The sequence below is a fragment of the Streptomyces sp. NPDC002958 genome (genome assembly GCF_055563255.1).
Genome location: NZ_JBVHDS010000005.1, coordinates 286,320 through 342,482, shown reverse-complemented (window position 1 = coordinate 342,482; position 56,163 = coordinate 286,320). Strand labels below are relative to the sequence as shown.

54 protein-coding genes, 3 tRNA genes and 1 pseudogene (2 of these 58 running past the window's edge) are annotated in these 56,163 nt (G+C 68.8%); 25 read left to right on the top strand and 33 right to left on the bottom strand.

Annotated elements, in window-relative coordinates; all coding sequences use genetic code 11:
• A protein-coding gene (locus ACZ3IC_RS12535; protein WP_467415337.1) for a protein kinase domain-containing protein crosses the window boundary here: on the bottom strand, nt 1-401 show its beginning. It extends 1,198 nt beyond the left edge of the window; only the first 401 of its 1,599 coding nucleotides appear in the window; its start codon is at nt 399-401; the stop codon falls past the left edge of the window.
• 294 nt (nt 402-695) lie between these two features.
• On the opposite strand from ACZ3IC_RS12535, the gene ACZ3IC_RS12530 reads away from it, so the two are divergent.
• Complete coding sequence (locus tag ACZ3IC_RS12530; RefSeq protein WP_467415334.1) at nt 696-2,348, top strand: protein kinase domain-containing protein; 1,653 nt, start codon at nt 696-698, stop codon at nt 2,346-2,348.
• Between the two features lie 43 nt (nt 2,349-2,391).
• Here the strand turns inward: ACZ3IC_RS12530 and ACZ3IC_RS12525 are convergent, their stop codons facing one another.
• Entirely contained in the window at nt 2,392-3,027 is a 636-nt protein-coding gene (locus ACZ3IC_RS12525; RefSeq protein ID WP_467415331.1) for a hypothetical protein, read from the bottom strand.
• A 109-nt stretch (nt 3,028-3,136) separates the two neighbouring features.
• Here ACZ3IC_RS12525 and ACZ3IC_RS12520 point away from each other — a divergent pair, with 109 nt between their 5' ends.
• The 5 genes from ACZ3IC_RS12520 (at nt 3,137) to ACZ3IC_RS12500 (ending at nt 8,573) form a co-directional block, all read left to right on the top strand.
• On the top strand, nt 3,137-3,367 hold the full coding sequence (locus ACZ3IC_RS12520) for a hypothetical protein (RefSeq protein WP_467415329.1): 231 nt from the start codon (nt 3,137-3,139) through the stop codon (nt 3,365-3,367).
• Nucleotides 3,368-3,473: 106 nt separating this feature from the next.
• Nucleotides 3,474-4,100 carry a PadR family transcriptional regulator gene (locus tag ACZ3IC_RS12515; RefSeq protein WP_467415327.1) on the top strand — a complete coding sequence of 209 codons (627 nt, stop codon included), beginning with the start codon at nt 3,474-3,476 and terminating at the stop codon, nt 4,098-4,100.
• A 179-nt stretch (nt 4,101-4,279) separates the two neighbouring features.
• A complete protein-coding gene (locus ACZ3IC_RS12510) occupies nt 4,280-5,059 on the top strand; it encodes an ABC transporter ATP-binding protein (RefSeq protein ID WP_467415324.1) in 780 nt (259 codons plus the stop codon).
• Entirely contained in the window at nt 5,056-7,905 is a 2,850-nt protein-coding gene (locus ACZ3IC_RS12505; RefSeq protein ID WP_467415321.1) for an FtsX-like permease family protein, read from the top strand. Before ACZ3IC_RS12510 ends, ACZ3IC_RS12505 begins: the two co-directional genes overlap by 4 nt.
• Before the next feature lie 119 nt (nt 7,906-8,024).
• Complete coding sequence (locus ACZ3IC_RS12500; RefSeq protein ID WP_467415319.1) at nt 8,025-8,573, top strand: bacterial proteasome activator family protein; 549 nt, start codon at nt 8,025-8,027, stop codon at nt 8,571-8,573.
• A gap of 187 nt (nt 8,574-8,760) precedes the next feature.
• Here the strand turns inward: ACZ3IC_RS12500 and ACZ3IC_RS12495 are convergent, their stop codons facing one another.
• The 7 genes from ACZ3IC_RS12495 to pdhA form a co-directional block, all read right to left on the bottom strand.
• A complete protein-coding gene (locus ACZ3IC_RS12495; RefSeq protein WP_467415316.1) occupies nt 8,761-9,762 on the bottom strand; it encodes an NAD(P)H-quinone oxidoreductase in 1,002 nt (333 codons plus the stop codon).
• A gap of 318 nt (nt 9,763-10,080) precedes the next feature.
• Nucleotides 10,081-11,199 (bottom strand): potassium channel family protein, encoded by a 1,119-nt coding sequence (locus ACZ3IC_RS12490; protein WP_467415314.1) that lies wholly within the window; start codon nt 11,197-11,199, stop codon nt 10,081-10,083.
• Nucleotides 11,157-12,629, bottom strand: a complete 1,473-nt coding sequence (locus tag ACZ3IC_RS12485; RefSeq protein ID WP_467415311.1) for a molybdopterin molybdotransferase MoeA — start codon at nt 12,627-12,629, stop codon at nt 11,157-11,159. The genes ACZ3IC_RS12490 and ACZ3IC_RS12485 overlap by 43 nt, the downstream gene beginning before the upstream one ends.
• A gap of 422 nt (nt 12,630-13,051) precedes the next feature.
• Nucleotides 13,052-13,900, bottom strand: a complete 849-nt coding sequence (locus ACZ3IC_RS12480; protein WP_467415309.1) for an NTP transferase domain-containing protein — start codon at nt 13,898-13,900, stop codon at nt 13,052-13,054.
• Between the two features lie 99 nt (nt 13,901-13,999).
• Complete coding sequence (locus ACZ3IC_RS12475) at nt 14,000-15,451, bottom strand: dihydrolipoamide acetyltransferase family protein (protein WP_467415306.1); 1,452 nt, start codon at nt 15,449-15,451, stop codon at nt 14,000-14,002.
• Nucleotides 15,451-16,482, bottom strand: coding sequence for an alpha-ketoacid dehydrogenase subunit beta (locus tag ACZ3IC_RS12470; RefSeq protein ID WP_467415303.1), 1,032 nt, complete (start codon nt 16,480-16,482; stop codon nt 15,451-15,453). The genes ACZ3IC_RS12475 and ACZ3IC_RS12470 overlap by 1 nt, the downstream gene beginning before the upstream one ends.
• The gene (gene pdhA, locus ACZ3IC_RS12465) at nt 16,479-17,642 is read right to left on the bottom strand and encodes a pyruvate dehydrogenase (acetyl-transferring) E1 component subunit alpha (protein WP_467415300.1); all 1,164 of its coding nucleotides are present in this window, start codon (nt 17,640-17,642) and stop codon (nt 16,479-16,481) included. Before pdhA ends, ACZ3IC_RS12470 begins: the two co-directional genes overlap by 4 nt.
• A gap of 265 nt (nt 17,643-17,907) precedes the next feature.
• Here pdhA and ACZ3IC_RS12460 point away from each other — a divergent pair, with 265 nt between their 5' ends.
• Nucleotides 17,908-18,414: an Lrp/AsnC family transcriptional regulator gene (locus ACZ3IC_RS12460; RefSeq protein ID WP_467415432.1), complete on the top strand. Its 507-nt coding sequence runs from the start codon at nt 17,908-17,910 to the stop codon at nt 18,412-18,414.
• A gap of 271 nt (nt 18,415-18,685) precedes the next feature.
• On the opposite strand, the gene ACZ3IC_RS12455 is transcribed toward ACZ3IC_RS12460, so the two are convergent.
• On the bottom strand, nt 18,686-19,279 hold the full coding sequence (locus ACZ3IC_RS12455; protein WP_467415299.1) for a TetR/AcrR family transcriptional regulator: 594 nt from the start codon (nt 19,277-19,279) through the stop codon (nt 18,686-18,688).
• A gap of 123 nt (nt 19,280-19,402) precedes the next feature.
• Here ACZ3IC_RS12455 and paaN point away from each other — a divergent pair, with 123 nt between their 5' ends.
• Nucleotides 19,403-21,103 (top strand): phenylacetic acid degradation protein PaaN, encoded by a 1,701-nt coding sequence (gene paaN, locus ACZ3IC_RS12450; RefSeq protein WP_467415297.1) that lies wholly within the window; start codon nt 19,403-19,405, stop codon nt 21,101-21,103.
• 267 nt (nt 21,104-21,370) lie between these two features.
• Here the strand turns inward: paaN and ACZ3IC_RS12445 are convergent, their stop codons facing one another.
• From ACZ3IC_RS12445 to ACZ3IC_RS12435, 3 genes are all read right to left on the bottom strand, one after another.
• Nucleotides 21,371-22,033: a TrmH family RNA methyltransferase gene (locus ACZ3IC_RS12445; RefSeq protein ID WP_467415294.1), complete on the bottom strand. Its 663-nt coding sequence runs from the start codon at nt 22,031-22,033 to the stop codon at nt 21,371-21,373.
• Nucleotides 22,034-22,170: 137 nt separating this feature from the next.
• Entirely contained in the window at nt 22,171-23,466 is a 1,296-nt protein-coding gene (locus tag ACZ3IC_RS12440) for an HTTM domain-containing protein (protein WP_467415291.1), read from the bottom strand.
• Nucleotides 23,463-24,236: a DUF5819 family protein gene (locus ACZ3IC_RS12435; protein WP_467415288.1), complete on the bottom strand. Its 774-nt coding sequence runs from the start codon at nt 24,234-24,236 to the stop codon at nt 23,463-23,465. The genes ACZ3IC_RS12440 and ACZ3IC_RS12435 overlap by 4 nt, the downstream gene beginning before the upstream one ends.
• A gap of 119 nt (nt 24,237-24,355) precedes the next feature.
• Here ACZ3IC_RS12435 and paaA point away from each other — a divergent pair, with 119 nt between their 5' ends.
• The 6 genes from paaA to ACZ3IC_RS12405 all read left to right on the top strand — a co-directional run bounded on the left by paaA (nt 24,356) and on the right by ACZ3IC_RS12405 (nt 29,336).
• The gene (paaA, locus tag ACZ3IC_RS12430; protein WP_467415285.1) at nt 24,356-25,360 is read left to right on the top strand and encodes a 1,2-phenylacetyl-CoA epoxidase subunit PaaA; all 1,005 of its coding nucleotides are present in this window, start codon (nt 24,356-24,358) and stop codon (nt 25,358-25,360) included.
• Nucleotides 25,357-25,647, top strand: coding sequence for a 1,2-phenylacetyl-CoA epoxidase subunit PaaB (gene paaB / locus ACZ3IC_RS12425; RefSeq protein ID WP_093548044.1), 291 nt, complete (start codon nt 25,357-25,359; stop codon nt 25,645-25,647). Before paaA ends, paaB begins: the two co-directional genes overlap by 4 nt.
• Complete coding sequence (gene paaC, locus ACZ3IC_RS12420; protein ID WP_467415283.1) at nt 25,644-26,345, top strand: 1,2-phenylacetyl-CoA epoxidase subunit PaaC; 702 nt, start codon at nt 25,644-25,646, stop codon at nt 26,343-26,345. The genes paaB and paaC overlap by 4 nt, the downstream gene beginning before the upstream one ends.
• Complete coding sequence (gene paaD / locus ACZ3IC_RS12415) at nt 26,339-26,845, top strand: 1,2-phenylacetyl-CoA epoxidase subunit PaaD (RefSeq protein ID WP_467415280.1); 507 nt, start codon at nt 26,339-26,341, stop codon at nt 26,843-26,845. Before paaC ends, paaD begins: the two co-directional genes overlap by 7 nt.
• Nucleotides 26,846-27,904 carry a 2Fe-2S iron-sulfur cluster-binding protein gene (locus ACZ3IC_RS12410; RefSeq protein ID WP_467415277.1) on the top strand — a complete coding sequence of 353 codons (1,059 nt, stop codon included), beginning with the start codon at nt 26,846-26,848 and terminating at the stop codon, nt 27,902-27,904.
• A 220-nt stretch (nt 27,905-28,124) separates the two neighbouring features.
• Nucleotides 28,125-29,336, top strand: a complete 1,212-nt coding sequence (locus tag ACZ3IC_RS12405) for an acyl-CoA dehydrogenase family protein (RefSeq protein ID WP_467415275.1) — start codon at nt 28,125-28,127, stop codon at nt 29,334-29,336.
• Nucleotides 29,337-29,420: 84 nt separating this feature from the next.
• Here ACZ3IC_RS12405 and ACZ3IC_RS12400 read toward each other — a convergent pair whose 3' ends face one another.
• From ACZ3IC_RS12400 to ACZ3IC_RS12385, 4 genes and pseudogenes are all read right to left on the bottom strand, one after another.
• Entirely contained in the window at nt 29,421-29,765 is a 345-nt protein-coding gene (locus ACZ3IC_RS12400; RefSeq protein ID WP_467415274.1) for a rhodanese-like domain-containing protein, read from the bottom strand.
• A gap of 47 nt (nt 29,766-29,812) precedes the next feature.
• Nucleotides 29,813-30,739 carry a J domain-containing protein gene (locus tag ACZ3IC_RS12395; protein ID WP_467415271.1) on the bottom strand — a complete coding sequence of 309 codons (927 nt, stop codon included), beginning with the start codon at nt 30,737-30,739 and terminating at the stop codon, nt 29,813-29,815.
• Between the two features lie 58 nt (nt 30,740-30,797).
• Nucleotides 30,798-31,818 (bottom strand): annotated as a pseudogene (locus ACZ3IC_RS12390) (DUF2252 family protein).
• A gap of 390 nt (nt 31,819-32,208) precedes the next feature.
• Nucleotides 32,209-32,291 (bottom strand) — tRNA-Leu (locus tag ACZ3IC_RS12385).
• A 315-nt stretch (nt 32,292-32,606) separates the two neighbouring features.
• On the opposite strand from ACZ3IC_RS12385, the gene ACZ3IC_RS12380 reads away from it, so the two are divergent.
• The 6 genes from ACZ3IC_RS12380 (at nt 32,607) to pknB (ending at nt 40,686) form a co-directional block, all read left to right on the top strand.
• Nucleotides 32,607-33,497: an FhaA domain-containing protein gene (locus ACZ3IC_RS12380; RefSeq protein WP_467415269.1), complete on the top strand. Its 891-nt coding sequence runs from the start codon at nt 32,607-32,609 to the stop codon at nt 33,495-33,497.
• A 10-nt stretch (nt 33,498-33,507) separates the two neighbouring features.
• Entirely contained in the window at nt 33,508-34,023 is a 516-nt protein-coding gene (locus tag ACZ3IC_RS12375) for an FHA domain-containing protein FhaB/FipA (protein WP_467415266.1), read from the top strand.
• A 129-nt stretch (nt 34,024-34,152) separates the two neighbouring features.
• The gene (locus ACZ3IC_RS12370; protein WP_467415431.1) at nt 34,153-35,667 is read left to right on the top strand and encodes a PP2C family protein-serine/threonine phosphatase; all 1,515 of its coding nucleotides are present in this window, start codon (nt 34,153-34,155) and stop codon (nt 35,665-35,667) included.
• A 23-nt stretch (nt 35,668-35,690) separates the two neighbouring features.
• Nucleotides 35,691-37,091, top strand: a complete 1,401-nt coding sequence (locus ACZ3IC_RS12365) for an FtsW/RodA/SpoVE family cell cycle protein (protein WP_467415264.1) — start codon at nt 35,691-35,693, stop codon at nt 37,089-37,091.
• A complete protein-coding gene (locus ACZ3IC_RS12360; protein WP_467415262.1) occupies nt 37,088-38,545 on the top strand; it encodes a penicillin-binding transpeptidase domain-containing protein in 1,458 nt (485 codons plus the stop codon). Before ACZ3IC_RS12365 ends, ACZ3IC_RS12360 begins: the two co-directional genes overlap by 4 nt.
• A 167-nt stretch (nt 38,546-38,712) precedes the next feature.
• Nucleotides 38,713-40,686, top strand: coding sequence for a Stk1 family PASTA domain-containing Ser/Thr kinase (pknB, locus tag ACZ3IC_RS12355; protein ID WP_467415259.1), 1,974 nt, complete (start codon nt 38,713-38,715; stop codon nt 40,684-40,686).
• A gap of 150 nt (nt 40,687-40,836) precedes the next feature.
• Here the strand turns inward: pknB and ACZ3IC_RS12350 are convergent, their stop codons facing one another.
• From ACZ3IC_RS12350 to ACZ3IC_RS12325, 6 genes are read right to left on the bottom strand one after another with little or no spacing between them, the layout of a single operon-like run.
• On the bottom strand, nt 40,837-41,565 hold the full coding sequence (locus ACZ3IC_RS12350; protein WP_467415257.1) for a class E sortase: 729 nt from the start codon (nt 41,563-41,565) through the stop codon (nt 40,837-40,839).
• A gap of 27 nt (nt 41,566-41,592) precedes the next feature.
• Nucleotides 41,593-43,047: a class E sortase gene (locus tag ACZ3IC_RS12345; protein ID WP_467415255.1), complete on the bottom strand. Its 1,455-nt coding sequence runs from the start codon at nt 43,045-43,047 to the stop codon at nt 41,593-41,595.
• The gene (locus tag ACZ3IC_RS12340) at nt 43,044-43,682 is read right to left on the bottom strand and encodes an aminodeoxychorismate/anthranilate synthase component II (protein WP_467415252.1); all 639 of its coding nucleotides are present in this window, start codon (nt 43,680-43,682) and stop codon (nt 43,044-43,046) included. Before ACZ3IC_RS12340 ends, ACZ3IC_RS12345 begins: the two co-directional genes overlap by 4 nt.
• Nucleotides 43,679-43,861 (bottom strand): hypothetical protein, encoded by a 183-nt coding sequence (locus ACZ3IC_RS12335; RefSeq protein ID WP_467415251.1) that lies wholly within the window; start codon nt 43,859-43,861, stop codon nt 43,679-43,681. Before ACZ3IC_RS12335 ends, ACZ3IC_RS12340 begins: the two co-directional genes overlap by 4 nt.
• A gap of 56 nt (nt 43,862-43,917) precedes the next feature.
• Nucleotides 43,918-44,670 carry a class E sortase gene (locus ACZ3IC_RS12330; RefSeq protein WP_467415248.1) on the bottom strand — a complete coding sequence of 251 codons (753 nt, stop codon included), beginning with the start codon at nt 44,668-44,670 and terminating at the stop codon, nt 43,918-43,920.
• A 26-nt stretch (nt 44,671-44,696) separates the two neighbouring features.
• On the bottom strand, nt 44,697-45,464 hold the full coding sequence (locus tag ACZ3IC_RS12325; protein ID WP_467415247.1) for a DUF881 domain-containing protein: 768 nt from the start codon (nt 45,462-45,464) through the stop codon (nt 44,697-44,699).
• 140 nt (nt 45,465-45,604) lie between these two features.
• Here ACZ3IC_RS12325 and crgA point away from each other — a divergent pair, with 140 nt between their 5' ends.
• Nucleotides 45,605-45,859, top strand: a complete 255-nt coding sequence (gene crgA, locus ACZ3IC_RS12320; protein WP_467415244.1) for a cell division protein CrgA — start codon at nt 45,605-45,607, stop codon at nt 45,857-45,859.
• A gap of 337 nt (nt 45,860-46,196) precedes the next feature.
• On the opposite strand, the gene ACZ3IC_RS12315 is transcribed toward crgA, so the two are convergent.
• Complete coding sequence (locus tag ACZ3IC_RS12315; RefSeq protein WP_467415429.1) at nt 46,197-47,096, bottom strand: rhomboid family intramembrane serine protease; 900 nt, start codon at nt 47,094-47,096, stop codon at nt 46,197-46,199.
• 155 nt (nt 47,097-47,251) lie between these two features.
• A complete protein-coding gene (locus tag ACZ3IC_RS12310; RefSeq protein ID WP_467415243.1) occupies nt 47,252-47,779 on the bottom strand; it encodes a peptidylprolyl isomerase in 528 nt (175 codons plus the stop codon).
• A 410-nt stretch (nt 47,780-48,189) separates the two neighbouring features.
• Here ACZ3IC_RS12310 and ACZ3IC_RS12305 point away from each other — a divergent pair, with 410 nt between their 5' ends.
• Nucleotides 48,190-48,909 (top strand): DUF5324 family protein, encoded by a 720-nt coding sequence (locus tag ACZ3IC_RS12305; RefSeq protein WP_467415242.1) that lies wholly within the window; start codon nt 48,190-48,192, stop codon nt 48,907-48,909.
• Nucleotides 48,910-48,978: 69 nt separating this feature from the next.
• On the opposite strand, the gene ACZ3IC_RS12300 is transcribed toward ACZ3IC_RS12305, so the two are convergent.
• Nucleotides 48,979-49,051: transfer RNA gene (locus ACZ3IC_RS12300), tRNA-Ala, on the bottom strand.
• Nucleotides 49,052-49,222: 171 nt separating this feature from the next.
• On the opposite strand from ACZ3IC_RS12300, the gene ACZ3IC_RS12295 reads away from it, so the two are divergent.
• Entirely contained in the window at nt 49,223-49,771 is a 549-nt protein-coding gene (locus ACZ3IC_RS12295; protein ID WP_467415239.1) for a helix-turn-helix domain-containing protein, read from the top strand.
• 80 nt (nt 49,772-49,851) lie between these two features.
• Nucleotides 49,852-51,231 carry a serine/threonine protein kinase gene (locus ACZ3IC_RS12290; protein ID WP_467415237.1) on the top strand — a complete coding sequence of 460 codons (1,380 nt, stop codon included), beginning with the start codon at nt 49,852-49,854 and terminating at the stop codon, nt 51,229-51,231.
• 49 nt (nt 51,232-51,280) lie between these two features.
• Here ACZ3IC_RS12290 and ACZ3IC_RS12285 read toward each other — a convergent pair whose 3' ends face one another.
• The 4 genes from ACZ3IC_RS12285 to ACZ3IC_RS12270 all read right to left on the bottom strand — a co-directional run bounded on the left by ACZ3IC_RS12285 (nt 51,281) and on the right by ACZ3IC_RS12270 (nt 53,845).
• Nucleotides 51,281-52,681: a hypothetical protein gene (locus ACZ3IC_RS12285; protein WP_467415234.1), complete on the bottom strand. Its 1,401-nt coding sequence runs from the start codon at nt 52,679-52,681 to the stop codon at nt 51,281-51,283.
• A complete protein-coding gene (locus tag ACZ3IC_RS12280; RefSeq protein ID WP_467415232.1) occupies nt 52,681-52,926 on the bottom strand; it encodes a hypothetical protein in 246 nt (81 codons plus the stop codon). Before ACZ3IC_RS12280 ends, ACZ3IC_RS12285 begins: the two co-directional genes overlap by 1 nt.
• On the bottom strand, nt 52,901-53,455 hold the full coding sequence (locus ACZ3IC_RS12275; RefSeq protein WP_467415230.1) for a vWA domain-containing protein: 555 nt from the start codon (nt 53,453-53,455) through the stop codon (nt 52,901-52,903). Before ACZ3IC_RS12275 ends, ACZ3IC_RS12280 begins: the two co-directional genes overlap by 26 nt.
• 255 nt (nt 53,456-53,710) lie before the next feature.
• Nucleotides 53,711-53,845 carry a DLW-39 family protein gene (locus ACZ3IC_RS12270; RefSeq protein ID WP_003958712.1) on the bottom strand — a complete coding sequence of 45 codons (135 nt, stop codon included), beginning with the start codon at nt 53,843-53,845 and terminating at the stop codon, nt 53,711-53,713.
• 380 nt (nt 53,846-54,225) lie between these two features.
• On the opposite strand from ACZ3IC_RS12270, the gene ACZ3IC_RS12265 reads away from it, so the two are divergent.
• Nucleotides 54,226-54,597 carry a DUF6344 domain-containing protein gene (locus ACZ3IC_RS12265; RefSeq protein WP_467415227.1) on the top strand — a complete coding sequence of 124 codons (372 nt, stop codon included), beginning with the start codon at nt 54,226-54,228 and terminating at the stop codon, nt 54,595-54,597.
• 336 nt (nt 54,598-54,933) lie between these two features.
• On the opposite strand, the gene ACZ3IC_RS12260 is transcribed toward ACZ3IC_RS12265, so the two are convergent.
• The 3 genes from ACZ3IC_RS12260 to gyrA all read right to left on the bottom strand — a co-directional run.
• Nucleotides 54,934-55,007: transfer RNA gene (locus tag ACZ3IC_RS12260), tRNA-Ile, on the bottom strand.
• 70 nt (nt 55,008-55,077) lie between these two features.
• On the bottom strand, nt 55,078-55,668 hold the full coding sequence (locus ACZ3IC_RS12255; RefSeq protein WP_467415224.1) for a DUF3566 domain-containing protein: 591 nt from the start codon (nt 55,666-55,668) through the stop codon (nt 55,078-55,080).
• 93 nt (nt 55,669-55,761) lie between these two features.
• A protein-coding gene (gene gyrA / locus ACZ3IC_RS12250) for a DNA gyrase subunit A (protein WP_467415221.1) crosses the window boundary here: on the bottom strand, nt 55,762-56,163 show its 3' end. 2,232 nt of this gene lie beyond the right edge of the window; 402 of the gene's 2,634 nt are visible here — the last part of the coding sequence; its start codon lies off the right edge, out of view — the gene reads right to left on this strand; it ends in the stop codon at nt 55,762-55,764.

The window sequence follows — 56,163 nt, the reverse complement described above, 5'->3', positions numbered from 1 at the left end:
GCCTGCTCGGGCGGCGGGGCCTCCGCATTGAGCAGCAGATCGCGGATGGTGCGGCCCTCGACGAGCTCCATCACGATGTAGGGGACGGTCTGGCCGCCCACGACATCCTCGCCCGAGTCGTACACGGCGACGATCGCATGGTGATTGAGGCCCGCGACCGACTGAGCCTCGCGCGTGAACCGGGCCTTGGAGACCGGATCCTCGGCGAGATCGGAACGCAGGAGCTTCACCGCGACCGTACGTCCCAGTCTGACGTCCTCGGCCGCGAAGACCTCTGCCATGCCGCCCCGGCCGAGCCGGTGGGTCATTCGGTAACGTCCGTCACCGACGACGCCGCCGATGCCCCAGGAGTCGGTGCCATCCGATACTCCGCCGCCGTTTGCTTCGGAATCGGGTGCCATCAGTCCTCGCCGTCGTATCTGTCCGCGCGTCCGCGGGTTCTCACGGTGTCTAGCTGCATTGCCACGTCACGCTACAGCCTCCGCCGGACACACCGTTTCCCAGAGGGACGGGTCATCCAACCGGCCGGCGTGCCGCCCGCGCAAATTCCATGCGTTTCCTGTAACGCTTCCGGGACGCTTCTTGTGCGTAGGGTCACGGAACGGGCACCTGGCTTGACGTGTCGTACCCCTCGGGCAGACTTGGCGCGTAATAGGGATCATCGCGTCATTCGCGCGCCGAGGGGGAAGCAAGTCATGAGCCAGGACGGCGCACACGGCGCTCGGGGGCGCTATGCGGGCGGTTCGGTCGCCGGTGGCCGGTACCAGCTTCGCGACCTGCTCGGCGAGGGCGGGATGGCGTCCGTATATCTGGCGTACGACTCCGCACTGGACCGCCAGGTCGCGATCAAGACGCTGCACACGGAACTGGGCCGCGAGCAGTCCTTCCGTGAGCGCTTCCGGCGCGAGGCACAGGCCGTCGCCAAACTGCAGCACACCAACATCGTCTCGGTATTCGACACCGGTGAGGACGAGCTCGGCGGCGCGCTGATGCCGTACATCGTCATGGAGTACGTGGAGGGGCAGCCGCTCGGCTCCGTACTCCAGGCGGACATCCGGAGCTACGGTGCGATGCCGGCCGACCGGGCACTCAAGGTGACGGCGGATGTACTGGCCGCACTGGACACCAGCCACGAGATGGGCCTGGTCCACCGCGACATCAAGCCCGGCAACGTGATGGTGACCAAGCGCGGTGTCGTGAAGGTCATGGACTTCGGCATCGCCCGCGCCATGCAGTCGGGCGTCACATCGATGACGCAGACCGGCATGGTCGTCGGCACCCCGCAGTACCTCTCCCCCGAGCAGGCCCTGGGCCGCGGGGTGGACGCGCGCTCCGACCTGTACTCGGTCGGCATCATGCTGTTCCAGCTGCTGACCGGGCGTATACCGTTCGACGCGGACTCGCCGCTGGCGATCGCCTACGCACATGTCCAGGAGGAGCCGGTCGCGCCCTCCAGCATCAACCGGGCGATCACCCCGGCGATGGACGCGCTCGTCGCCCGCGCGCTGAAGAAGAACCCGAACGAGCGCTTCCCGAGCGCCGCGGCGATGCAGGACGAGATCGCGCGTGTACTGAACGCGAGCGGGCAGACAGGGGCCCCGGTGATCGTCGCGGGCGGCGGTACACCGCCGAACAGCGGTTCGGGCGTCGGCTCGGCGGTCTTCCCGCCGGTCGGCCAGTCCACCCCGGCGCCGCAGAACGTCCAGACGCCGTACCAGCCGAGCCCGTACCAGTCGGGCGCCCAGTCGGGGCCGTACGGCCCGCCGACCCCGGCGCCCGCTCCGGCTCCTTCGTACGGCTATCCGCAGTCGGCTCCGGCGTACCAGAGCCAGGCGCCGATGTCCCCGATGCAGCAGCAGACCGCGCCGCCCTACACGATCGCGCCGCAGACGCACTCCGGCTCCGGCGGGGGCGACTCCAGGCGGAACATGCCGGTGATCGTCGGCTCGATCGTGGTCGCGCTGATCGCGGTCGGCGGGCTGATCACGGTGCTCTCGCTTAAGGGCGACCCGGATTCGGGCGGCGGAACCTCCGCGAGCGAATCGCCGGCCGCGAGCGAGCACAAGGATCCGGAGCGGAACCGGACGATGGACACCGAGGACTGCACGGACGCCCTTGAGGCCTCGGACGACCCGGAGAAGGTGGACGCACCGAAGTTCTTGTACAAGGACTATCTCTCCGCGAAGGCCTGCGCGGATGCGGCGGGCTGGACCGTCAAGAAGGTCAAGGTCCCAGGGAACACATACGCGGAGGATCAGGTCATCGACCAGTTCCCGTCGGCTGGCACCGCCGTGGACGAGACCGGCGCCCACTTCGAACTGCGCGTCGCGACGGGCGACCCGGCCTGAGCGGAGGCATACGTGTCGGCCAGAGCGGGCGCGTGCGTGTCGGTCAGAGCACACGCGGAGACGCGGAAGTGACGGCCCCGTACTCCGGTATTTGTGGGGCGGCTTCGCGGACCGGGTCTACGTGATGGAGCTTCATCGAGGCGTCGCATACCCGAGATGCCGGACATATCGTCATATGTGACGCTGACCGCATGGCTCCAGGACTTCTCCCTTCATGGTCCACGAGGCGCGTGGTCTGCCTCATATTGACGGCGGGGGCGGCACTGGGGGGCGCGACGGGCGAGGCCTGCGCGGACCGGCGTTCCCCCGGCGGGACACCGGGGGCGGCCAGCGCCCCGGCGACGCCGCCCGCGACCACGTCGGCCCGAGCTTCCGCCCCGCCTTCCACCGCCCCCGGTGCCGAACCGTCAGGTAAGGGTTCCGCCACTCCTTCGGACGAACCCTCGGCCACACCGACGACCGCTCCCCCGGGCGGCGGACCGGCCGCCCCCGCACCCCCGGCATCCCCTGTGTCCTCCTCCCCGGCTTCCGGCTCCCCCTCAGCCTCGCCCTCGCCCTCGCCCTCGCCCTCGCCCTCGCCCTCGACCTCGACCTCGCCCTCGGCCTCCCCCACCCCCTCCGCCGCCACCTCCTCCGCTTCCATCCCCTCCGCCGCCGCCTCCTCCGCTTCCACCTCCACGAATGAGGGGTCGCGGCGCCCCGAGGCACAGTCCCCGCTCGCCGGGCGCGAGGCCGGGGAGGGGCGGCTGCGGCCCGGGCGGCAGTTCTCGCCGTGGGAGATCGCACCCGTGAACAGCTCGCTCGACGAGCCCGACTCGCGGCCCGCAGCGACCGACCCGGGGCCGATGCCCGCCGTGACACCGGCGGCGAGCGCCTCCCCCGAGACCGGCCGGATCGCTCCGCAGGCCCTGGACGGGCCGTCCGTGGAGCGGGTGCAGCGGGTCTCGCTGGGTGCGGGAATCACGCTGATAGGACTGGGGCTGGGCTTCCTGGCGTTCCGCATGCGCCGCCCGGACTGAGCCGTATGCGCCGCCCGGACCGAGCCGGACCCACTGACCTCCCACCAGCGTCCACACGCCCGGACAGGGCTTGCTTTGAGCAGCATACTCGGTATACATACTCAGTATGTCGATCCGTCACGGGCTGCTGGCCCTGCTGGAGCGGGGGCCCAGATACGGCTCCCAACTCCGTACCGAATTCGAGTCGCGCACCGGCTCCACCTGGCCGCTCAACGTCGGTCAGGTGTACACGACGCTGAGCCGGCTGGAGCGCGACGGCCTGGTCGTCCAGGACGACGAGGACGACCAAGGACACGCCCTCTACACGATCACCGACGACGGCCGAACCGAGCTGCGGAACTGGTTCGAGACGCCCGTCGACCGCAGCAGTCCGCCCCGCGACGAGTTGGCCATCAAGCTCGCCATGGCGGTCGGCGCGCCCGGTGTCGACATCCGGGCCGTCATTCAGTCCCAGCGCCACCACACCGTGAAGGCGATGCAGGACTACACCCGCCTCAAGGCACAGGCCCTCGCGGATGTCCCGGCCAACCGCGACGAGGTCGCCTGGCTGCTCGTGCTCGAACAGCTGATCTTCCAGGCGGAGGCCGAGGCCCGCTGGCTGGACCACTGCGAGTCCCGGCTGGTCCGCCTCGCCGAGGCCGCCGCCACGGAGCCGGAGCCCGAGGTACGTACAACCGGCCGCGCCCCGGCCCGCACTCCTGCCCATGCCGCCCGCCCACGCACCCGGCGCTGACCGCACAGACCCGCCTCATAGTCGGCACCGGCCTCGGACCTCATAGCCGGCACCGGCCTCGGACCACCCGAGTACGCACCCGGCGCCGACCGCAGACCACCGCTTCGGTGTCCGGCGCCGGACCCACAGACCCGTTCCGAGTCGGGCCCACAAACCGTTCCAGGGGGGAACCACCCACCATGTCCTCGCGCGCCCCGTCCCGATCCGCGTCCTCGTCCGGCTCGCCGCTGCCGGTCGATACGCCGGTGCTCGAACTCCGAGCACTCACCCGCACCCACGGCACCGGCATCGCCGAGGTGCAGGCCCTGCGCGGCATCGACCTCTCCGTGCACGCCGGTGAACTCGTCGCCGTTATGGGCCCCTCCGGCTCCGGCAAGTCCACCCTGCTGACCATCGCGGGCGGTCTCGATACCGCGACCAGCGGCCAGGTCATCATCGAGGGCCAGGACATCGCCGGCCTCGGCCGCAAGGGTGTCGCCGCCCTGCGCCGCCGCAGCGTCGGCTATGTCTTCCAGGACTACAACCTGATCCCGGCGCTCACCGCCGCCGAGAACATCGCCCTGCCACGCGAGCTCGACGGGGTCTCCGTGCGCAAGGCCCGCAAAGAGGCGCGGGCGGCGCTGGAGGAGATGAGGCTCCTGGAGATCGCCGACCGCTTCCCGGACGAGATGTCCGGCGGCCAGCAGCAGCGCGTCGCGATCGCCCGCGCGCTGGTGGGGGACCGGCGCCTCGTGCTCGCCGACGAACCGACCGGGGCCCTCGACTCCGAGACCGGTGAGGCCGTGCTCGCGCTACTGCGCAAGCGCTGTGACCAGGGTGCGGCCGGCGTCATGGTGACGCACGAGCCGCGGTACGCCGCCTGGGCGGACCGGGTCGTGTTCCTCCGGGACGGTTCGCTCGTCGACCAGACGCTCACCGCCGACGCCGACTCGCTGCTGGCCGCCGAGGGAGCCAAGTGAGCGTCTTCACGGGCTGGCGCGCCGCCCTCCGGATAGCCAGGCGCGACGCGATGCGTGCCAAGGGCCGCAGCGCACTGGTGGTCGCGATGATCGCGGTGCCGGTACTCGGCGTCACGGCCCTCGACGTGACGTACCGCAGCGTCACACCGACCACCGCCGAGCAACTGACGGCCGATATGGGCTCCGCCGACGCGCTCTTCAGCAACCAGCGGATCGGCCCCATCGAGCAGATGCCCGACGGGGCCATGTACCAGCCGGTCGACGAGAGCGCGCCGTGGGACGGCACCGGCCCCTCGATCGACGTCAGGACCACATTCCCCAAGGGCTCACGGGCGATCAGCATTCAGTCCGTCCCGGCGAGCATCACCACCGGGTACGGCATCACCAACACCGACATCTACGAGTTCCGCACGTCGGACAAGCTGGCCCGCGGCAGGATCGACCTGGTGCGCGGTGCCTACCCGCACGGCAGGGGCGAAATGGCCGCCACCGAGCCGTTCCTGAAGTCGACCGGACTGCACGTCGGTTCGACCACCACCGTGCGCAACTCCGGTCAGAAGTACAGGATCACCGGTGTGGTCGAGCTGCCGAACAACCTGAAGGCCAAGGCGCTGTACGCCGACCCGGGAGCGGTCATCGCCCCGTGGAAGGCCAGGGCCGACCATGACAAGAAGGTGCTGCCGCCGAACCCCGGCTCCAAGGACTGGCTGGTCAAAGGCCCCGAAGGGGTGGGGGTGACCTGGCCGCACATCATGGAGGCCAATAAGTCGGGCATCCTCGTCAAGTCCCGTCAGGTCGTCCTCGACCCGCCGCCGGACTCCGAGGTCCCGCTGACCAAGAAGAACCCCGACACGTACTCGGACAGTTCCGGGGAGCTGAGTGCGGCCCTCGTCACCGTGATCGCCATGGCGGTCCTGGAGATCGTGCTGCTCGCCGGACCGGCCTTCGCGGTCGGTGCGCGCCGCTCCCGCCGCCAGCTCGGCCTTCTCGGCACCTGCGGCGGGGACCGGCACCATGTCCGGGCCGTGGTGCTCGGCGGCGGTCTCGTGCTCGGCGGCACCGGAGCCGTGGCCGGTGTGGTGGCCGGACTCGGGCTCACTGCGGCGTTCCGCCCCGTGATCGAGGAGTGGTCCGGACAACGTTTCGGTTCCCTCTCCCTGAAGCCGACAGAGCTGCTGGTCATCGCCGTGATCGGCCTGGTCACCGGTCTCCTGGCGGCGTTCGCCCCGGCGATCGTGGCGAGCCGGCAGTCCGTACTGGAGTCGCTCACCGGCCGCCGCGGCGTCCGCCGCTCCTCCCGGGTGCTGCCTGTCGTGGGCGTCTGCGTACTGGTCATCGGTTGCGCCGTCGCCGTCTATGGCGGCACCAGCGGGGACAGAGCGCTGGTCGCCGGCGGATCGGTCGTCGCCGAGCTCGGACTGCTCGCCTGCATCCCGGTGATCGTCGGCTTCCTCGGACGGCTCGGCCGCGGGCTGCCCCTCTCGCCGCGGATGGCACTGCGCGACGCTGCCCGCAACCGCGGCCGTACCGCTCCCGCGGTCGCCGCGGTGATGGCGGCCGTCGCGGGTTCGGTGGCCATCGCCACGTACATGGCCAGTGTCCTGGCCGAGGCCGACTACAACCACACCCCCCTACTCACGAAGGGGACCGTCGCCTTCAGGTCCGACGAAGCCAAGGCAGTCGAGCGACTCCCGCTGGCCCGGGCCGCCGTCGAGCGGAACATGGCCGTCACCGGCGGGCACGCCGACTACGGACGGGTCTGGGCAGGAAGCGACTGCAGCGTCTACTCCTCGGAGGAGAACGGCTGCGGCACCCTGGAGATGATCAAGCCCACCGGCAAGGGCCACAGCTGCCCACTCAAGGGCAAGGGCGCCAAGGAACTTGCCGCGCGGCTCTCCTCCGACGAGCACAAGAAGCTGACGCTTTCCCCCGCCTGCCTGGACGAGTACATGAACTTCACCTCCTTCGGCACCGATGTCAACAAGATCATCGTGGCGGACGCGGCCATGCTCACCACGTACGTGAAGCTCGACGACCCGGCAGCAAGCAAGGCGCTGGCCGCGGGCACACCGGTGCTGCTCAACCCGGCGTACGCGAAGAACGGTGAAGTCACCCTCAAGGCCTTCCACAAGTACAACGACCGCGACAAGAAGAACCGGAAGCTCCACCCGGGCAACGCACGGACCACCACGGACCGGCTGAAGGTGTACGTGGCCCCCGCGAAGTACGCGGCCACCCCCGGAATCCGCATGATCCTTCCGCAGAGGACCGTGGAGCGGCTCGGCCTGCACACCAAGCCGTCCGGCAGCGTGTACGCCGTCTCCCACCCGCCGACGGACGCCGAGGAGCAGCGGGTCTCCAGCGCGATCGAGCAAGCCGGCGGCGGCATCATCTGGGTCCAGCCCGATCTCGGCCCCGGCACGCGCGACGACAGCATCCTGCTGATCCTGACCCTGTTCGCCGGAGTGGTGACCCTGGGCGCGGCGGCGATCACGACCGGTCTCGCCAAGGCCGACGCGGAGGCCGACCTCAACACGCTCAGCGCGGTGGGCGCACCCCCGCGGGTGCGGCGTTCGCTGTCCGGCTTTCAGTGCGTGGTGGTGGCGCTCACGGGTGTGGTGCTGGGCACACTGGCGGGTCTGGTGCCTGCGGTGGCGCTGCGGCTCCTCGACCTTCGCGAAGCGTTGCAGCGGATGCGGCTCGAGCCCATGCAGTCGGCGTACACGCCGATCATGCTGCCCTGGGCGACCATCGGACTGCTCGTCGTGTGCATTCCGCTGCTGGCCGGGGTGCTCGCGGCGGCGTTCACACGGTCGCGCCTCGCACTGGCACGGCGGGCCGGATGATGACACGAATGGTGCGGTCAGTGGCCTGACCGGCTGATGTGGTGCCCTCGAAAACGGTGGATCAACCGTTCGCGGGGGCACCACCGTGTTGTACGGCAGGTGTGCGAGACAATGGCGCCATGGAGATGCCGAGGAATGAACGGTCGCAGGAGCACCCCCACGTCCTCGTAGTGGGGCAGGACGGCATGGCGATCGGCGGCGGTGGCACTGACGACGAGTCGCGTGAGGTCCCGGTGACGGAGATGGTCGAACAGCCCGCGAAGGTCATGCGCATCGGCAGCATGATCAAGCAGCTCCTGGAGGAGGTCAGGGCGGCTCCTCTCGACGAGGCGAGCCGGGTCAGGCTCAAGGAGATCCACGCGAGCTCCGTGAAGGAGCTGGAGGACGGCCTCGCACCGGAGCTGGTGGAGGAGCTGGAGCGGCTCTCCCTGCCGTTCACCGAGGAGTCGGTGCCCTCCGAGGCGGAACTCCGGATTGCCCAGGCCCAGTTGGTGGGCTGGCTGGAGGGCCTCTTCCACGGCATCCAGACGGCACTGTTCGCCCAGCAGATGGCGGCGAGGGCCCAACTGGAGCAGATGCGCCGCGCCCTTCCGCCGGGGAGCGGGCACGAGGACGAGGACGGCAGCGGGGACCAGCACGGGGCCATCCGGTCCGGCCCGTATCTCTAGTCCGTACGCCTCGATCGGTACCTACACACCTTGATCGGTACGTACGCCTCTCCGGTCCATACACCTCTCTAGCCCGTACGCCTCGCTCACATAGCAACACCAAGGCCCGGCGCACATGGTCAATGACCTGTGTGCCGGGCCCCGTTGTGTGTGCTCGGTGGCGGGGCGGGTGTCAGCCCCACAGGTGTCAGCCCGCGAGTACCAGCCCCGCAGGTGTCAGCAGAAGCACCTTTCCGATGTGCACGCTGGACTCCAGCACCCGGTGGGCCTCGGCGGCGTCGGGCATCGGCAGCGTGCGGTCCACGATCGGCCCGACGACACCGTCGGCGATCAGCGGCCAGACATGCTCCCGTACGGCGGCGACGATGGCAGCCTTCTCGGCGAGCGGGCGACCGCGCAGCGAGGTCGCGGTGACGGCAGCCCGCTTGTTCAGCAGCGTGTTCAGATTCAGCTCGCCCTTGACGCCGCCCTGGAGGCCGATGATGGCCAGCCGACCGTTGACGGCGAGTGCCTTCACGTTCCGATCCAGGTACTTCGCGCCGACGATGTCGAGGATCACATCCGCACCGGCCCCGTCCGTCGCCTTGCGTAGCTCCTCGACGAAGTCCTGCTCCCGGTAGTCGATCAGGATGTCGGCTCCGAGCTCCGCGCAGCGCGCCAGCTTCTCCGGTCCTCCCGCGGTCACCGCGACCCGTGCGCCCACGGCCTTGGCCAGCTGGATCGCCATCGTGCCGATGCCGCTGGACCCTCCGTGCACCAACAGCGTCTCGCCGGGACGAAGATGGGCGACCATGAAAACGTTCGACCAGACCGTGGCCGTCACTTCGGGCAGCGCCGCGGCCTGAGTCAGGTCGACCCCGCTCGGCACGGGCAGCAGCTGCCCGGCGGGTACGGCGACTTTCTCCGCGTAACCGCCGCCGACGAGCAGCGCACACACCTCGTCGCCGACCGACCAGCCGGTGACACCGGGCCCGATCGCCGAGATACGGCCCGCGCACTCCAGGCCCGGGTACGGCGACGCGCCGGGCGGCGGGTTGTAGAACCCCTGTCGTTGCAGCACGTCGGCACGATTGACCGCGCTGGACACGACATCGACGAGGACCTCACCCTCGCCGACTACCGGATCGGGCACCTCGGTCCATACGAGCGCCTCGGGGCCACCGGGTTCGGGGATCGTGATCGCATACATGGCGGCGAGGCTACTCCGTGCCGCGGGCCGGGCGACGCCGTGACGCCCGGAGGCAGCTCCACGACGCGCCGGACCGCGCGGCACCAGGGGTGGCGGGTCGGCAAGGCCGTGGGCGGCAGGCCGCACAAGGCCATGACGACAGGCCACGCCCGTGGAGGCCGGTCGCACCCGCGGGGCAGGTCACGCCCACAGAGGCGGGTCACGCCGAAACGGTGTCCGCTGGACCCGCGGCGCAATGCCCGCTACGAGAACGGCTCGATGCCCGGCCACTAGCGCGGCACGATGCCCGGCTACGGGCGCTGCGCGCCTGTAGCCGGGTCACTCTGAGGCACTCTGTGGCAGTTCGTTCGAGGCACGCACGATGGTGATCACACGGTCCGTCAACTGCAGCGGACTGGCCGCCGGATCGTCGTATCCGATCAACCGATGCCCTCGCAACACGCTGACCACAAGATCGTCGGTCTCCCGGACGCTCTTGCCCACCTCGGCCTTTATCACCGGCCGTTCGACGAGATCGAGACCGCTGCCCTGCTGGATCAGGTCCTCCATCACCGTGCCCGCGCTGGGACTGAGGACGGAAAGGCCGAGCAGCCGGCCCGCCGCGCTGGCGCTGGTGATCACGACATCGGCTCCGGACTGCCGGAGCAGCGGGGCGTTCTCCTCCTCGCGCACCGCAGCGACGATCTTCGCGCCGCGATTGAGCTGCCGCGCTGTCAACGCCACCAGCACCGCCGTGTCGTCGCGCTGGGTGGCGATGATGACCTGACGCGCCTTCTGGAGCTCAGCCCGCAAGAGCACCTCGCTGCGGGTCGCATCGCCGACCACGCCCACGAACCCTTCGGCGTTGGCAATCTCGATCACCTTGGTCGCCGGGTCGACGATGACGATCTGCTCCTTCTTCAAGCCGGTCGCGCGCAGGGTCTGGATGGCCGATCGGCCTTTCGTGCCGAAGCCGACGACAACGGTATGGTCACGCAAGTTGGTTCTCCAACGCTTCAGCCGAAAATCCTCCCGGGTCCGTTCCGTAAGGACCTCGAGAGTGGTGCCGACCAGAATGATCAGGAAGAGCACCCGCAGCGGTGTCACGAGCAGCACATTGGTGAGCCGGGCGCTGTCTCCGTACGGGGTGATGTCGCCGTAGCCGGTGGTGGAGAGGGTGACCGTCGCGTAGTACACCGCATCCAGCAGGTCGACTTGACCATCGGCGGCGTCGTGATATCCGTCACGGTCTATCCAGACGATCAGCACGGTGACGGCAAGCACCATCAGCGCCATCATCAGCCGCTTGGCGACCTGTCGTGCCGGTCCGTGCGTGACCCTGCGCGGGAGCTGCACCCGCGTGGTCGCGACATGCTCGTCGGCGCGCCTGGCCATCGCATCGTGGCCGGGAAGTTTCACGTGAAACACCCTTCCGTCCACGGCGTCGCCGAGGCCCACGGTAGATCGAGGATCTGCACCTCGGTGCCGGACCGTACCCCGTTCGGTGGTACGACGGCCAGCCCGTCCGCCGTGGCAATTCCTCGGAGCATCGCCGGACCGTTGTAATGCAGCGGTACGACGTGCTCAGCACTTCTGCCGGTTCCCGCGCTGCCGGAATCGCCCGCGCTGCCGCCGGTGCTGCCCGCGCGGTGGACGACGGGCACCAGACGTGTGTCGTGCGGGTGCCCGTGCACCTCCTCGCGCACGACAACCTGGTACGGCGCCTCCGGCGCGCGGCCGGCCATCCCGCGGAGCAGCGGTTCGGCGAGCGTGAGGAGCCCGGAGACTGCGGCCAGGGGATTGCCGGGCAGTCCGACGAGATACGGGCCCTCACCTGAGCCCTCTGCCTTGAGCCGGGCCAGCAGCATCGGATGGCCGGGGCGGACGGCGACGCCGTCGACCAGCAACTCGGCCCCGATCTCGGCAAGGACCGGGTGGACGTGGTCGACAGGGCCCGAGGCCGTACCACCGGTGGTGATGACCAGATCGGCGTCGGATGTGGTGAGGGCACGCCGGAGGGCCGCCGCGTCGTCACCGAGGCGCTGCGGGGCGGAGACCTCGGCACCCAGCGCGCGCAGCCAGGGGCCGATCATCGGGCCGAGCGCGTCACGGATCAGCCCGTCGTGCGGCAGACCACTGGTCAGCAGTTCGTCACCGAGGACGAGGACGTCGACCCGTGGACGGGGGGCAGCGACCAACTCGTCGTACCCTGCAGCGGCGGCCAGACCGAGGACGGCGGGCGTCACCAGGGTTCCGGCGGGCAGGAGTTGATCCCCGGAACGGCATTCCTGGCCACGGGGCCTGATGTCCTGTCCGGGGAACACCTGGTGCTTCGCGTGAAGCAGCCCTTTGGCCTCGTCCACGTGAGCGTGTTCGCTGCGGATCACGGCGTTGGCGTCCGCCGGGATACGGGCGCCGGTGGCGATCCGTACGGCATCGCCGTCGGGGAGCGTGGCGGGGGTGCTGTGCCCGGCGAGGATACCCAGATCCTGGCCTGGGCGAGAGCCTGCGCCTGCGCGAGAGCCTGGGCTTGAGTCTGGGCCCGCGTCCCCGGAACCCTTCTCGCCTTCGGCTCCTTCGGTCTCGCGGATGGTCCACGGTCCAGGTCCGGTGACGACCCAGCCGTCCATCGCGGAGGTGTCGAAGGACGGCAGGTCGGTGAGCGCGACGAGCGGCCCGGCGAGTACGTGTCCGAGTGCCTCCTCGAGGAGGAGTAGGCGGGCGCGGGCGGGAACGTCACGGCCCGACCGTGCGGCGAGGGCACGCGCATCCTGCCAGGAGGGCGCCCGCCTGTGCCGATCCCACCCGCGGGGCCGGTCGACGCCCTGGTTCGGAGGCAAGGACGGGGACGCGGACGCGCACTCCTCCGTGGGGTGGGGCTGATCCATTGAGTTCGACTGCCCCGGAGAACGGGATTGATGTGGGGAGCACGGCCGTTCCGAGGACCAGGAGTCCGCCGAGTGAGGTCGATGTGCGGGGGGCTCGCCCGACGACTGCCGCCCGACCAGAGCGAGGGCCTGTTCAACGGCCCGGTCCTCCTCGGCGGCCCGCAACTCCTTCGGGGTCAGGCCACGATCCGCCGGCAGAGGAAGGCCACTCGCCGAAGACCGGCTGACCGCGGAGGACGGGTTGACCACCGAAGACCGACCGCCCTGTGCCGACGCAAGGTCGGCCGACGTCGGACGGTCGCGTGCGGAGGGCCCGACGCCCGCCGAGGGTCCGACTCCCATCGACTCGACTCCCATCGACTCGACGCCCATCGACTCGACGCCGGCCGCCGAAGGCGGGTCCGCCCTGTCGTTGTGGGCTGTCATTGCGTCTCGTTCTCTTCCGCCCACCGGAGGGCGAGAGCGGCAGCCTTGCGGGCAGCCTCGGCCACCACCGCCGGGCCGTCGCAGTCGCTGCTCGCCTGCGCCGCCGCGTACCCGACCAGGAAGGTCGTCAGGGGCGCGGCGGGCCGGGCGACGCCGTGGGCTGCGTCACGGGCGAGATCGAGCAGGACATCGGTGTCGACGTCGAGTTCGATGCCCAGTTCGTTCTTGACTGCGGTGATCCATTCGTCCAGCACGGTCCCATGCTCTCTGATCCGGGACCGGGCCGCCGCGATGTCCTCCCAGGTGTCACAGTCGAAGGAGGCCAGGGGGCCTGCCTCCACCCGGGCCAGGTCGAGTTCGTTCGTCAGCAACCGCAGGGGGAGTCCGGACAGACTGCCGTGCTCGGTGGCGAGCAGAGCGAGCTCGCGGCGCAGCGGTTCGGTACGGTAGACGGCGACGAGAGGCTGGTCGTGACCGTCCTGATCGGTGCACAGAGCCCCGTCCCGCTGCCCGTCACCGGCGGCGGCCAACAGCTCTCCGGCGGTGCTCTTGCCGAAGAACGGCAGATCGGCCGAGAGCACGAGAACCCATTCCGCGGCGGTGCGCCGGACCCCGGCGTCGAGCGCGGCCAACGGGCCGCCGCCCTGCGGTTCCTCCCGCGTCCAGGTCACTGCGCGCACGGTGGGCCGCCGTCCTCCCACCACCACGGTGGCCGAGGCGTCGGCGCAGGCCGCGAGGACCCGGTCGAGCAGCGCACGGCCACCGACCGGGATCCCAGGCTTGTCGGCGCCGCCGAGCCGCTTGGCGGCCCCTCCGGCGAGGACGATGGCGTCATACACGGTCATGCATCCGAGTATGCGGGCCACGGTCTCCCGTTGATCCTCCCCGTCCGCAATCCCGTGGATCCACGAGGGGAGAAAACGGGAACCCGCGACCGTTGCCGCCTACATCGTGCGCAGTAGCACCGCCGGTTGTTCCACGCAGTCGGCCACGTAGCGCAGGAAGCCGCCCGCCGTTCCGCCGTCGCAGACCCGGTGGTCAAAGGTCAGCGAGAGCTGAACGACCTGGCGTACGGCCAGCTCGCCCTCGTGCACCCACGGCTTGGGCACGATCCGGCCGACGCCCAGCATCGCCGCCTCCGGGTGGTTGATGATCGGGGTCGAACCGTCGACTCCGAACACCCCATAGTTGTTCAGCGTGAACGTGCCGCCGGTCAGCTCCGCCGGAGTCAGCTTCCCGGTTCGGGCCGCCTCGGTCAGCCGGGCGATCTCGGCCCCGATCGACTCCGCGTTCCGAGCCTGTGCATCCCGTACAACAGGGACGACCAGTCCCCGCTCGGTCTGGGCCGCGAACCCGAGATGGACCTCCGGCAGGCGCACGATCTCCCGCGCCTCCACGTCCACCGTGGAGTTGAGCTCGGGGAACCGGGCCAACGCGGCAGTGCAGATACGCGCCAGCAGGGCGAGCAGCGACACCTTGGGCCCGGCAGCCGGACCACCGGCGCTGTTCATCGCGGATCGGGCCGCCATCAGCTCGGTGGCATCCGCGTCGACCCAGCACGTGGCCTCGGGGATCTCCCGTCGGCTGCGCGTCAACTTGTCGGCGACCGCGCCCCGTACACCGCGCAACGGAATCCGCTCCACGGCCGGACTCGCCGCCCTCCGCGCCAACGGCGGCTGCGCCGCAGACGGCGACGTCGGTTCCGTAACCGACTCCGGCACCGAGACCGCGGCCGACCGGGGAGCAGCGGCCCCCTCCGCCAGCGCCCTGATCGCAGATTCGACATCGGCCCGCAGGATCAGCCCGTCGGGCCCGGAACCCGCCAGCTGCCGCAGATCAAGATCATGCTGCCGCGCCAGCTTCCGCACCAGCGGAGAGACGACGGGCACCGGCCCCTGCGCCACGTCCGGAACAGATGCAGAATCCGCAGCCGCAGCCGTCACACGTGCGCCAACAGGCGCGGCAACAGGCGCGGCAACCGCCTCGGGACGGACCCGTCGACGGCGCGCCACCGGTGCGCCCGTCCCGTACCCGACCAGCACGTTGCCGGACGACTCCGGCTCACCGGCCCCGGCCCCGGAACTCGCCCCACCAGAACCGGCCATCGAGCCCACCACTCCCACGGACCCCTCGGACCCCATGGAGCCCTTGGACCCCACGGCCACCGTCAACAGCGGTGCTCCAACCGGAAGTTCCGTGCCCTCCTCGCCAAACCGTGCGGTCACCACGCCCCCGTACGGGCACGGCACCTCCACCGTCGCCTTGGCGGTCTCGACCTCGACGACCGGCTGGTCGATGGCGACGACATCGCCGACCTCCACCAGCCAGCGCACGATCTCCGCCTCGGTCAGCCCCTCGCCGAGATCCGGCAGCTTGAATTCGAATACCTGAGGCATCAGCTCTCCGCCTCCCACTGCAAACGGGCGACCGCGTCGAGCACCCGGTCCACGCCCGGCAGATGGTGCCGCTCCTGCATCGGGGGCGGATACGGAATGTCGAACCCGGTGACCCGCAGCACCGGCGCCTCCAGATGGTGGAAGCAGCGCTCTGTGACCCGAGCCGCGATCTCGCCGCCCGGACCACCGAAACCGGAGGACTCATGGACGACGACCGCGCGCCCCGTACGCCGCACGGAAGCGGCGACGGTTTCGTCGTCGAAAGGCACCAGTGAACGCAGGTCGACGACTTCGAGGTCCCAGCCCTCTTCGACGGCCGCTTCCGCAGCCTCCATACAGACCGGCAGCGACGGCCCGTATGTGATCAGCGTCGCGCTGCGTCCGGGCCGGCGGACAACGGCCCGCCCGATCGGCTCCACGGCCACCGGGGCCTCGGGCGACCAGTCCGCCTTCGACCAGTAGAGCCGCTTCGGCTCCAGGAAGACCACCGGGTCGTCGGAGGCGATCGAGGCCCTCAGCAACCCGTACGCGTCCTCGACCGTGGCGGGCGTGACGACATGGAGGCCGGGCGTCGCCATGTAGTACGCCTCCGAGGAGTCACTGTGGTGCTCGACCCCGCCGATCCCGCCGCCGTACGGCACCCGGACCGTGACCGGCAACGGCATGGCACCGGCCGTCCGGTTCCGCATCTTGGCGACATGGCTGATCAGCTGCTCGAACGCCGGATAGGCAAAGGCGTCGAACTGCATCTCCACCACGGGCCGCAACCCGTACATCGCCATGCCGACAGCCGTGCCGAGGATGCCTGCCTCGGCCAGCGGGGTGTCCGTACAACGGTCCTCGCCGAACTCCTTCGCCAGACCGTCGGTGATCCGGAAGACCCCACCGAGCGTGCCCACGTCCTCGCCGAGGACGTGCACCGTCGGGTCCTCGGCCATCGAGTCGTGCAGCGCACGCCCGAGCGCCTGCGCCATGGTGGCAGGCTTGGCCTTCGCCGTCCGCTCTCCGGCCGTTGCCGCTGCGGTGGTCATCGCCCTTCCTCCACGTCGTCGTGGCCGTGCAGGTCGTGCTCGGCCTCCAGCTCGACACGCAACCGGGCAGTCTGTTCCCGCAGTTGCGAGGTCTTTTCCGCATAGACATGGGCGAAGAGATCCATCGGGTCGAGCACCGGATCGGCGTTCATCCGGTCGCGCAGAGCGGCCGCCATCCGCTCCGCAGCCGCGCGCGCCTCCTCGATCCCGTCGTCGTCGAGCAGCCCCCGCCCGATCAGCTCCCGCTCCAGGAGCTGAATCGGATCATGCGCACGCCACGTCTCCACCTCGCTGTCGACGCGGTAGCGCGTGGCGTCGTCAGCATTCGTATGGGCGTCCATGCGGTACGTCACCGCTTCGACGAGCGTGGGACCACCACCGCTCCGGGCCCGCGCGACCGCCTCACCGAGGACCTGGTGCACGGCGGCCGCGTCATTGCCATCCACCAGCCGACCCGGCATCCCGTACCCCACGGCCTTGTGCGCCAAGGACGGAGCAGCGGTCTGCTTCGCCAGCGGTACGGAGATCGCGAAGCCGTTGTTCTGTACGAGGAAGACGACCGGAGCCCGCCAGACGGCCGCGAAATTCAGCGCCTCGTGGAAATCTCCCTCACTGGTCCCGCCATCACCGACCATGGCCAGCGCCACCACGTCGTCACCCTTGAGGCGCGCCGCGTGTGCCAGGCCCACGGCGTGCGGCAACTGGGTGGCGAGGGGGGTGCAGAGCGGGGCGATGCGGTGCTCGCGCGGGTCGTAGCCGGTGTGCCGGTCGCCGCGCAGCAGCGTCAGTGCCTCGACCGGGTCCAGGCCGCGCGCCACGGCCGCCAGCGTGTCGCGATAGCTGGGAAAGAGCCAGTCCCGCTCCTCCAGCACCAGCGCGGCCGCTATCTCGCAGGCCTCCTGCCCCGTGCTCGACGGGTAGACGGCGAGCCGGCCCTGCTTGGTGAGCGCGGTGGCCTGCGCGTTGTACCGCCGCCCGCGGACCAGCTCCGCGTAAAGCCGAAGCAGCAGCTCGGGGTCGGCACCGTCCACGGCATCCGTACCGAGCACGCGGTATGGCTCGGGGTCCGGGAGCAGCGGCGCAGGGTCGGTGAGCGGCTTCCAGGCCGGGGGCGGCGCGGGCCGGTAAGCGGCCGCGCCGGGCAGCTCTTGGACCGTCATGACAAGCACCTCCTGGCATCGAGGGGTTTTCGAGCGGCGTCTGACGACATCGGGGGATCGTCCGATGTCGAGGGGTGTCGAAATGCATCGAAATGTCGAGCGCTGTCCGAGACACGAATACGTTGCGCCTCACCTACCGATTGTTCGGTCGCGAGCGCATTTTGGCTACAGGCGCCTTCAGCCTGTGGACAAACGGTTCTCCACAGCCTGAGATAGGGGCAGGTCGTCCAGGACAGGGAGGTGCGGGCACATGTCAGCTGAACAAATGGCCGACGGGGGCGAGGCCCCCGGCCGGGTTCCGCCCGCGCGCCCGCTCGACGCCATCGATCGCGACATCCTGCGACTGCTCCAGACGGACGGTCGCGCCTCGATACGCTCGGTGGCCGATCGTGTCCATGTCTCCCGGGCCAACGCATATGCCCGGATCAACAGGCTCATCGACGACGGCGTGATCCGCGGTTTCAGCGCGCGCGTGAACCATGAGCGGGCCGGGCAGGGCGCCTCCGCGTACATCACTCTCAAGATCGTCCAGAATTCCTGGCGCACCGTGCGCGAGCAGCTCCAGGCACTGCCGGGGGCCACCCATATCGCGCTCGTCAGTGGCGACTTCGATGTCCTGCTGCTGGTGCACACCCCGGACAACCGGTCGCTGCGCGAGCTGGTCCTGACCAGGATCCAGGCCATCCCGGAGGTACTCTCCACCCGCACACTTCTGGTGTTCGAGGAGACGGACCTGGCCCCGGCCCCGGCCAGACCTACCGAGCTCACGTAGCGGGAATCAGTAAACGGGCTCCAAAACCGAGCCAGAGACGGACTCGGAGACCCCTGGCCCGCCGAATTGACCGCGGCACCCGCCGGCCGACCCGCGTGCAGCTCGCGCCGCGCGGCACATGGCGCCTGTCCCGGTCCCATCCGCGGACTGAACCTGTCCTGGTCCCATCCGCGGACTGAAGGTGAGGGAAGCAGCCTTCGCCTCCTCCGGCATCAGACAGCCGAGATCGTGCGGCGCCACACCCCCGGTCGCACTCCGACCGTCAACGGGTTCAGCGGCTGGACCGCATCCCCTCGAAGGCCACCCGGACGAGCGTGTCCGCCAGCCGCTCCCCGTCGACGCCGCCGTCCGGTTGCGGCCTGTACCACTCCACCAGGGAGTTGACCATTCCGAAGAGCAGCCGTGTCACCAGCCGTATGTCCACGTCGGAGCGGAGATCGCCATCCGCGACAGCCGCCCTGAGCAGATCGGTCACCCGATGGTCGAACTCGCGCCGCCGCTCCATGGCCCAGCGCTCGGTCTTCGTATTGCCCCGCACGCGCAACAGCAGCGTGACGTAGGGAAGTTCGGATATCAGCACATCGACGGTACGACGGGTGACGTACTCGACCCGCTCGATCGCTCGCCCCCGCGTCGCTCCCGGCTCGTCGAGAATTCCGAAGAGACCGTCCAGCGCCCGGCTGACCGCGCGGCGGAGCAGTTCCTCCTTGCCCGCGACGTGGTGATAGATGGACGACTTGGAGATGCCCGCCGCCTTGGAGAGATGCTCCATGGACGTGCCGTCGTAGCCGCGCTCGTTGAAGACACGGACGGCGACGGTGAGCAGAGTCTCCGGGGTGTACGTGTCCCGCTTGGCCGTGGTCATGTCCGCGATCCTCCCCTATGAGTTGTCCACAGGTTTGGCGGGCCCCCTTGTCCCGACCGATCGTTCGGTTACTCTAACTCTGTCCGCCCGTCCCTGCCCAGCTCGATGAGGAGTTGGTCCGTCATGGCCGCCGAGCTCTCCCCACACCTGCTCTCCGAAAAGCACCGTTCCACGCTCGACCAGGCCCTCGACGCGATCCGTACGCGCGCCTACTGGTCCCCGCATCCCGAGCATCCGAAGGCTTACGGCGAGCAAGGCGCCCCTGGCAGCCTGAGCCCCGCCGAGGGCAAGGCCGCCTTCGACGCCGTGCTGCACACCCGGCTCGACCTCGGTCAGCCGGGCACCGACGGCTGGACGGGCGGAGAGACCTCTCCGTACGGGCCGGAGCTGGGTGTCGAGTATCCGCACGCCGACCTGGATGTCCTGCTTCCGGCCATGCTTACGGGAATGGCCGCCTGGCGTGCGGCAGGCCCGGAGACCAGGGCCCTGGTCTGTCTGGAGATCCTCGCGCGGATCAGCGCCAGGACCCATGAGTTCGGCCACGCCGTGATGCACACCAGCGGCCAGGCCTTCATGATGGCGTTCCAGGCGGGCGGCCCACACGCCCAGGACCGCGGCCTGGAGGCGGTGGCGTACGCGTACGCGGAGCAGATCCGCACCCCGCAGAGCGCCGACTGGTCCAAGCCCCAGGGCAAGCGCGATCCGCTGCAACTGCACAAGACGTTCACCGCGGCGCCCCGCGGTATCTCGCTCCTGATCGGCTGCAACACGTTCCCCACGTGGAACGGCTATCCGGGACTCTTCGCCTCCCTGGCGACCGGCAATCCCGTCCTGGTCAAACCGCACCCGCGCGCCGTCCTTCCGCTCGCGCTCACGGTGCAGCTGGCCCGCGAGGTGCTCGTCAAGGCGGGCTTCGATCCCAACCTGGTCGCGCTGGCCGCCGAACGGCCGGGCGAAGGCATCGCGAAGACTCTCGCGGTCCGCCCCGAGATCAAGATCATCGACTACACCGGATCCACCGCCTTCGGCGAATGGTTGGAGACCAACGCCCGCCAGGCTCAGGTTTACACGGAGAAGGCCGGAGTCAACACGATCGTCCTCGACTCCACCGACAACTACCAGGGCATGCTCGCCAACCTGGCGTTCTCCCTCTCGCTGTACAGCGGCCAGATGTGCACCACCCCGCAGAACCTCCTGATCCCCCGGGGCAGCATCACGACCGACGCCGGCGACAAGACGTACGACGAAGTCGTCGACGACATCGCCGCCGCGGTCAACGGACTGCTGAGCGACGACGCCCGGGCGAACGCACTGCTCGGCGCCCTGGTCAACCCCGATGTGAAGGCCCGCCTGGAGGCGGCCGCAGAGCTGGGTGACGTCGCCCTGCCCTCCCGTGAGGTGGCCAACCCGGAATTCCCCGACGCCGTGGTCCGCACCCCCGTCGTCGTCAAACTGGACGGCACCAAGCCGGACGACGAGGAGCACTACCTCTCGGAGTGCTTCGGACCGGTCTCCTTCGCCGTAGCGGTCGACTCGACAGCCGACGCCGTGGAGCTGCTCCGCCGCACGATCCGTGACAAGGGCGCGATGACGGTCGGCGCGTACACCACCTCACCGGAGGTGGAGCGCGCGGTGGAGGGCGTCTGCCTGGACGAGTCGGCCCAGCTCTCGCTGAACCTGACCGGCGGGGTGTACGTCAACCAGACCGCGGCGTTCTCCGACTTCCACGGCTCGGGCGGCAACCCGGCAGCGAACGCGGCCCTGTGCGACGGAGCCTTCGTGGCTAGCCGCTTCCGCATGGTGGAAGTCCGCCGCCAGGCGTAACCCAGCCTCCGGCCTCAGGCCTTCTGCTCCCGTCTTTCCCACCCCTGCGCAGCCCCGCCTCGCCCCTCCCGCCCCTCCTGTCCCGGCCCTTCCGCCCCTGCCCCACCCTTCCAGGCTTCCTTCAGCTCCTCCGGCGTTTGAGGAGCGGGGTCCGGGGCGGAGCGCCGGTTACGGGAAGGGGCGGGCAGGGGAACAGGCCCGCCGCAGGCGCCCTACCCCGCCCTCATCCGAACGCCCCCACCCCCACCCGCACCCGCTCCACCCATCTCAGCACCCCAGCCCGCCCCCGGTCCCGCGCCCGGCCCCCGGAATCTCCGCATACCGCTGCACCCACGCATGCATGGCAATCGCAGCCGCAGCCCCTGCATTGATCGACCGCGTCGACCCGAACTGCGCAATGGAGCACACCATTGCCGCGTGCTTGCGGGCCTCCTCGGTCAGCCCGGGCCCTTCCTGCCCAAATAGCAGCACACACCGCCGGGGCAACTCGGTCCGCTCCAGCGGCACCGCCCCCGGCAGATTGTCGATACCGATAATCGGCAGCCCCTCCGCCGCTGCCCACGCGGTCAGCGACTCCGTGTCGGGGTGGTGTCGCACGTGCTGGTACCGGTCGGTGACCATCGCACCACGCCGATTCCATCGCCGCCGCCCCACGATGTGGATCTCCTTGGCGAGGAAGGCGTTCGCGGTGCGCACCACGGAACCGATATTGAAGTCGTGGCCCCAGTTCTCGACCGCCACATGGAAGTCGTGCCGCCGCAGATCCAGATCGGCGACGATCGCCTCCCGCGTCCAGTACCGGTAGGCGTCACCCACGTTGCGCCGGTCGCCGTGGGCGAGCAGCTCGGGGTCGTACCGTTCGCCCACAGGCCAAGGCAGCGGGTGCGGCCCGACTCCGACCTCCGTCCCGAATCCGTCGTCGTACTGCATCGGTTCCGCAGACGGACCGGTTTCCGCCCCGGGTACGAATGCGACGGACGAGTCAGGTCCTACGGCCTCTTCGGCCAACGAATCCCCGCCGGTCCCGCCGGTCCTACCGGTCCTGCCACTGCTGCCGCTCTCACTACTCACCCGACGAGCGTATGGCCCCCGTCGCCGCTGTGCTGGGGAGCCTCCTCGTCATCGACGGCACTCCGCTGCCTCGGAACCTTGCCCTCGCGGCCCTCGCGGCCCTCGCGCGAGAACAGCAGCTCCCGTCCGAGGGTCACCCGGCCGCCGAGCCACACCAGGAAGGCGGTCGGCAGGAAGACGGAGTCGGCGGCGATCATCGCCATCGAGAAGAAGGGCAGCCCGAGCAGCAGGGCAATACCGGCGTGCTCGCACACCATGACGACGAGCAGGACGTTCTTGACCCGCCGGTTGAACAGGGTGAAGGGGAAGGCGACCTGAACAACGACCGTGCCGTACGTCAGCAGCATCACCATCACACCGCTGGACGCGAGGATGTCCGACAGCCCGGGCCAAGGCGTGAAGTAGTCGAGGTTGAGCGGGTAGTACAGCGCCGTACCGTCCTGCCACCGCGAACCCTGGATCTTGTACCACCCCGCCGTCGCGTAGATCAGACAGACCTCAGCCATGATCACGACGAGGGTCGCGTTGTGGGCGAGGTTGGCGACGACATCGAGCAGGGTGCGGACTTCGCTGTCCGGTGCGTAACGGCTCACGGCCCACCAGGCACCCTGGCCGAGCCAGAGGACCCAGAAGAGAACCGGCAGCCACCAAGTACCGCCGAGGCCATCTTTCACTGTGGCCGCGATCAGAATCAGGCCGAGCACCACCCAGAGAACCGGACCGGCCACATTTCCCCGCACTGAACGCCCAGGGCCATCACCCTCCGCATCCTCCTTACGGGCCGCGTCCTCCCCACCGACCCCGCAGGCCGCACGGGCCGTACGCCGGGCATCCAACGACCAGACCTGCCCGCAGCGCGTCAGCACGAGATAGATCGCCATCAGATGGATGACGTTGTCGCCACCGTCGCCCATGAAGATGTTGCGGTTCTGCAGGGAGAGCACGCCGACCATGAAGAGGACCGACATGGCGCGAGTGTGCCAGCCGACCATCAGCAGCGCGGCGGAGAGCAGTGCGACCGCGTACACGATCTCGAACCAGACCGTGCTGTCCGACCACATGAGCACGGTGAAGGCTTGATTGCCCGATATGAGCTGCTGCGCCATGTCCCAGTGCCATGGGGCGTCGGGGCCGTACATCTCGTGGCGGTGCGGCACTTCTCGCAGCAGGAACAGCAGATAGGTGGCGGAGAAACCGATCCGGATGACGGCACTCTGATACGGGCCGAGGGCCGAGGAGGTGATGCGCTGGATGCCGCGGGCGATCTTGCGGTCGAAGGTGAGCGTATTCACTTGTCCGCCCCCTTGGCGCTCTCGGGGAGGTCGGCGGAGGTTACTGTCCACCACGGCAGCACCCGGTAGGACGGCTTCGTGCTGATCTTCTCCTCGCTCCAGTCTGGCGCCGCGACGGGCCGCGACTCGGAACGAATCTGAATGCGCTCGATGGTGCCGCCGTAGTCGTGTTCGCCCAGGCGCAGCATCGCGATGCGGCGGATGTAGCGCTCGGAGAGCTCACCGCGCAGGCCGATCGCCCGGTTCTCGTTGTCGTGGGAATTGACAAAGAAGCCCCAGGCGCGGCGCAGCTCGTTCTGCTGGACGTGACTGGGGAGCAGATTGCCGCGTATCGCCTTGCCGTCCTCACCGGAAAGACTCATCCAGGAGGTGGTGTGGCGGCCGTCGGCGCCGGCTATCTCGGCCCGTACATGGACGGCCACGTTCTGCTGAAGAGGGTTCGGGGCGAAGAGCTTCCAGTCCTGCTCGAACTCGGGATAGATCCAGTCGTCAACCACTTCACCGTGCCGCTTGGTCAGGGTGTTGGAAGGTGCGACGTGCAGAAACACCATGGCCAGCTGACCGCAGGCGACCAGCCCGATCACCGACAGCGCGACCACGGCGACAATCCGGTACGGAAGAGACAGGGCCGCCACGCCGCCACGGGGACTTGACTGCGGCCCCTGACCGGCGCCGGACGACGCGCCTTGCCCCTGCTCCTGCCCCGGCCCGGCGCTCCCGTTCCCGCTCCCGTTCCCGCCCCCGACGCCGCTGTCGTCGTACGAATCCATCCCGCCCCGATCCCCGTCGATCTCCGGTCAGTTATCCACAGGGTTGACACCCTACGGGCCACCGACTCACCATTGAAGACAATGAACCGAACGATCGGTCGGTCGGTAGGGAGTCCGGGATGACGGCAGTGACTGCGGACCAGGCAGCGCAGGCGGGAGCAGAAAGGCCCGAAGGGGCGGGCGAGGCCCTGGAAGCGGCCTTTGACGCCGCGGTGGCGGCGGACGAGCGCATTGAGCCGCGCGACTGGATGCCGGATGCGTACCGTGCCTCGCTGGTCAGGCAAATGGCCCAGCATGCCCACTCCGAAATCATCGGAATGCAGCCGGAGGCCAACTGGATCTCGCGAGCGCCCTCGCTGCGCCGCAAAGCGATCCTGATGGCCAAGGTGCAGGACGAGGCGGGACACGGGCTCTATCTGTACAGCGCCGCGGAAACCCTCGGCACCGGCCGCGAGGAGTTGCTCGACAAGCTCCACGCAGGCCGCCAGAGGTATTCGTCAATCTTCAATTACCCGACGCTGACCTGGGCGGACGTCGGCGCCATCGGCTGGCTCGTGGATGGCGCCGCGATCACCAACCAGGTGCCGCTCTGCCGCTGCTCCTACGGCCCGTACGCCCGGGCGATGGTCCGCATCTGCAAGGAGGAGTCCTTCCACCAGCGTCAGGGGTACGAGCTGCTGCTCACCCTCAGCCGCGGCACCCCGGCGCAGCACGAGATGGCGCAGGACGCGGTGAACCGCTGGTGGTGGCCGTCCCTGATGATGTTCGGCCCGCCGGACGACGCATCGGCCCACTCGGCACAGTCAATGACCTGGAAGATCAAGCGGCACTCCAACGACGAGCTGCGGCAGCGCTTCGTGGACATCTGTATCCCCCAGGCCGAGGCGCTGGGGCTCACCCTCCCGGACCCGGATCTCCGGTGGAACGAGGAGCGTGGACAGCACGACTTCGGAGCGATCGACTGGAAGGAGTTCCAGGAGGTCCTCAAGGGCAACGGCCCGTGCAACGAGCAGCGCCTCACCCAGCGCCGCAGGGCGCACGAGGAGGGGTCCTGGGTCCGGGACGCGGCGGTTGCGTACGCCGAGAAGCACACAGCGGTACGGAACGGGGAGGCGACAGCATGAGCAGTTCGACCGAATGGCCACTGTGGGAGGTGTTCGTGCGTTCGCGCCGCGGGCTGTCCCATACCCACGCGGGCAGCCTGCACGCGCCGGACGCAGAAATGGCCCTGCGCAACGCACGCGATCTGTACACGCGCCGTTCCGAGGGCGTCTCCATCTGGGTGGTCCCGTCCGCGCAGGTCACGGCCTCCTCGCCGGACGAGAAGGACTCCTTCTTCGAGCCGGCCGGTGACAAGCCGTACCGGCACCCGACGTTCTACGAGATCCCGGAAGGGGTGAAGCACCTGTGACCGCGGCCCTCGCCCTCGGCGACGACGCGCTGGTGCTCTCGCACCGGCTGGGGGAGTGGGCCGGCCACGCCCCCGCACTGGAAGAGGAAGTGGCCCTGGCCAACATAGCCCTGGACCTGTTGGGGCAGGCTCGGGTGCTGCTGTCCCTCGTCGGGGACGAGGACGAGCTGGCGTATCTGCGCGAGGAGCGCGCCTTCCGTAACGTCCAGCTGGTCGAGCAGCCGAACGGCGACTTCGCCCACACCATCGCCCGCCAGCTCTACTTCTCCGTCTACCAGCGACTGCTGTACGAGCAGCTGGCGGTCGGTGAGAACCGGTTCGCCGGACTGGCGGCGAAGGCGGTCAAGGAAGTCGCGTACCACCAGGACCACGCGGAGCACTGGACGCTGCGGCTCGGCGACGGCACGGCCGAGAGCCATGAGCGGATGCAGCGAGCGGTGGGCGCCCTGTGGCGGTTCACCGGCGAGTTGTTCCAGCCCGTCGAGGGCGTGGAGATCGACTGGCAGTCGCTGCACAGCGGCTGGTTGGAATCCGTCACGGGAGTGCTGGAGCAGGCCACGCTGACCGTGCCGACCGGTCCGCAGTCCGGAGCGTGGACGGCGGGCGCGGGACGCCAGGGCATCCACACCGAGTCCTTCGGCCGGATGATCGCCGAGATGCAGCATCTGCATCGCAGCCACCCGGGGGCGTCATGGTGACCGAGACACTCTTGGAAGAGGAACTGCACCGGCTCGCAGGCTCCGTACCCGATCCCGAACTGCCCGTGCTGACCCTGGACGAGCTGGGGGTGCTCCGGGGCGTGGACGTGCTCGCACCCGGCAAGGTATCCGTGCGTCTCACCCCGACCTACACCGGCTGCCCGGCGATCGAGGCCATGTCCGCCGACATCGAGCGGGTGCTGCATGACCACGGCATACCGGAGGTCTCCGTGGTCACCGTGCTCTCGCCGGCCTGGTCCACGGACGACATCAGCGCGGAAGGGCGCCGCAAGCTGGCCGAGTTCGGCATCGCGCCCCCGCGCCCGCACGACGCCACGGCCCCTGTGGACGGTCCGGTGCCGCTCACGCTCTCGGTGCGCTGCCCGCACTGCGGCTCGACCGATACGGAGCTGCTGAGCCGGTTCTCCTCCACCGCCTGCAAGGCGCTGCGCCGCTGTGTGACATGTCGCGAACCGTTCGACCACTTCAAGGAGTTGTAGATGTTCCATCCGCTCCGGGTCCGCGCGATCGAACGACTCACGGACGATTCGGTGGCCGTCACCCTCGCCGTGCCGCCCGAGCTGCGCGAGACCTTCCGCCACAAGCCCGGCCAGCACCTCAATGTGCGCTACAGCGTCGATGGCGAGGAGATCCGCCGCTCGTACTCGATCTGCTCCCCGGCCGCCGAGGAACCGGCCGATCCGGTGCTACGGGTAGGCATTCGGCTCGTCGACGGCGGCGCGTTCTCCACGTACGCCCTGAAAGAACTCGCCGTCGGTGATTTGGTCGAGGCGATGCCCCCGATGGGCCGCTTCGTGCTCACGCCCCGCACCGGACGTTTCGCGGCGATAGTCGGAGGCAGCGGGATCACCCCGGTGCTGTCGATCGCGGCAACGCTGCTGGCGCGGGAGCCCGACGCCAGTTTCTGTCTGGTCCGGAGTGACCGAACAGCGGTTTCGACGATGTTCCTGGACGAGGTCGCCGACCTCAAGGACCGTTACCCGGACCGGTTCCAGCTGGTCACGGCACTCTCCCGGGAAGAGCAGCAGGCAGGTCTTTCGACCGGCCGGCTGGACCGGGAGCGGCTCACCGAGCTGCTGCCCGCACTACTACCGGTGGCGGAAGTGGATGGCTGGTATCTGTGCGGGCCGTTCGGACTGGTCCGGGCGGCCGAACGCGCGCTGCACGGCCTGGGCGTCGACCGGACCCGTATCCACCAGGAGATCTTCCATGTGGACGACGCCCCGAGCGCGCCTGCCCGCACCCTGGCCGAAACACCTGCTCACAGCAGGCTCACCGCAACCCTGGACGGCCGCTCCGGCACATGGCCGGTGCAGGATGGCGAATCACTGCTGGAGACCGTGCTGCGCAGCCGCTCCGACGCGCCGTACGCCTGCAAGGGAGGTGTGTGCGGGACCTGCCGGGCGTTCCTGGTCTCGGGCGAGGTGCGGATGGACCGCAACTTCGCGCTGGAGCCTGAAGAGACGGGCGCGGGCTATGTGCTGGCGTGCCAGTCGCACCCGGTCACTCCGGAGGTGGAGCTCGACTTCGACCGCTGACCGTTGACCCCTGCCCCCTGACCGCACACCATTTCACCCATCTCACCTCCCGTTCACCCACCTCACCTCCCACGCCTCCTCCTGCTCTCCCTCTCCAGTCCCCCTCCTGCCCTGTCCCTCCTCCCGCCTCTCTCCCTGTTCCCTTCTCATAGAACCTGTTCTATCTTGACGATCCGTCAGATCTGGGTACGGGAGCAGAGTTTCGCGGGAGGCCAGGGCAGTGGACTTCACCTTCACCGAGGAACAGCAGGCAGTCACGGAAGCGGCGAGAGCGATCTTCTCGGGCGTTGCGCCCGACGAAGTACCCAGCCCCGCCCTCGTACCGGGCGCGGTGGCCGAGGACATCGACCGGCCTCTGTGGGCCGGGCTCGCCGCAGGCGACCTGCTGAGCCTGACACTGTCGCCGGAGCACGGCGGGGCCGGTCTCGATCCCGTGGCGCTCTGCCTGGTGCTGCGCGAGTCCGCCAGGGTGCTTGCGCGGGTGCCGCTGCTGGAGACGTGCGCGGTCGCGATGATGCTCCAACGCTACGGGGACCCCGGGCTGGCCGCCGAGTTGCTTCCCCGGGTCGGCCGGGGCGAGCTGGTTCTCACCGTCGGGGCCAACGGCCGCTCCGGCCACGATCCGGCGGAGCTCGCCGTCATCGCCCACCGGGAAGCCACGGCAAAGAGCGCCCGGCCCGGCGAAGGTCCTGCGGACGGCTCTCGCGACGCCTCTGGGGATGCCGACGGCAACGGTGCAGACTGGGTGCTCGACGGGGTGCAGTCAGGTGTGCCGTGGGCGCAGGCCGCGGACTGGATCGCGGTTCCCGCCCACACGGGCGAGGGCCGGGCCGCTGTTGCCCTGATCCGGCCCACCCATGACGGCGTCACCCTGGCCGAGCAGGTCTCCACCAGCGGTGAACTGTTCGCCGAGGTCCGGCTGCAGTCGGTACGGGTCGACAGCCGTGCGCTGATCGACACCGCCGGGGCCTGGGAGTGGCTGCGCGCCCTGCTCACCACCGGGACATGCGCGCTCGCACTGGGTCTGGGCGAGGCTGTGCTCGCCATGACAAGTGAATACACCGGCAAGCGCGAGCAGTTCGGCTTTCCGGTCGCCACCTTCCAGTCCGTCGCCGTACAAGCCGCGGACCGTTACATCGACCTGCGGGCCATGGAAGTGACGCTCTGGCAGGCGGCCTGGCGGATCTCCACCGGGCCCGACGGTGCACTGCCCGCCGAGGGTGACATTGCCGTGGCGAAAATCTGGGCGTCGGACGGTGTCCGCCGGGTCGTACAGACGGCACAGCATCTGCACGGCGGCTTCGGCGCGGACACCGACTACCCGCTCCACCGCTTCCACGCCTGGGCGAAGCAGATCGAGCTCTCCCTCGGCCCGGCGGCAGCGCACGAGGAGGCACTGGGCGACCTACTGGCCGCACACCTCCTCAGTTGACACCGGCCAGTCCTCAACCGACACCGGCCCAACAGTCCGGCGGCCGAGCGGCCCAGCACCAAGCAGCCGAGCGACCACCCGGGCTCAGAGCACGAAAGCCGGGTTTCCGTTGTCGGTGACCATCGGACGTCCGGCACCGTCCCAGGCGAGCATCCCGCCGTCGATGTTCACGGCATCGATGCCCTGCTGCACCAGGTACTGGGTGACCTGGGCGGACCTGCCGCCGACCCGGCACATCACATGCACGCGCCGACCGTCCTCGGCGACCTCGGTCAGCTCACCGAAGCGGCCCACGAAATCACTCATCGGAATGTGCAAAGCGCCTTCGACATGCCCGGCCGCCCATTCGTCGTCCTCCCGGACATCCAGCACAAAGCCGGCCGAAGGGACCGCCGCGACATCCACCGAGGGCAGCGAGGCGAAATTCATGGGGCATGCCTTCTCTCGTAACGTACGCTCCAGAGTCACCTGGAACGCTACTGCACCAGACCCGCCAGCTCCGCCTCACGCTGAGCGACCTCGCCCAGCAGCTGATCGGCGATCTCGTCGAGCAGCCGGTCCGGATCGTCGGGCGCCATCCGCAGCATGGCCCCGATCGCACTCTCCTCAAGTTCCTGGGCGAGCACCGTCAGGAGTTCCTTGCGCTGGGTCAGCCAGTTCAGCCGGGCGTAGAGCTCCTCGCTCTCGCTGAGCTCCGCCTCCGGCATCACCGGACCCGCCGCCCACTCCTGTGCCAGCTCCATCAGCAGCGCCTCGTCGCCGCGCCCGTATGCGGCGTTGACTCGGGTGATGAACTCGTCCCGGCGTGCCCGCTCCGTCCCGTCCTGCGCCAGGTCCGGGTGGGCCTTTCGCGCCAGCTCGCGATAGAGCTTGCGCGCCTCCTCGGTCGGCCGGACCCGCTTGGGCGGCCGGACCGGCTGCTCGGTCAGCATCGCCGCAGCCTCGGGGGACAGCCCGTCGGAGTCGATCCAGTCGTGGAACAGCTCGTCGACGCCCGGCATCGGCATCACGACCGCCCGGGCCTCCTGCGCCTTGCGGAGGTCTTCGGGGTCACCGGTCCTGGCGGCCCGGGCCTCCGCGATCTGCGCATCGAGCTCATCGAGGCGGGTGTACATCGGCCCGAGTTTCTGGTGGTGCAACCGGGAGAAGTTCTCGACCTCGACCCGGAAGGTCTCCACGGCGATCTCGAACTCGATCAGCGCCTGCTCCGCCACGCGCACTGCCTTCGCCAGCCGGGCCTCGGGCCGAGCCCCCTCAGCGGTCCCAGCGGCAGCGTCGGTCTCCGCACCGGCACCGGCCGTCAGCCCCTGCTGCTCGTGCTGCCGGTCGTTGTCCTGCCGGTCGTTGTCCTGCCGGTCATCGTCGTTCCGGGTGATCGGCACCCCGGCGGCTTCGTGGGTCACCCGTCCAGCGTATGGCCACCGCCCACGCTCCGAGGACGCGCGGTCGGCTCAATGCCCCTCACACGCCCAGTTCGGCGGCTATCCGCCCCGAACCGATGGCCCGCACCAGCTCCGCGTGGTCCGCCTCTGTACGGTCCGCGTAAGTCACCGCGAACGCCGCCATCGCCTCGTCCAGCTCTTCGTTCTTGCCGCAGTAGCCCGCGATCAGCCGCGGATCGGCGCTGTGCGCATGAGCCCGCGCCAGCAGCGCACCGGTCATCCGGCCGTAGTCGTCGACCTGGCCGGCTGCCAGGGCAGCCGGGTCCACACTGCCCTTGCGGTTCCTGAACTGCCGCACCTGGAAAGGACGCCCGTCCACAGTGGCCCACCCGAGCAGGATGTCGCTGACGAGCTGCATCCGCTTCTGCCCGAGCACCACCCGACGCCCCTCGTGCGCCACCTCGGGCACGTCGAACCCGACAGCCGGTGGCCAGCAGCCGCATCGTCCGCCGGTACGCGCCCACCGTGTCGTAGGCGCCCTGACGGCAGATGTCCTCGTCCGCCCCGGCCTCACGCCCCGCGAGCACCAGCGAGGTGGCGAGGCGCTTGAGGTCCCATTCCCAGGGGCCGAACACGGTCTGGTCGAAATCATTCAGATCAATGACCAGGCTGCCCCGCGCATCGCCGTACAGCCCAAAATTGGCCGCATGCGCATCGCCGCAGAGTTGCGCGCCGATCCCGCTGACCGGTGTGCCCACCAGGTCATGGGCCATCAGCCCGGCCGAGCCGCGCAGAAAGGCGAACGGTGTGGCCGCCATCCGGCCCACCCGGATCGAAGCGAGACCGGGCACCCTGCCCCTGCTCGATTCCTCGACCGCCTGCACGGCATCGGGCCGCCCGGCCGGAAGGTCCAGAGAGGAGTGAGAGGCCCTGGGCACCCTCTCCCGCAGCGCCTTACCAACCTCCCTGGGCGGCTGCGGCGCGCTCTTGGCCGCCGCAGCCGCCACAGTCGCCCGGGGCGCGAATCCAGGCACGACCGGAATGCGCGGACCGCCCGTCTCAGCCCGCTGAACCGGCACTGTCGCTTCGATTTCACCCACGGCGCACAGCCTCCCCCGCCCTCGTCCTGCGCTCCTGGCCCGGCGCCCTGTCGCAGATCAATTGCGACGAAGGTACCGTCATCCACCGAAAGCCGTCTGCGCCTGAGCCATACGACACAGAGCCGACCGGGATCCCCTGCCGCCAGGGGCCGGACAGTGGCCCGCGGAGGGCTTGCCCTCTGCGGGCCACTCGGCGGCTCTTCGCCCGAGACCCCTCGAATCCCACCAACTCCCCCTTCGGCACCCCGGGGCCCCAGGCCCCACAGGCCCCTAAATGCCCCATAAAGCCCTACACCACCGCAGAACAACCCGAATCTGGCGTTTCACGTGAAACCAAACCCGGGAACGAAGAAGCCCCACAGACCGTTGGCCTGTGGGGCTTCTCTCTTGTGCGCGAGGGGGGATTTGAACCCCCACGTCCCTAAGGACACTGGCACCTGAAGCCAGCGCGTCTGCCGTTCCGCCACTCGCGCAAGAGTGGTGTTTCCAGACTTTCTCACCGTTTGGTGCGAGCGCCTGGCGACATCCGGAAGATTAGCACGCTGGACAGGGTGGATTCACATCCGTTGTTTCACCGAACGCCTGGCGGGAACCGGGAACGCCAAGCGGCCGCCCCCACTCCTCCTGAGTGCACCCCTTGTGCGGGACACTGTCAGGAGGCCGCCTCTACGATCCGTGTGAGAGGTGACACTCATCCACAGGGCAGACAAGGGGAACCAGCCGATTTCCCGACGCGTGGATACGATCAGTAAGCAGTACAGGGACGACTACACCGGAGGAGGTGCCCCATGGGAGTCATGAAGCGTTTCGAGCAGCGTCTCGAAGGTCTGGTCAATGGCACCTTCGCCAAGGTCTTCAAGTCCGAGGTCCAGCCGGTCGAGATCGCGGGAGCCCTCCAGCGCGAGTGCGACAACAACGCAACGATCTGGAACCGTGAGCGGACCGTCGTCCCCAACGACTTCATCGTCGAACTCAGTACCCCTGACTACGAGCGACTCAGCCCGTACTCCGGCCAATTGGGCGACGAACTCTCCGGCCTGGTCCGCGACTACGCCAAGCAGCAGCGGTACACCTTCATGGGCCCCATCAAGGTCAACCTGGAGAAGGCCGACGACCTCGACACCGGGCTCTACCGGGTGCGCAGCCGCACCCTGGCGTCGAGTTCGTCACAGCAGCAGGACCCCCAGGGTCGGCAAGGACTGCAGAGCCACCCGGGGCAGCACGGCCAACCCGCCTACCCGGGCCCGGGGCGACCCGCACAGCCCACCGGCGGCTACGGCTACCCGCCCAGCTCCGCCCCACCCATGCCCGCGGCCCCGCCGCCGGGCACCGGCAGGCCCGGAGCGCCCAGTACCGACCGGCACCCGCCAGCCGGGCCCAGCCCCCTGCCCAACGCGCAGGTGCGGCGTTGGATCGAGATCAACGGCACCCGCCATCAGATCTCCCGCCCGACGCTGGTGCTGGGACGCAGCACCGACGCCGACGTGCGGATCGACGACCCCGGCGTATCGCGTCGGCACTGTGAGATCCGGACCGGAACGCCCTCGACGATCCAGGATCTCGGGTCTACCAACGGCATCGTGGTAGACGGGCAGCACACAACCCGCGCTACGCTCCGCGACGGCTCGCGGATCGTCGTGGGCAGCACCACCATCGTTTACCGGCAAGCCGAAGGGTGAAGCGGGGGCAATGTCAGAGCTGACCCTGACGGTCATGCGGCTAGGTTTCCTGGCTGTTCTGTGGCTGTTCGTGATCGTGGCCGTTCAGGTCATCCGCAGCGATCTGTTCGGAACGCGCGTCACGCAGCGCGGCTCACGCCGCAATGCGACCGACGCGCGGCCGCCTCAGACGCGCCAGAGTGCCGCGGCACCACCGCAGCAACGCCAACAACCCGGCCGCCAGCGCCGAGGGGCACCCACAAAGCTGGTCGTCTCCGAGGGCACCCTCACCGGCACCACGGTGGCGCTCCAGGGGCAAACCATCACCCTGGGCCGGGCCCATGACTCAACGATCGTCCTGGACGACGACTACGCGTCCAGCAGGCATGCCAGGATTTACCCCGACCGTGACGGTCAGTGGATCGTCGAGGATCTCGGGTCCACCAACGGCACGTATCTCGACCGGACCCGACTCACCACCCCGACACCTGTTCCGCTGGGCGCGCCGATCCGGATCGGCAAGACCGTCATCGAGCTGCGGAAGTAGTACGACAATGAGCGAGCGGAGCGAGCGAACCGCGGTGGTCCGGGCAACGGACCCGACCCGGCTCCCGACCGGAGGGTGGGCAGTGTGGCTCGAGACCGGCTGTACCCCGAGCCGACGGGCGAGGTGCGCATGAGTCTTTCCCTGCGCTTCGCCGCCGGATCGCACAAGGGCATGATCCGGGAGGGCAACGAGGACTCCGGCTACGCCGGTCCGCGCCTTCTCGCCATCGCCGACGGCATGGGCGGCCAGGCAGCCGGCGAGGTCGCCAGCTCCGAGGTGATCTCCACGCTTGTCCAGCTCGACGACGACGTCCCGGGCTCGGACATCCTCACTTCGCTCGGTACGGCGGTGCAGCGGGCCAACGACCAACTGCGCATGATGGTCGAGGAGGACCCCCAGCTGGAGGGCATGGGCACCACGCTCACCGCCCTGCTCTGGACCGGCCAGCGTCTCGGCCTCGTCCATGTCGGCGACTCCCGCGCGTACCTGCTGCGCGACGGCGTACTCACCCAGATCACCCAGGACCACACCTGGGTGCAGCGGCTGGTCGACGAGGGCCGGATCACCGAGGAAGAGGCCACCACCCACCCGCAGCGCGCCCTGCTGATGCGCGCGCTGGGCAGCGGAGACCACGTCGAACCCGACCTCTCCATCCGTGAGGTCCGGATCGGCGACCGCTATCTGATCTGCTCCGACGGCCTATCCGGCGTCGTCTCCCACCAGACGATGGAGGAAACCCTCGCCAGCTACCAGGGCCCCCAGGAGACCATCCAGGAGCTGATCCAGCTCGCCCTGCGCGGCGGCGGCCCGGACAACATCACCTGCATCGTGGCCGATGTGCTCGACGTCGACAGCAACGACACCCTGGCCGGACAGCTCAACGACACCCCGGTCATCGTCGGCGCGGTCGCCGAGAACCAGGCTGCACAGATGATCGCCGCCGAAAGCACAGCCGCCATGCAGACTCCCGCCGGACGGGCGGCCGGCCTCGGCCGCCCCGTCCCGCCGCCCGCGGGCGGCTTCGGCCCGCCCGGAAGCGGCGACGACGACGGCTACGGCGGCTACGGCGGAATGCCGGACGGCTCCTTCGACGCTTACACCGACGACGACTTCATCAAGCCCGGCGGCGGCCGCAAGTGGTTCAAGAGATCCTTCTGCGTCGTGCTCGCGCTCGCTGTCATCGGCGGCGGCGTCTACGGCGGCTACCGCTGGACCCAGAACCAGTTCTACGTCGGCGCGAAGAACGAACACGTCGCGCTGTTCCGCGGCATCAGTCAGGACCTGGCCTGGGTCTCGCTCTCGAAGGTCGAGAAGGACCACCCCGAGATCGAACTCAAGTACCTCCCGCCCTACCAGCGCAAGCAGGTCGAGGCGACCATCGCCGAGAGCGATCTCACCGCCGCACGCGAGAAGATCGACGAACTCGCTGTCCAGGCTTCCGCCTGCAAAAAGGACGCCCAGCGACGTGCGGCCGAGAAGGCCGGCTCCGACGAGGGCCAGGCCGGAGGTACGGACTCGGACGCCACCAAGACTTCCGGCACATCCGGTGCCAGCAAGAGCAAGCCGACCGCAGCGACTCCCACTCCTGGTCCCAGCCTCTCGGAGGAAGAGAAAAAGCTGGTCCCGCAGTGCGGTAAGCAGTAAAGCCGTAGGGAGCCTTCAGCACCATGAGCGTTGTCACCAACACGACCACGATCGGCGCGATCGATGCACCGAGCCGTCGCAACACCGAGCTCGCCATGCTTCTCTTCGCCGTCTTCATCTCGGCGTTCGCGTACGCCAACGTGGGCCTCGCCCTCAACGGCGAATTGCCCTCCGGCATGCTCGGATACGGACTCGGGCTCGCGCTGCTCGCAGGCGTGGCACATCTCGCGGTCCGAAGGTTCGCCCCGTACGCGGACCCGCTTCTGCTGCCGCTGGCCACTCTTCTCAACGGACTTGGCCTGGCGTTCATCTGGCGCCTGGACCAGTCGGAGAGACTCCAGGCGCTGGATTCGTTCGCACCCGCCGCGTCCAAGCAGTTGATGTTCTCAGCTGTCGGCGTCGGGCTGCTCGTCGTCGTACTGGTGGCCCTCAAGGACCACCGCATCCTGCAGCGCTACACCTACATCTCCATGGTCGTCGCGCTGTTCCTGCTGATCCTTCCGATGTTCTTCCCCGCCGTGAACGGCGCCAAGATCTGGATCCAGATCCCGGGTATCGGCACAATCCAGCCCGGCGAATTCGCCAAGATCATCATCACGGTCTTCTTCGCGGGCTATCTGATGGTCAAACGCGACGCACTCGCTCTGGCCAGCCGTCGCTTCATGGGGCTGTACCTGCCCCGAGGCCGTGACCTCGGACCCATCCTCATGGTCTGGGCCTTCTCGATCCTGATCCTGGTCTTCGAGACCGACCTGGGCTCTTCCCTGCTGTTCTTCGGCATGTTCGTCGTGATGCTGTACGTGGCCACCGAACGCACCAGCTGGATCGTCTTCGGTCTGCTGATGTCCGCAGTCGGTGCCGTCGGTGTCGCCTCGTTCGAACCGCACGTCCAGCAACGCGTCGCTGCCTGGCTCGACCCCTTCGCGGGCTGGGGCGAGCAAGCCGCGAGCGAGCAGGTGGCCAAGTCCCTGATGGCCTTCGGCTCCGGCGGCATCCTCGGCACCGGGCTCGGCCAGGGCAACTCCGACCTGATCGGCTTCGCGGCCAACTCCGACTTCATCCTCGCCACCGTCGGCGAGGAGCTCGGCCTCGCCGGATTGATGGCCATCCTGCTTGTCTACGGTCTGATCGTCGAGCGCGGTGTCCGTACCGCCCTCGCCGCCCGCGACCCCTTCGGCAAGCTCCTTGCGATCGGGCTCTCCAGCTCCTTCGCCATTCAGGTCTTCGTCGTTGCCGGCGGTGTCATGGGACTCATTCCACTGACCGGTATGACCATGCCGTTCCTCGCGGCAGGCGGGTCATCAGTGATCGCCAACTGGGCTCTGATCGGCATCCTGCTCCGCATCAGCGACACCGCGCGCCGCCCCGCGCCGGCCCCGGCCCCATCACCCGACGCCGAGATGACCCAGGTGGTCCGACCGTGAACAAGCCTCTTCGCAGAATCGCTGTTTTCTGCGGGCTGCTCGTCCTCACTCTCCTGGTCCGTGTCAACTGGCTCCAGTACGTGCGTGCCGACGAACTGAATGCGAATGAGCACAACCGCCGCGTCCAGATCGAGCGCTACGCACACGAACGCGGCGACATCATCGTCGACGGAAACCCCGTCACCGGGTCCGTCGAGACCAAGGGCAGCGACTTCAAGTACAAGAGGGTCTGGAAGAACGGCCCCATGTGGGCCCCCGTGACGGGTTACTCCTCGCAGGCGTTCGATGCTTCGCAGTTGGAGAGCATCGAGGACGGAATCCTCACCGGCAACAGCGACCAGCTGTTCTTCGACCGCACGCTGTCTCTCTTCACCGGCGAGAAGAAAACCGGCGGTAACATCGTCACCACCCTCAACAGTTCCGCCCAGAAAGCCGCCTTCAAGGGGCTCGGCGACAAGAAGGGCGCCGTCGCCGCGCTCGACCCGCAGACCGGTGCCATCCTGGCCCTGGTCAGCACTCCCTCGTACGACCCCTCGGTCTTCGCCGGCAATTCCCTCAAGGACTCGGACGCCCGGCAGCAGCTCCTGAAGGACAAGGACAAGCCGATGCTCAACCGGGCATTGCGCGAGACCTACCCTCCGGGCTCGACCTTCAAGGTCGTCACCGCCGCGGCCGCGCTGGAGAACGGGCTGTACACCAGCATCGACGAGCCCACCAAGTCGCCGCTGCCCTACCGGCTCCCGCTGACCACCGGCAACCTGGAGAACGAGGGCAACATCCCGTGCGAGAACGCCTCGCTCCGGGAAGCGCTGCGTGTGTCCTGCAACACCGTCTTCGGCAAGATCAGCGACGACCTCGGCAACCAGAAGATGATCGACCAGGCCGAAAAGTTCGGCTTCAACGAGGAGATCTTCACTCCGGTCCGCGCCGACGCCAGCGTCTACCCCAAGGACAACCGCCCGCAGAACGCCATGGCCGGCATCGGGCAGGCGTCCAACCGCGCCACCCCGCTGCAGATGGCGATGGTCGCCGCCGCGGTCGCCAACGACGGCAAGCTGATGCAGCCGTACATGGTCGCCGAGCGCCAGGCCCCCAACCTGGACGTGATCTACACCCACGAGAAGGAGCAGTTCAGCCAGCCCCTCTCGGGTGAGAATGCCCAGAAGCTCCAGCAGATGATGGAGACCGTCGTCGAGAACGGCACGGGGCAGCGGGCCAAGATCCCCGGCGCCACCGTCGGCGGTAAGACGGGTACGGCCCAGCACGGTCTCAACAACAGCGAGAAGCCGTATGCCTGGTTCATCTCGTACGCCAAGACGGACAGCGGCTCCCCGGTCGCCGTCGCCGTGGTCGTCGAGGACGGTCAGGCCAACCGCGACGATATCTCCGGTGGCGGCCTCGCTGCCCCGATTGCAAAGGATGTGATGAAGGCGGTCATCGACAGCGAGAAGTGACGCCCATCACATCGGGTGCCATACCTGCACATTGGGATACCGGTCAGATATCAGGTCCGAACTCCGGGCCGATCAGGTAGTGCGCGGCCGGTAGCGTATGTGCGAGCAGCACACCGCCGGACCGCACACCGGTGCGGTCGGGACTGACGGAGAGGGCTGGAACAGTTATGGAAGAGCCGCGTCGCCTCGGCGGCCGGTACGAGCTGGGCTCGGTGCTCGGCCGTGGTGGCATGGCCGAGGTCTACCTCGCACACGACACCCGGCTCGGCCGCACCGTAGCTGTGAAGACGCTGCGGGCCGATCTGGCCCGCGACCCGTCCTTCCAGGCCCGGTTCCGCCGTGAGGCCCAGTCCGCCGCCTCGCTCAACCACCCGGCGATCGTCGCTGTCTACGACACCGGTGAGGATTACGTCGACGGGGTCTCCATCCCGTACATCGTGATGGAGTACGTCGACGGGTCGACGCTCAGGGAGCTTCTGCACTCCGGCCGCAAGCTGCTGCCCGAGCGCACCCTCGAGATGACCGTCGGCATCCTCCAGGCGCTGGAGTACTCGCACCGCGCAGGCATCGTCCACCGCGACATCAAGCCGGCGAACGTCATGCTGACGCGCACCGGCCAGGTCAAGGTCATGGACTTCGGTATCGCCCGCGCCATGGGCGACTCCGGCATGACGATGACCCAGACCTCTGCGGTCATCGGCACCGCCCAGTACCTCTCCCCGGAACAGGCCAAGGGCGAGCAGGTCGACGCACGCTCCGACCTGTACTCGACCGGCTGCCTGCTCTACGAGCTACTGACGGTCCGGCCGCCGTTCATCGGGGACTCACCCGTCGCGGTCGCCTACCAGCACGTACGGGAAGAGCCGCAGAAGCCCAGCAACTTCGACCCCGAGATCACGCCCGAGATGGACGCGATCGTGTTGAAGGCCCTGGTCAAGGACCCCGACTACCGCTACCAGTCGGCAGACGAGATGCGCGCCGACATCGAGGCCTGCCTCGACGGCCGACCGGTTGCCGCCACTGCGGCGATGGGTGTGCCCGGTTACGGCGGCTACGACGGATACGGCAACGACCAGCCCACCACCGCACTGCGCGCCGCCGACCAGAACGGCGCGCCCACGTCCATGCTGCCCCCGGTGAACCCGGACGACGGCGGCTACGGCTACGACGACCGCCCGGACCGCCGCCGCCAGAAGAAGAGCAACACCTCGACGATCCTGCTCATCGTCGCGGGCATCCTGGTGCTGATCGGCGCGATCCTGATCGGCCGATCAGTCAGCGGCTCCGACAACAACGACAAGGTCGATGTGCCGAACATGGTCGGCTCGACCCTGGAGAAGGCACAGGGACTCGCGAAAAACGCCGGCGTCGTCCTCAAGGTCAGCTCGCGCGAACCCTGCGAGGACCAGCCCAAGGGCAAGATCTGCAGCCAGACCCCGACCGCCGACGGCGAGATGTCGCAGAAGGACACCGTCACGGTCGTCGTCTCCACCGGTGCGCCGAAGGTCGAGGTCCCGGACGTCGTGGAGAAGACCGAGGCCACCGCCCGTCAGGACCTTGAGGACAAGGGCTTCACGGTGAACGTCACCACGGTCGAGTCCGAGAAGACCGCGGGTACGGTCATCAAGCAGGACCCTGAGGGCAACACGAAGGTCGAGAAGAACTCCGAGGTCACGATCACGGTCGCCAAGCAGGCCACACACAAGGTGCCGCCGGTGGTCGGCCGGGACTACGACGCCGCAGTGGCTCAGCTCAATGGCCTGGGCTTCACCAGCATCTCCAGGACCGATGTCGATTCGGACAAGCCCGCGGGCCAGGTGACCAACCAGACTCCGCCCGGCAACTCGATGCAGCCGCTGTCCGCCCAGATCATCCTGTCGGTCTCGAAGGGTCCGCCGCAGCCGGAGAAGGTCACGGTTCCCGACCTGCAGGGCAGGACCCTCGCGGAGGCGAAGGCCCTGCTGGCCCAGGCGGGCCTGCAGATCCAGGTGCAGGGACCGAACGACGACAACGCGAGGGTCTTCGGCTTCCAGCCCCAAGCAGGCCAGCAGGTCGACAAGAACAGCACGGTCAACGTCCAGACCATGCCGGGCGGTGGAGACGGCAACATCTTCGACGGCCACTCCGGCTCACAACGCTGACCCCGAACCGCACCACCCATCGGGCCCCGGCACCTCAAAGGTGACCGGGGCCCTTTGCTGTGTCCGCCGCGATGCCTTCTGCTCTGGCACACCGCACATGCATGCAGCCGTAGGGTTGGTTGCGACTTCGGGCCCGGCTCGTCGTACCGGCTAGCGCAGCTCCGCCGGCTTCGTACGGTCCTTGTCCACCTTCTCCGTGCGCACCAGCTCGCCCCACACGATGTAGCGGTACTTCGACGTGTAGACCGGCGTGCAGGTCGTCAGCGTGATGTAGCGGCCGGGCTTCTTCGCTCCCGATCCCTTCGGCACCGCCTGCAGCACATCGACGTTGTACTTCGACGTCTCGGGAAGCTCCTTGAAGACCTTGTACACGTACCAGGTGTCCTTGGTCTCGAAGACGATTGCGTCGCCCGTCTTCACCTTGTCGATGTTGTGGAACTTGGCCCCGTGCCCGTCGCGATGCGCGGCCAGGGTGAAGTTGCCCTTCTTGTCCCAGGGAAGAGCCGACTTCACCGGGTCCGTGTAGTAGCCCGCGATACCGTCGTTGAGGTTCTCGGTGTCGGTGCCCTTCTTGACCAGCACCTCGCCGCTCTTCATCGACGGAACGTGCAGGAAGCCGATGCCGTCCTTGGTGTCCAGCGCGCCCGGTCCGTCCGCCCAGCGGTCGCGGACGGTGTTGCCCTGCTTGGTGGCCTCGCGATCGGCGAGCACATTCGTCCACCAGAGCGAGTAGGCGACGAAGAGTCCCAGCACCAGGCCCGCGGTGATCAGCAGTTCGCCGAAGACACTGACCACGGTCGCGACGGGATGGCGGCCGCCGCGCCGCGGCGGGAGCGCGGAATCACCGATTCGCTCTTCGTGTTCGGTCCTCGCTGTCACCGCACCCGCCCCTGTCGTGATGATGTTTCAGCCGACGAGCGCGTCGGGCTTCCCTTTGCTGCGCGGTCGTTCATCGACCATCTTGCCCCAGACGATCAAGCGGTACGTACTTGTGAATTCCGGCGTACAGGTAGTCAGAGTGAGGTACCGGCCCGGTTTGGTGAACCCCGAACCGGACGGCACCGGGTCGATCACCGAGACGTTGGACGGCGATGTCTGCGGAAGGGTCCTCGACGCCTCGTACGTGTAGTACGCATCCTGCGTCTCGATCACGATCGGGTCACCGGGGCGCAGCTGGTTGACGTAGCGGAAGGGTTCGCCATGCGTGTTGCGGTGACCCGCCAGCGCGAAGTTGCCCTGTTTGTCCGACGGCATCGCGGTGCGCAGCGCGCCCTCGGCGTAGTGACCGACCATGCCTCGGTCGAGGACCTTGTCCTTGCTGATGCCCTCGGCAATCGGAGCGACCACATCCAGCTTGGGGATGTGGATGATGGCGAATCCCTGCCCCGCTTCGAACACACCGGGATCGCGGTCGCCCTTCGCCCAGTCGTCCTGGATCTTGTGCGTCTCCTTGCCGGCGTACTGGTCGGCGCGCACATTCGTCCACCACAGCTGGTACGTGACGAACAGCAGCATCAGCACACCGAAGGTGATGAACAGCTCTCCGGTGACCCGGCTGGCGACAACGGCCGGGCTGTCCTTGGCCGCGCGCGCCGCACGCCGTGCCTCGACGCGCGACATCGGCTTCCCGGCCGGCGCAGTGGCCGACGCCGTGGTCTCCGGCTGCGGTTCGGTACGTCGGCGGCCTCGCCCCTTGGCGGCGCGTCGGCGCTCGGCACGGCCTCCGGTGCGCGGTTCGGGATCGGGCCCCTCGGGCCCCGCGCCCGATTCCTCGAAGCTCTCCGAATCGCCCGCCGACCCCGCCCCCGGCTCCGCCTCCAACCTCGAAATCAGCTCCGGACCCGGCCTGGGAATCAGCTGGCGGGTCGTCACCGCCTGGTCGACCAGGCGCCGGGTGTACACCGTGCGCAGCCCGACCGTCTCGTCGTCGAGCGGGAAGGGAACCGAGACGGGCTGTGCCCGGGGTGTCGGTGCGGGCGTCTGCTGCCCGTACCAGTCCCGTTCGAACCCCTCGGGGTCGTACCACTCGCGCGGGGTCCCCTCGGGGCTCTGCGCCCCTTGTGACGCCTCCGCTTGTGCCTGCTTCTGCTGATCCGGAGACCGGTGCTGCCGATCCGGAGCCCGGTGCTGCCGATCCGGAGCCCGGTGCTGTCCCCGCCCCTGCTCCTGCCCCGCCCCCGGCTCGTCTGCCGGGATGTTGCCCGCCCGGAACCACGGCGAGGCATGCTGCTCCGGCAGCGGATCGTTCAGCGGATCCGCCAGCTGGTCGACCGCCGCCTCGAACGCGCCTGCGGCCTCGTACGCTCCTTGCTCGTACGGGCCGTCCTGTCCGGCGTCGTGTTCGGGGCGGAGTGCGGTCACGCGACGGCCTTGCCCACCACCGGCGCGAGCCCCGCCGACCTTGCGACGGCTCCTGTGTCGCCGCACTGTGCCAGCCAGTTGGCCAGCATCAGATGGCCGTGCTCGGTCAGCACCGACTCCGGATGGAACTGCACGCCCTCCACCGTCAGTTCGCGGTGGCGCAGCCCCATGATGATGCCGTCGGCGGTGCGCGCCGTCACCTCCAGCTCCGGTGGAACCGTGCCGGGTTCGGCGGCGAGCGAGTGGTAGCGGGTCGCGGTGAAGGGGGACGGCAGACCGGTGAAGACCCCGGTGCCCTCATGGGTCACCAGCGAGGTCTTGCCGTGCAGCAGCTCCGGGGCGCGGTCCACCACACCGCCGTACGCCACCGCCATCGACTGCATCCCGAGGCAGACCCCGAAGACCGGGACGCCCGTGGCCGCGCAGTGGCGCACCATCTCGACGCAGACGCCTGCTTGCTCCGGGGTGCCGGGGCCGGGTGACAGCAGGACGCCGTCGAAGCCGTCCTGGGCGTGTGCCGTGGTCACCTCGTCGTTGCGCAGCACTTCGCACTCGGCACCGAGCTGGTAAAGGTACTGGACGAGGTTGAAGACGAAGCTGTCGTAGTTGTCCACGACAAGGATGCGGGCACTCACTGGCCGGCCTCCGTTCCGGTCGAGCCGTCGACCGTCACATCGCCGAACGGAAGCAGTGGCTCCGCCCACGGGAAGACGTACTGGAAAAGTGCGTAGACGACAGCCAGCGCCAGCACGAGCGAGATGAGCGCACGCACCCATGCGTTGCCCGGCAGATGCCGCCAGATCCAGCCGTACATACTGTCCCCTCCATTCGGTACGGGACCAGACTAAAGGGCCGGGGCAGGAGCGTGGGTCAGCTGTGGAAAGCTGCCGGCTTGCCGTCGGTCACAGGCTGGGTCGCGTCGAGGTGTGCCCAGGCGATCAGCCGATGGCTGCTGCCCCATTCGGGCTCGCAGGTGGTCAGCGTCAGATAGCGGCCGGGCCCGTCGAAGCCGGACTTGCGGGGGACGGGGTCGATGACCCCGATGTCGCTCGGCACCGTCCGGTAGGGCTTCTTGTCGATGCGGTACGTGAACCATGTCGCGCCGTCCGTCAGCACCACCGCGTCGCCCGGACGGAGCTTCGGGAAGTCCTTGAACGGATCCCCGTATGTGCGGCGGTGTCCGGCCACCGCGAAATTGCCGATCGCGCCGGGGCGAGCGGTCCCGGCGTAATGGCCGAGCCCCTTCTGCAAGGTCCTGACCTCGGTGTTTTCCAGGACGGGCCACTCCCAGCCCTTGCCGAAGCGGGGTATGTACAGCACCGCGAACGGCTTGCCGTCCCGGTACGCCGCGGGGGCGGGCGGCGCGGTGGGCGTAGGGGATGTGTGCGGCGCGGTGGGCGTGGGGGATGTGTGCGGCGCGGTGGGCGTGGGGGATGTGTGCGGCGCGGGCGCGGACCCCGTTCCCTGCGCCCACTGATTGCGCAGCGCGTCGATCTGTCCCTCGGTCGCGCCGGCGGCCTTCACTCCGGTCCAGAACAGCACATACACCACAAAGAGCACGATCAGAGCTCCGACGGTGATGCAGAGTTCACTGAACGTCCTCACGACCAGTCGCACCGACATCGTGTCGGCCTCCCCACAGCTGCTCGCTACTGCACCGGCTCCGCATGGTGGAGATCCACTGTGCCCGAGTAGCCGGGAAGAGTCACCGCCTCGTGCTCATCGACTTTCCAGCCGAGCCCGTACGCCTTCACATACAGCAGGTAGTTGTTGATCGCCGGGGAGTTGTCGAGCGCCTGCTTGAGCTCGGCCGGGTCACCGACTGCGGTGATCTTGTACGGCGGCGAGTAGACCCGGCCCTGGAGGATCAGGGTGTTGCCGACGCAGCGCACCGCGCTGGTGGAGATCAGCCGCTGGTCCATGACCTGGATGCCCTGGGCGCCGCCCTGCCAGAGGGCGTTGACGACCGCCTGCAGGTCCTGCTGGTGAATGACCAGGTCATTGGGTTGCGGGTCGGGGTAACCCGGGTTGGCGGTGGCGTTGGGCGGGGCGTCGTCGAGTGTGACGGCCAGGGACGAGCCGGTGAGTTCGGTGGTACCCGCGGCCCGCTCCAGCGCCTTGAGCCGGGCATCCTGCGCCTTGGTGCTGCCGTCGTCGCGCCGGGCCAGGGTGTCGATGTCCTCGCGCATGGATGCGTTGGTCTCGTCCAACTGGGCGTTTTTGCCGCTGCGCTGCTGGATGAGGTCGGAGAGCTTCAGCAGCGAGGAGTCGGTACGGATGTTTGTGCCCTTGGCCGTGTTGGCGCTGGTGACGAAGATCAGTCCGGCGAGGGCGAAGACGGCAGCGGTGAGCACCCGGGCCGGGTGCCGGAAGGTGCGCCGGACCGGCCCTTGGGGGAAGTCGGCAGAATTGCTCAACGTACCCTTATCTCCTTCGGCGCCACGGAAGCACTACGCTAACGGACACCCGGGGAAGGCAGCATTCCCCCTCGCGCCCGCCCCGGCGCCAGCCACAGTTCCCTGCGCGGTCACGCAGCGCATCGACAGGAGAGTTCCTCGTGCCGAAGTCACGTATCCGCAAGAAGGCCGACTTCACGCCCCCTCCGGCGAAGCAGGCAACCAACATAAAACTGACCAGCCACAGCTGGGTGGCGCCAGTGATGCTGGCGCTCTTCCTGATCGGTCTGGCCTGGATCGTCGTTTTCTACGTGACCGACGGCGTTCTGCCGGTCGACTCGCTGGGGAACTGGAACATCGTCGTCGGCTTCGGCTTCATCGCCGGCGGCTTCGGTGTCTCCACGCAGTGGAAGTAGTGCCGCAGGGCACGTATTCCCACAGCAGGAGCCGGTCCTGCAACCCTTGCCCCGAGTTACCCACAGCGTTATCCACAAGCGGGGGAAAAGGTCAGACGATCTGTGGATAACTCACTGACTGTTGACGCCGATGTGACTGCAGCCTCCCTCATCGAGGGATGGCACGCCCCTTGTCCTGGCTGGAAAAACCCAGCTCAGGGACAAGGGGCACAGTTGTTCCCACAGAATGCACAAGATCCGGCACTCGCTGTGGACAACTGACCGAGGGGACACCCGGGACACCCGGGGTGCACCCCGGGAGAGCCTGGAAACAACGTCCGTCGCGCGGCGTCCCCGCTCAGGTCAGCGCGGCTGTTCTGGCGACGACGACAGCGACCACAACCACCAGGACCAGGGCACAGGTGCCGTACTGCACCAGCGCACGCCGCTCTCGGGGGGCATGCACCATGCCGATCGCGATCAGCGTGCCCGCGATCAGGCCACCGACATGTGCCTGCCAGGCGATTCCGCCCCAGGGGTTGAAGGTGATGACCAGGTTCACCGCGAGCAGCACGAGGACCGGGCGCATGTCGTAGTTGAGCCGGCGCATGAGCACGGCGGTGGCGCCCAGCAGGCCGAAGATCGCTCCGGAGGCACCGAGCGAGCCCTGTACAGGTGCGGCGAGCCAGTAGGTGAGAGCGCCGCCCGCCAGGCCGGAGAGCATGTAGAGCGTGAGGTAGCGGGCACGGCCGAGCGCCGCCTCCAACGGCCCTCCGAGCCACCACAGCCCCAGCATGTTGAACACGATGTGCCACATCTCCTGGTGCAGGAACATCGATGTCACCAGCCGGTACCACTGGCCCTCGGCGACGCCTTCCAGCGGACCGCCGGAGTGCGTCGGGGCACGGCCGAACAGCATCAGATCGTCGACCAGCGCACCGTTCGCCAGCACGGCGATGTACACGGCGACATTGATGCCGAGAAGGATCTTGGTGACGAGCCGGGGATCGGCCGTGACGGGGGCACCGGCGACCGTGCGCGGCCGGGCGGCGCCCGGGCCGTGCCCCGCACCGGCTCCCTGGCGGACGCAGTCCGGGCACTGGAAGCCAACCGCGGCATTGACCATGCATTCGGGGCAGATCGGGCGGTCGCAGCGGGTACAGCGGATGTGCGTCCCACGACCGGGATGGCGGTAGCAACTGAGCGAGCCGTCCGTGGCCGCGGACCGGTCCTGGTCTCCCGGCGGCTGCTGGTCCATCGGTCCCATCGCTTCCCGGTCCCCTCGGTCCTCGTCATGGCGGCAGCACGCACAACGCAGCCCTGCTCGTCCGCTATGTAGCAAGTACGGACGAGCAGGGCAGTTGGTTCCCCGAAAGGACAATCAGAGCGTGATCATTTGATGACCACTAGCGATCATCGGTTCTCGATGACGACCGACTCGATCACGACGTCCTGCAGCGGACGGTCGGTGCGGGCGTTGGTCTGGGTGGCCGCGATGGCGTCCACGACCTTCTGGCTGGCGGGGTCGACGACCTCGCCGAAGATGGTGTGCTTGCCGGTCAGCCAGGCTGTCGGCGAAACGGTCACGAAGAACTGCGAGCCATTGGTGCCCGGGCCGGCGTTGGCCATGGCCAGCAGGTACGGCTTGTTGAAGCTGAGGTCGGGGTGGAACTCGTCGGCGAACTCGTAGCCCGGGCCACCGGTGCCGTTGCCCAGCGGGTCGCCGCCCTGGATCATGAAGCCGCTGATGACGCGGTGGAAAACGGTGCCGTCGTACAGCCTGTCCGTGGACTTCTTACCGGTCTCGGGATGCGTCCACTCACGCTCACCCTTGGCGAGCTCGACAAAGTTCTTGACCGTCTTGGGCGTGTGGTTCGGCAGAAGCCGGATCTCGATGTCGCCCTGATTGGTCTTCAAGGTGGCGTAAAGCTGCTCGGCCACGATCTGCCTTCCGTAAAGTCTTCAGTGACGTTCACCGATCCTCGCACGGACCGTCCGCCGCGGCGGACGGCCGCCACCCCGAAGGCACTTCGCTCACCTCCTTGCCCGATTCCGCGCTTCGTGCGCCGGCACCGTTTCGACCCCCGCTCGCCTGCGGCTTTCCCGAAACCCTTCCGTGCCGCTCCCCGCAGGAACAAATGCGGCCAAGTGCGTGACGAACCGTCGCGGGCTGAACCGAACCGTGGCATTGTCGTCGGCAAGCTCCCCTTGCACCGTATTGCCCAAAGGCGTCACTCATGACCTGAATGACCCGGATGCCCGCCCCGCGTGCCGGACAGGCCTCCGGCAGGCATGATCTCGAAATGGGTGGAAAGGCGGAGTACCTACCCGCCACCAAGGAGGAGGATCCCGTGACCCGCATCGACAGCGTGCGCACCGCAACCGACTCGGCGAAGGACAGCGTGCAGCACGCCGCGGAAGTGGTGGCGCCCTACGCCGACACGACCAAGGAGCAGGCCGCACATCTTGCGTACGAGGCCCGGACGCGGCTCGCGCCGAAGGTGTCGAAGGCAGCCCAGCAGGCCCGCGTCCAATACGGCGCGCATCTCGCACCACGTATCGAACTGGCCCGTGCTCATGTACCCCCCAAGGTCGACAAATCCGCCCAGCGCGTCGCGCGCCGCACCCGCCGGGCCGCCCGCACTGCCGCGGACTACACCGTGCCGCGCGTCGAGCACGCGATGGCCGTCGCCAAGCCCGTGGCCGAGGAGGCCTCGGACCGCAGCGCCGCCGCGCTGGCCGCACTGCGCGGACAGGTCACCACCAAGGAGATCAGGCAGCTCGCCAGAAAGCACAAGCGGCGGGCGAAGGCCGGCAGGCTGTTCAAGGGGCTCATCGTGGTCGGCATCGTGGCGGGCGGCGCCTACGCCGCCTGGAGGTGGTGGGACAAGCAGGCCAACCCGGATTGGCTGGTCGAACCGCCCGCTCCCACGGAGGTCTCCGACCCCGCACCGCTGACCTCGGTCGACGGCAGCGGTCCGGACTCGGAGGCCAAGCAGTCCGGGGCAGAGTCCAAAGGGACGAACGGCCCGGAGGGCGTGGACGGCACCGATCTCGACGACCGACGCTGAGCAGCGCCTGCACGACAGAGCGGGCGCCGGAAGACCTTGGAGTCTTCCGGCGCCCGCTCTGTTCGTCTGTGGAGCCTAGGAGATTCGAACTCCTGACATCTGCCTTGCAAAGGCAGCGCTCTACCAACTGAGCTAAGGCCCCGAAAAGCGGACAGCACCGGACGCTTCAGCGTCTCGGTGACCGCCGCAGACCAGAGTACCGGGTACCCACCGGAATCTTGCAAAAAGATGGGGACTCCCGGTCGGCGACCACTCTCCGTAAGATGCTCGACGAGGTTCGCAGCAGCGAAGCCGCAGCGAAGGGGAGACGCCAATGGATGCAGCTCAGCAAGAGGCGACAGCAAGAGCCAGGGAACTCCAGCGCAGTTGGTACGGAGAGCCTCTCGGGGCGCTCTTCCGCCGGCTGATCGATGATCTCGGCCTGAACCAGGCCCGGCTCGCTGCGGTCCTCGGACTGTCAGCCCCCATGCTCTCCCAGTTGATGAGCGGCCAGCGGGCCAAGATCGGCAACCCCGCGGTCGTCCAGCGTGTCCAGGCACTCCAGGAACTGGCCGGTCAGGTGGCCGACGGCAGCGTCAGCGCGGGAGAGGCCACGGACCGCATGGAAGAGATCAAGAAGTCCCAGGGCGGCTCCGTCCTCACCGGCACCAGCCAGACCTCCAACACCGGCGGCGCCCCGACCGTCCGGCGCGTGGTCCGCGAGATCCAGTCGCTGCTGCGCTCGGTCGCGGCCGCCGGTGACATCATCGATGCCGCCGACTCCCTCGCCCCGACCCACCCCGAACTGGCAGAGTTCCTCAAGGTGTACGGCGCAGGGCGCACCGCGGAAGCAGTGGCGCACTACGAGGGACACCAGAGCTAGGGCCTGTCCGACATGCCCTGAAGCACTACCCCGAGAGCCGGGCACGAGCCGAAACAGGAACTGGGAGCGGGCGCAGCGCAATGGGTGAGGTCTTCGCCGGTCGGTACGAACTGATCGATCCGATCGGACGTGGAGGGGTCGGCGCCGTCTGGCGCGCCTGGGACCACCGGCGCCGCCGATACGTGGCGGCCAAGGTCCTCCAGCAGAGCGACGCGCACACGCTGCTGCGCTTCGTCCGCGAGCAGGCGCTGCGGATCGAGCACCCGCATGTGCTCGCCCCGGCCAGCTGGGCCGCGGACGACGACAAGGTCCTGTTCACCATGGATCTGGTGAGCGGCGGTTCACTGGCTCATGTCATCGGCGACTACGGGCCACTGCCCCCTCGTTTCGTCTGCACGCTGCTCGACCAACTGCTGTCCGGGCTGTCGACGGTGCATGCGGAGGGCGTCGTGCACCGGGACATCAAACCCGCCAACATCCTGATGGAGGCCACCGGCACCGGACGGCCGCATCTGCGGCTGTCCGACTTCGGTATCTCCATGCGCAAGGGCGAGCCGCGTCTCACCGAGACCAACTACGTGGTGGGAACGCCCGGTTACTTCGCGCCCGAGCAGATGATGGGTGCGGAACCCGATTTTCCCGCGGACCTTTTCGCGGTCGGACTCGTCGCGCTGTATCTGCTGCAGGGCAAGAAACCGGACGCGCAGGCCCTCGTCGAGCACTTCGCCTCGTACGGCACTCCCAGCGCCCCGGAGGGGATCCCCGAGCCGCTGTGGCAGGTCCTCGCGGGGCTGCTGCAGCCGGATCCCCAGGCCCGGTTCCGTACGGCCACGGGCGCGCGCAAGGCGCTGACGGCCGCGGTCGACATGCTGCCCGAGCCCGGCGTCGACGACGAGCCGGTGGAGGTCTTCGAGCAACTCGGGCCGCTGCCCGCCGGCTTCGGCCCCGCCGGACCGGTCACGGCCCCCCGGACAGCCGTACAGGACGCGCAGCCCGCACAGACGGGCCAGGCAGCCCAGCAGCCCGTGCAGCAGCCCTACACCCAGCCGCCGGTCCCGATGTCGGAAACGGGCAGCTTCCACCTCCCGCCGCCTCCGCAGCAGCCCGCGCCCCTGCCCCGTCCGGCGCAGTCGGCCACGCCCCCCACCCCACTCCCGGCGCATACGGCGTCCCCCTTCCCCGCGCCCGCACCGGACCTCTCGCAGGCCCCCACGGCCGCGGTGCAGCACGAACCGGCTCGCACCCGTGCCTACACCACGGGTCAGCCGCAGGTCCCCGGTCCCGGAGCAGGCTTTTCTCCGCGCCTCGCCCAGGCCCCCGCCGCCGCGCACGTCTCGGCCGCTGTTCCCGCGCACACGCCGCAGAAGCGACCGGGACCGCCCCCGAAGGTGGCGGTCCCGGTCCTGCTGGTGGCGCTGATCTGTTTCGCCGTGGGCATCTGGGCGCTGTTCCAGAGCTGAGCACAGCGGGCCGGAGCCCCTGCCGTACGCGGTATCGGCTCCGGCCCGGCTACCAGGTCTGCGTCGGGCCTCCGTACGGCGGCTGACCGCCCCCGGCCGGACCTCCCGCAACCGGACCGTTCGAACCGGCCGGGGCCACTGGGGCCGTCGGGGCGACTGAAGCCGCCGGGGCGGTCACCGTGCGGCGCCGTGCCAGCAACGTCCACACACCCAGCCCGAGCACCAGCACCGAGCCAACACCGATCCCGGCCACGCCGACCATCCTCATGGTGTCGCTCCTGGCCGCCTCGGGTTCGCTCTTGCCGGTCCTGGCCATGTCCTTGTCGTCCTGCGTGACCGAGAAGTCCCCGGCGTCCCCGGTGTACGGCGACTTCTCCGCCGTTTTCTCCACCTTGATCTTGAGGGCCAGCGGGATCGCCTTGTCACCGTACGACTTCGCGACCTCCGGGCTGAGTGTCACCGACAGGTAGTACCAGCCGGCGAATCGCATGGCGCTGACGCTGCTGGTGGAGTCGTATCGGTTCTCGTACGCCACCGGAGGCAGCGGGTCCAGCGAGACGGATGCGGGCTTGCCGGAATACGACAGCGGAGACGCGTCGTCGACATGCCCGTGGGCCGGATTGTCCAGGGACATCGCGAGCGCGTTGCCGATGTATGTGTCCGAGGCCTTGTTGTTGCCCAGGTCGGCGGTGGCGAAGATCTGCTGGCCCCAGTCCACCGGCACCCGGTAGAACCGGGTCTGCCCCGGCGCGATGCTGTCGTGCCACTCGCCGGTTTCCAAACCGGTCGCGTCGTAGTAGCTGGTGCCGCCCGACCGCCTCTGTGGGGCGGCGGTGGGTGGCACGGGTGACGCCGACGGCCAGTTCTCCGGTGCCTCGGTCGGCATCGACCCGCCCGATCCCAGCTGTGGCTCCGACTCGTAGCGCAGTTCCAGGTCCCACGCATCGGGTGTCGAGGTGTCCTTGCTCTCCCGCTCGATCAGGACGTTGTACGTTCCGGCTTCCTGGCAGGTGCTGCTGTCCTTCTCCATGATCCGGTAGGCGTACGCCGCGATCGGGCGCGGGAACTCCGCCGACTCGAACCGCGCGTCCTGCGAACTGCACCGCAGGTCCGCGCTGTCCCTGATGCTGACCGTGATGCCGTCCCCGTAGGCGACCTGGCCGCCGCCCTTGGGCACGGCCACCGCCGAGACGTATGCGTTCGTCTTCGCATCGAGGTTCAGGCGGTAGTAGAGCTTCTCGCCGCGCTTGATCGAGCTCTTGTAGACCGATCCGGGCGTGAGCGCCGGCGCCTCGGTGCTGACCTCCGCACCGCTGACCGGCTTCGCTTCGGGATGGAAGGTGTACGCAGCGGGCTCCCCGGCCGCGTACGCCTGCCCCGGCAGCGCCGCCGCCGCGCACATCGCCGCGACCGCGGCCAGCGCCACCCGGCCCCTGTTGCGCTGCCTCATCACGCGCTTCCCCTCGTCGTCTGGGTGGCCCGCCCGCGACGCCCGCGTACGAACACGAGCCCCGCGATCACCACCACGGCGCCCGCCCCGGCAGCGGCCGCAATGCCGGTCCATCCTGCCCCGCCCGTACCACTGCTGTCTCCGGCGCCGTGCGAATTGCCCTTCTTATCCGCCTTCTTGGCCACGGTGGAAGCATGGCGCTCGGGGCCGGCCAGCTCATCACCGAGCACCGACACCCGCAGCACGACACCGATCTGCGGGCTCTCGGCGATGCCGGCGGCCCCCGCCCCCCAGCGTCACCAAGATGGAGAAGTCGCCACCGGCGTGTACGGGCCGGATGTCGGAGCGGCCAACGCGCCGCGTCGGAGCCCTTCTTGCTCTCCCGCTCCACCACCAGCCGGTACCGTCCCGCCCACTCACAGGCGCGGGTGCCCCCGCCGGGATACGGGCGACCGCCGAGGTCAGCGGGGTCGCGCCCTCCTGCTGGTGGAAGTTAGCAGTAGCCGTCCGCTTCACGGCTGCCCGGTCGAGCCTCTGCACCGGCTGCACGAGCCCGGTGTCCGCGCAGCCCCGCGGACGGTCCGCGCCGTACACCCGCAGCCCGGTCGGATATCCGTGGGGAAGGCCGTCGACAACGGTGCCGACGGCCGTACGGGCACTCTGCATCCGGGTGCGCCCCATGCCGTCGTCGTCCCCCATGGAGCCGGACGAGTCGAGCACCATGGCCAAGCCGCTGCCCGAGCCGGAGCCGGCTGCCTCCGAAGTGGCGGCCACACCCCGGTGCCGCCGCCACGGCCGGCATCGCGCCTGCCACCAGAGCGAACAGCGCCCCGCCGATCCATGCCCCCGCAGCGGCGGTGGTGATCCCGTACCTTCGCCCGTGCCCCCTCGACCGAAAGACCCTGCCGTTTCGCTGTCGCAACCTCTTGATTTGCTTAGGTGAACTCAAGAGCACAGGTGTCACGGTCCCGCAACAGCACGAAGCCCCGGCCGCTCAGCGACCGGGGCCCGCAATCAGACTGTTCTGTCTCACACACCCGAACCTGCGGGCACGGAGTCAGTCGCCTCCGTCCACAGATCCTGCTCGGCGCGATCCGCCTGGATCTGGCGGTACACGAGGAGCCCGCCGATGGCGGCCAGTGCGACCAGGAGAAGCTTCTTCACCGCGCGACCTCGTCTTTCCTTGACGTAGGGGACTTCTGCCGCCCGACTATACACACCGGCCGATATCGATCGGTGACCTACCTGCGCCAACTGGCGCCCGAGGAAAAGCGATCTTCCAAGGATCGCTCCAGGTTCGTTGCGAGGAGCGCACGGGCTGGGTTCGTTCCGAGGAGCGTTCCTGGGTTCGTTCCGAGGAGCGTTCCTGCCAGAGGATCCGACCGCGCCGATCACCCCCGCACAAGCCCGTCAAGGCCGGTTGCACCATACGAGTGGTGTTCATCTGAAGATCGGCGGATCGGCAGCGTCGGTCCACGAAATCGCGGGCCACATCCACATCATCAGAAAGGCAAGCAAACCGGACCACCCGAAAGCGAGGGGCCATGAGCACCTTCAAGGCCAAGAGCATCTGGACCACCTTCGTCACCGCTCTCTTCGCGCTCCTCGCCGCACTGGGATTCATGAGTACCCCGGCGACGGCCACGGAGCCGACCACCACGGAGCCGACCACCCCGCACCACGAGCACACGGGTGCGACCGCGGCAACCGCGACCACCCCGTCGGTGCGATGGACCCTTCCGCGTGACAGGGCGCTGCCGCCCACGATGAAGCAACGCATCCGCGCAGAGGCACACGGCTCCTCACCCGCCACCCGAAATCTGTCCGTAGACACGACGGACGCCACGGACACCAGGAACTCCGCCCGCGCCACCTACGGGGCCCCGGCGGGGGACACGTCCCTCCTCCCACCGTGAGAGCCGCGCAACTGACGCACAGAGCCCCCAGGGCCGGTTCACGCCGGACGGGGGCTTCTTCGTGCGCCCAGCCCCGCCCTGCCCCCTCAGGCACGGAAACACAGGGCGCACCTCCGCGCACGCACCAAGCCCTCGGGCGACTCTCCCAGCGCAGGGCGCCCCGGTCCCGGGCCGGGGGGGTGCGCCCCGTGCACCACGACCGCTCCGAAACCGCGTGCCTCAACCCCCGTACCCCCGTACCCCTGCGCATGCACGCACAGCCGAGAACGCATCGCGCCGAGCACACGCAGAAGGCCCGGCTTCTCCGAAGAGAAGCCGGGCCTTCAACTTTCACTGTGGGGCTAACAGGATTTGAACCTGTGGCCTCATCCTTATCAGGGATGCGCTCTAACCAACTGAGCTATAGCCCCGCCGCGCTGTGCGCTGACTTCTGAAGATTAGCGCACGTCGGGGCCAGTCCCAAAATCGATACCCGGCGTCCTACTCGTCCTCGGCCAGCGTGAGCTCGATGCCACCCACGAAGCCCGCCGACAAGTTGTAGATGAAGGAGCCCAGCGTCGCCAGCGCCGTCGCCAGCACCACATCGATCACCGCGATGACCGAGGTGAAGATGAGGACCCGCGGCAGCGACAGGAACGACTGAAGATCGAAGCCGTTGTTCTCGTTCGAGCCGGTGGCCTGGCTGATCGTGCCGCCCACGGTGGAGAAGACGCCCATCGCGTCCATCACCATCCACAGCACCGCTGACGCCACCACCGTGCAGATGCCGAGCGCGATGGAGAGCAGGAAGCTGACCTTCATCACCGACCACGGGTCGGCCTTGGCCACCCGCAGACGCGCCTTGCGGGTACGCGGAGTGGTCCGCGCCCCTGTCCTCGGCCGCCGGGCCGCCTGGGCGGCGCCCTGCGTGCCGTGCGGTCGGCCGCCCTGGGTCTCGCCGGCGGGCGAGGGATACGCCTGCGGCGGGTGGTACGGCCCGCTCGCCTGCCCAGGTGCGGGCTCGCGCTCACCGGGCAACGGCCCGTTCCCATAACCCTCGTACTGGGGCTGAGGCCCCCGGGTGTCCGTCACAGTGCCCCCTTGGGAGTCCGTGGCAGGGCCACGGGCACCGCTCGCTCCATCTCCGGAAGCGGCCGAACCGGCGCCCGTGGCTCCACTCACGCTCTACTCCTCGTGCTCCCCGGCCGAAGGCGACGTGCCTTCGACATTGCCTTCGACCGCGCTCTCGGCAGCCTCGGCCGTCGCGGTCTCGGCGTCATCGGACCCCTCGACCTCTTCGGCCTCACGACCGGCTTCGGCGTTACGAGCGATACCGACGACGGCATCGCGCTTGCCCAAGTTGATCAGTTGGACGCCCATGGTGTCACGGCCCGTCTCCCTGACTTCATTGACTCGCGTACGAATCACACCACCGCCGAGCGTGATGGCGAGGATCTCATCCGTCTCCTCGACCACCAGCGCACCGACCAGCGAGCCCCTGTCCTCCACGATCTTGGCGGCCTTGATTCCCAGGCCGCCGCGACCCTGAACGCGGTACTCGTCGACGGGAGTCCGCTTCGCGTACCC

What these genes read in the sequence shown, in the direction of transcription:
- ACZ3IC_RS12530 (WP_467415334.1), top strand. Translation starts at nt 696, where the DNA reads ATGAGCCAGGACGGCGCACACGGCGCTCGGGGGCGCTATGCGGGCGGT.
- ACZ3IC_RS12515 (WP_467415327.1), top strand. Translation starts at nt 3,474, where the DNA reads ATGTCGATCCGTCACGGGCTGCTGGCCCTGCTGGAGCGGGGGCCCAGA.
- ACZ3IC_RS12510 (WP_467415324.1), top strand. Translation starts at nt 4,280, where the DNA reads ATGTCCTCGCGCGCCCCGTCCCGATCCGCGTCCTCGTCCGGCTCGCCG.
- ACZ3IC_RS12500 (WP_467415319.1), top strand. Translation starts at nt 8,025, where the DNA reads ATGGAGATGCCGAGGAATGAACGGTCGCAGGAGCACCCCCACGTCCTC.
- ACZ3IC_RS12495 (WP_467415316.1), bottom strand. Translation starts at nt 9,762, where the DNA reads ATGTATGCGATCACGATCCCCGAACCCGGTGGCCCCGAGGCGCTCGTA.
- ACZ3IC_RS12485 (WP_467415311.1), bottom strand. Translation starts at nt 12,629, where the DNA reads ATGGATCAGCCCCACCCCACGGAGGAGTGCGCGTCCGCGTCCCCGTCC.
- ACZ3IC_RS12480 (WP_467415309.1), bottom strand. Translation starts at nt 13,900, where the DNA reads ATGACCGTGTATGACGCCATCGTCCTCGCCGGAGGGGCCGCCAAGCGG.
- ACZ3IC_RS12475 (WP_467415306.1), bottom strand. Translation starts at nt 15,451, where the DNA reads ATGCCTCAGGTATTCGAATTCAAGCTGCCGGATCTCGGCGAGGGGCTG.
- ACZ3IC_RS12470 (WP_467415303.1), bottom strand. Translation starts at nt 16,482, where the DNA reads ATGACCACCGCAGCGGCAACGGCCGGAGAGCGGACGGCGAAGGCCAAG.
- pdhA (WP_467415300.1), bottom strand. Translation starts at nt 17,642, where the DNA reads ATGACGGTCCAAGAGCTGCCCGGCGCGGCCGCTTACCGGCCCGCGCCG.
- ACZ3IC_RS12460 (WP_467415432.1), top strand. Translation starts at nt 17,908, where the DNA reads ATGGCCGACGGGGGCGAGGCCCCCGGCCGGGTTCCGCCCGCGCGCCCG.
- ACZ3IC_RS12455 (WP_467415299.1), bottom strand. Translation starts at nt 19,279, where the DNA reads ATGACCACGGCCAAGCGGGACACGTACACCCCGGAGACTCTGCTCACC.
- paaN (WP_467415297.1), top strand. Translation starts at nt 19,403, where the DNA reads ATGGCCGCCGAGCTCTCCCCACACCTGCTCTCCGAAAAGCACCGTTCC.
- ACZ3IC_RS12445 (WP_467415294.1), bottom strand. Translation starts at nt 22,033, where the DNA reads ATGCAGTACGACGACGGATTCGGGACGGAGGTCGGAGTCGGGCCGCAC.
- ACZ3IC_RS12435 (WP_467415288.1), bottom strand. Translation starts at nt 24,236, where the DNA reads ATGGATTCGTACGACGACAGCGGCGTCGGGGGCGGGAACGGGAGCGGG.
- paaA (WP_467415285.1), top strand. Translation starts at nt 24,356, where the DNA reads ATGACGGCAGTGACTGCGGACCAGGCAGCGCAGGCGGGAGCAGAAAGG.
- paaB (WP_093548044.1), top strand. Translation starts at nt 25,357, where the DNA reads ATGAGCAGTTCGACCGAATGGCCACTGTGGGAGGTGTTCGTGCGTTCG.
- paaD (WP_467415280.1), top strand. Translation starts at nt 26,339, where the DNA reads ATGGTGACCGAGACACTCTTGGAAGAGGAACTGCACCGGCTCGCAGGC.
- ACZ3IC_RS12410 (WP_467415277.1), top strand. Translation starts at nt 26,846, where the DNA reads ATGTTCCATCCGCTCCGGGTCCGCGCGATCGAACGACTCACGGACGAT.
- ACZ3IC_RS12400 (WP_467415274.1), bottom strand. Translation starts at nt 29,765, where the DNA reads ATGAATTTCGCCTCGCTGCCCTCGGTGGATGTCGCGGCGGTCCCTTCG.
- ACZ3IC_RS12380 (WP_467415269.1), top strand. Translation starts at nt 32,607, where the DNA reads ATGGGAGTCATGAAGCGTTTCGAGCAGCGTCTCGAAGGTCTGGTCAAT.
- ACZ3IC_RS12375 (WP_467415266.1), top strand. Translation starts at nt 33,508, where the DNA reads ATGTCAGAGCTGACCCTGACGGTCATGCGGCTAGGTTTCCTGGCTGTT.
- ACZ3IC_RS12370 (WP_467415431.1), top strand. Translation starts at nt 34,153, where the DNA reads ATGAGTCTTTCCCTGCGCTTCGCCGCCGGATCGCACAAGGGCATGATC.
- ACZ3IC_RS12365 (WP_467415264.1), top strand. Translation starts at nt 35,691, where the DNA reads ATGAGCGTTGTCACCAACACGACCACGATCGGCGCGATCGATGCACCG.
- pknB (WP_467415259.1), top strand. Translation starts at nt 38,713, where the DNA reads ATGGAAGAGCCGCGTCGCCTCGGCGGCCGGTACGAGCTGGGCTCGGTG.
- ACZ3IC_RS12335 (WP_467415251.1), bottom strand. Translation starts at nt 43,861, where the DNA reads ATGTACGGCTGGATCTGGCGGCATCTGCCGGGCAACGCATGGGTGCGT.
- ACZ3IC_RS12330 (WP_467415248.1), bottom strand. Translation starts at nt 44,670, where the DNA reads ATGTCGGTGCGACTGGTCGTGAGGACGTTCAGTGAACTCTGCATCACC.
- ACZ3IC_RS12315 (WP_467415429.1), bottom strand. Translation starts at nt 47,096, where the DNA reads ATGGACCAGCAGCCGCCGGGAGACCAGGACCGGTCCGCGGCCACGGAC.
- ACZ3IC_RS12295 (WP_467415239.1), top strand. Translation starts at nt 49,223, where the DNA reads ATGGATGCAGCTCAGCAAGAGGCGACAGCAAGAGCCAGGGAACTCCAG.
- ACZ3IC_RS12290 (WP_467415237.1), top strand. Translation starts at nt 49,852, where the DNA reads ATGGGTGAGGTCTTCGCCGGTCGGTACGAACTGATCGATCCGATCGGA.
- ACZ3IC_RS12285 (WP_467415234.1), bottom strand. Translation starts at nt 52,681, where the DNA reads ATGAGGCAGCGCAACAGGGGCCGGGTGGCGCTGGCCGCGGTCGCGGCG.
- ACZ3IC_RS12265 (WP_467415227.1), top strand. Translation starts at nt 54,226, where the DNA reads ATGAGCACCTTCAAGGCCAAGAGCATCTGGACCACCTTCGTCACCGCT.